The sequence below is a fragment of the Pseudomonas sp. P5_B3 genome (assembly GCF_056400405.1).
In genome coordinates, this window is record NZ_JBFULI010000003.1 from 115,344 (window position 1) to 171,694 (window position 56,351).

The 56,351-nt window shown below is 60.1% G+C and carries 53 protein-coding genes and 2 pseudogenes (1 of these 55 only partly in view); 31 read left to right on the forward strand and 24 right to left on the reverse strand.

The genetic code is table 11. The annotated features are described in order from the left end of the window. The 6 genes from AC1DRN_RS03430 to AC1DRN_RS03455 form a co-directional block, all read left to right on the forward strand. Positions 1-9: the 3' portion of a FadR/GntR family transcriptional regulator gene (locus AC1DRN_RS03430; protein WP_223458665.1), read on the forward strand. Its footprint begins 741 nt before the window's first position; the window shows 9 of its 750 coding nt (coding positions 742-750); its start codon lies off the left edge, out of view; it ends in the stop codon at positions 7-9. A 383-nt stretch (positions 10-392) separates the two neighbouring features. After that, positions 393-1,304 (forward strand): 5-dehydro-4-deoxyglucarate dehydratase, encoded by a 912-nt coding sequence (gene kdgD, locus AC1DRN_RS03435; protein WP_007981458.1) that lies wholly within the window; start codon positions 393-395, stop codon positions 1,302-1,304. Positions 1,305-1,377: 73 nt separating this feature from the next. Then, positions 1,378-2,823 (forward strand): aldehyde dehydrogenase family protein, encoded by a 1,446-nt coding sequence (locus AC1DRN_RS03440; RefSeq protein ID WP_223458667.1) that lies wholly within the window; start codon positions 1,378-1,380, stop codon positions 2,821-2,823. 162 nt (positions 2,824-2,985) lie between these two features. After that, a complete protein-coding gene (locus AC1DRN_RS03445) occupies positions 2,986-4,356 on the forward strand; it encodes an MFS transporter (RefSeq protein ID WP_223458670.1) in 1,371 nt (456 codons plus the stop codon). An 11-nt stretch (positions 4,357-4,367) separates the two neighbouring features. Next, a complete protein-coding gene (gene garD / locus AC1DRN_RS03450; protein ID WP_223458672.1) occupies positions 4,368-5,921 on the forward strand; it encodes a galactarate dehydratase in 1,554 nt (517 codons plus the stop codon). A gap of 183 nt (positions 5,922-6,104) precedes the next feature. Beyond that, positions 6,105-7,046 (forward strand): AEC family transporter, encoded by a 942-nt coding sequence (locus AC1DRN_RS03455; RefSeq protein ID WP_477786625.1) that lies wholly within the window; start codon positions 6,105-6,107, stop codon positions 7,044-7,046. On the opposite strand, the gene AC1DRN_RS03460 is transcribed toward AC1DRN_RS03455, so the two are convergent. From AC1DRN_RS03460 to gatC, 7 genes and pseudogenes are all read right to left on the reverse strand, one after another. Further along, a complete protein-coding gene (locus AC1DRN_RS03460; RefSeq protein WP_223458676.1) occupies positions 7,043-8,530 on the reverse strand; it encodes a PhoPQ-activated pathogenicity-related family protein in 1,488 nt (495 codons plus the stop codon). The two genes, AC1DRN_RS03455 and AC1DRN_RS03460, sit on opposite strands and share 4 nt — an antisense overlap. Before the next feature lie 235 nt (positions 8,531-8,765). Further along, complete coding sequence (locus AC1DRN_RS03465) at positions 8,766-9,146, reverse strand: carboxymuconolactone decarboxylase family protein (RefSeq protein ID WP_223458679.1); 381 nt, start codon at positions 9,144-9,146, stop codon at positions 8,766-8,768. Then, positions 9,143-10,204 (reverse strand): calcium/sodium antiporter, encoded by a 1,062-nt coding sequence (locus tag AC1DRN_RS03470; RefSeq protein ID WP_223458681.1) that lies wholly within the window; start codon positions 10,202-10,204, stop codon positions 9,143-9,145. The genes AC1DRN_RS03465 and AC1DRN_RS03470 overlap by 4 nt, the downstream gene beginning before the upstream one ends. Before the next feature lie 50 nt (positions 10,205-10,254). Then, positions 10,255-10,629, reverse strand: coding sequence for a septal ring lytic transglycosylase RlpA family protein (locus tag AC1DRN_RS03475; protein ID WP_223458683.1), 375 nt, complete (start codon positions 10,627-10,629; stop codon positions 10,255-10,257). Positions 10,630-10,808: 179 nt separating this feature from the next. Then, positions 10,809-12,257: pseudogene (gene gatB / locus AC1DRN_RS03480) on the reverse strand (Asp-tRNA(Asn)/Glu-tRNA(Gln) amidotransferase subunit GatB); the annotation flags it as partial. Between the two features lie 146 nt (positions 12,258-12,403). Further along, a complete protein-coding gene (gatA, locus tag AC1DRN_RS03485; protein WP_223458685.1) occupies positions 12,404-13,855 on the reverse strand; it encodes an Asp-tRNA(Asn)/Glu-tRNA(Gln) amidotransferase subunit GatA in 1,452 nt (483 codons plus the stop codon). Positions 13,856-13,871: 16 nt separating this feature from the next. Further along, positions 13,872-14,159, reverse strand: a complete 288-nt coding sequence (gene gatC / locus AC1DRN_RS03490; RefSeq protein WP_007901429.1) for an Asp-tRNA(Asn)/Glu-tRNA(Gln) amidotransferase subunit GatC — start codon at positions 14,157-14,159, stop codon at positions 13,872-13,874. Positions 14,160-14,370: 211 nt separating this feature from the next. Between gatC and mreB the strand changes: the two genes are divergently transcribed. The 8 genes from mreB to tldD all read left to right on the forward strand — a co-directional run bounded on the left by mreB (position 14,371) and on the right by tldD (position 25,567). After that, positions 14,371-15,408, forward strand: a complete 1,038-nt coding sequence (mreB, locus tag AC1DRN_RS03495) for a rod shape-determining protein MreB (RefSeq protein ID WP_002555108.1) — start codon at positions 14,371-14,373, stop codon at positions 15,406-15,408. Positions 15,409-15,599: 191 nt separating this feature from the next. Continuing rightward, positions 15,600-16,673, forward strand: a complete 1,074-nt coding sequence (gene mreC, locus AC1DRN_RS03500; RefSeq protein ID WP_411740700.1) for a rod shape-determining protein MreC — start codon at positions 15,600-15,602, stop codon at positions 16,671-16,673. Then, positions 16,673-17,164 (forward strand): rod shape-determining protein MreD, encoded by a 492-nt coding sequence (gene mreD, locus AC1DRN_RS03505; RefSeq protein WP_103394147.1) that lies wholly within the window; start codon positions 16,673-16,675, stop codon positions 17,162-17,164. Before mreC ends, mreD begins: the two co-directional genes overlap by 1 nt. Before the next feature lie 32 nt (positions 17,165-17,196). Then, positions 17,197-17,793, forward strand: coding sequence for a Maf family protein (locus AC1DRN_RS03510; protein ID WP_223458687.1), 597 nt, complete (start codon positions 17,197-17,199; stop codon positions 17,791-17,793). 57 nt (positions 17,794-17,850) lie between these two features. Further along, complete coding sequence (rng, locus tag AC1DRN_RS03515; RefSeq protein ID WP_007970246.1) at positions 17,851-19,308, forward strand: ribonuclease G; 1,458 nt, start codon at positions 17,851-17,853, stop codon at positions 19,306-19,308. 75 nt (positions 19,309-19,383) lie between these two features. Next, positions 19,384-23,187, forward strand: a complete 3,804-nt coding sequence (locus tag AC1DRN_RS03520; RefSeq protein ID WP_223458690.1) for a YhdP family protein — start codon at positions 19,384-19,386, stop codon at positions 23,185-23,187. A 70-nt stretch (positions 23,188-23,257) separates the two neighbouring features. Continuing rightward, complete coding sequence (locus AC1DRN_RS03525) at positions 23,258-24,112, forward strand: carbon-nitrogen hydrolase family protein (RefSeq protein WP_223458693.1); 855 nt, start codon at positions 23,258-23,260, stop codon at positions 24,110-24,112. Positions 24,113-24,124: 12 nt separating this feature from the next. Continuing rightward, positions 24,125-25,567, forward strand: coding sequence for a metalloprotease TldD (gene tldD / locus AC1DRN_RS03530; RefSeq protein WP_046040036.1), 1,443 nt, complete (start codon positions 24,125-24,127; stop codon positions 25,565-25,567). A 48-nt stretch (positions 25,568-25,615) separates the two neighbouring features. Here tldD and yjgA read toward each other — a convergent pair whose 3' ends face one another. Beyond that, positions 25,616-26,140 carry a ribosome biogenesis factor YjgA gene (gene yjgA / locus AC1DRN_RS03535; protein WP_108218197.1) on the reverse strand — a complete coding sequence of 175 codons (525 nt, stop codon included), beginning with the start codon at positions 26,138-26,140 and terminating at the stop codon, positions 25,616-25,618. Positions 26,141-26,248: 108 nt separating this feature from the next. Here yjgA and pmbA point away from each other — a divergent pair, with 108 nt between their 5' ends. After that, positions 26,249-27,595: a metalloprotease PmbA gene (gene pmbA / locus AC1DRN_RS03540; RefSeq protein WP_008018721.1), complete on the forward strand. Its 1,347-nt coding sequence runs from the start codon at positions 26,249-26,251 to the stop codon at positions 27,593-27,595. 74 nt (positions 27,596-27,669) lie between these two features. On the opposite strand, the gene AC1DRN_RS03545 is transcribed toward pmbA, so the two are convergent. From AC1DRN_RS03545 to AC1DRN_RS03590, 10 genes are all read right to left on the reverse strand, one after another. Further along, the gene (locus AC1DRN_RS03545; protein WP_223458695.1) at positions 27,670-27,945 is read right to left on the reverse strand and encodes an HPr family phosphocarrier protein; all 276 of its coding nucleotides are present in this window, start codon (positions 27,943-27,945) and stop codon (positions 27,670-27,672) included. Between the two features lie 15 nt (positions 27,946-27,960). After that, positions 27,961-28,818, reverse strand: a complete 858-nt coding sequence (rapZ, locus tag AC1DRN_RS03550; protein ID WP_223458698.1) for an RNase adapter RapZ — start codon at positions 28,816-28,818, stop codon at positions 27,961-27,963. Between the two features lie 2 nt (positions 28,819-28,820). Then, the gene (ptsN, locus tag AC1DRN_RS03555) at positions 28,821-29,285 is read right to left on the reverse strand and encodes a PTS IIA-like nitrogen regulatory protein PtsN (protein ID WP_223458700.1); all 465 of its coding nucleotides are present in this window, start codon (positions 29,283-29,285) and stop codon (positions 28,821-28,823) included. A gap of 12 nt (positions 29,286-29,297) precedes the next feature. Next, a complete protein-coding gene (hpf, locus tag AC1DRN_RS03560; protein ID WP_108218201.1) occupies positions 29,298-29,606 on the reverse strand; it encodes a ribosome hibernation-promoting factor, HPF/YfiA family in 309 nt (102 codons plus the stop codon). 74 nt (positions 29,607-29,680) lie between these two features. Then, the gene (locus tag AC1DRN_RS03565; RefSeq protein ID WP_223458703.1) at positions 29,681-31,174 is read right to left on the reverse strand and encodes an RNA polymerase factor sigma-54; all 1,494 of its coding nucleotides are present in this window, start codon (positions 31,172-31,174) and stop codon (positions 29,681-29,683) included. A gap of 272 nt (positions 31,175-31,446) precedes the next feature. Then, positions 31,447-32,172, reverse strand: a complete 726-nt coding sequence (lptB, locus tag AC1DRN_RS03570; protein ID WP_008054366.1) for an LPS export ABC transporter ATP-binding protein — start codon at positions 32,170-32,172, stop codon at positions 31,447-31,449. Continuing rightward, entirely contained in the window at positions 32,172-32,720 is a 549-nt protein-coding gene (gene lptA / locus AC1DRN_RS03575; protein ID WP_007986700.1) for a lipopolysaccharide transport periplasmic protein LptA, read from the reverse strand. The genes lptB and lptA overlap by 1 nt, the downstream gene beginning before the upstream one ends. Next, a complete protein-coding gene (gene lptC / locus AC1DRN_RS03580) occupies positions 32,707-33,279 on the reverse strand; it encodes an LPS export ABC transporter periplasmic protein LptC (RefSeq protein WP_477786626.1) in 573 nt (190 codons plus the stop codon). The genes lptA and lptC overlap by 14 nt, the downstream gene beginning before the upstream one ends. A 7-nt stretch (positions 33,280-33,286) precedes the next feature. Continuing rightward, the gene (locus tag AC1DRN_RS03585) at positions 33,287-33,811 is read right to left on the reverse strand and encodes a KdsC family phosphatase (RefSeq protein ID WP_007970265.1); all 525 of its coding nucleotides are present in this window, start codon (positions 33,809-33,811) and stop codon (positions 33,287-33,289) included. Beyond that, positions 33,811-34,785: a KpsF/GutQ family sugar-phosphate isomerase gene (locus AC1DRN_RS03590; RefSeq protein ID WP_223458707.1), complete on the reverse strand. Its 975-nt coding sequence runs from the start codon at positions 34,783-34,785 to the stop codon at positions 33,811-33,813. Before AC1DRN_RS03590 ends, AC1DRN_RS03585 begins: the two co-directional genes overlap by 1 nt. A 276-nt stretch (positions 34,786-35,061) precedes the next feature. Between AC1DRN_RS03590 and AC1DRN_RS03595 the strand changes: the two genes are divergently transcribed. The 10 genes from AC1DRN_RS03595 to hisC all read left to right on the forward strand — a co-directional run bounded on the left by AC1DRN_RS03595 (position 35,062) and on the right by hisC (position 43,012). Further along, on the forward strand, positions 35,062-35,871 hold the full coding sequence (locus tag AC1DRN_RS03595; protein ID WP_108218207.1) for an ATP-binding cassette domain-containing protein: 810 nt from the start codon (positions 35,062-35,064) through the stop codon (positions 35,869-35,871). Next, entirely contained in the window at positions 35,871-36,668 is a 798-nt protein-coding gene (gene mlaE / locus AC1DRN_RS03600; protein ID WP_223458710.1) for a lipid asymmetry maintenance ABC transporter permease subunit MlaE, read from the forward strand. The genes AC1DRN_RS03595 and mlaE overlap by 1 nt, the downstream gene beginning before the upstream one ends. Continuing rightward, on the forward strand, positions 36,668-37,135 hold the full coding sequence (gene mlaD / locus AC1DRN_RS03605; protein ID WP_007970271.1) for an outer membrane lipid asymmetry maintenance protein MlaD: 468 nt from the start codon (positions 36,668-36,670) through the stop codon (positions 37,133-37,135). The genes mlaE and mlaD overlap by 1 nt, the downstream gene beginning before the upstream one ends. Before the next feature lie 11 nt (positions 37,136-37,146). Continuing rightward, positions 37,147-37,800, forward strand: coding sequence for an MlaC/ttg2D family ABC transporter substrate-binding protein (locus AC1DRN_RS03610; protein ID WP_223458713.1), 654 nt, complete (start codon positions 37,147-37,149; stop codon positions 37,798-37,800). Next, the gene (locus tag AC1DRN_RS03615) at positions 37,797-38,102 is read left to right on the forward strand and encodes an STAS domain-containing protein (protein WP_223458715.1); all 306 of its coding nucleotides are present in this window, start codon (positions 37,797-37,799) and stop codon (positions 38,100-38,102) included. Before AC1DRN_RS03610 ends, AC1DRN_RS03615 begins: the two co-directional genes overlap by 4 nt. Positions 38,103-38,216: 114 nt before the next feature. Then, positions 38,217-38,456, forward strand: a complete 240-nt coding sequence (locus tag AC1DRN_RS03620; RefSeq protein WP_108218211.1) for a BolA family protein — start codon at positions 38,217-38,219, stop codon at positions 38,454-38,456. A gap of 22 nt (positions 38,457-38,478) precedes the next feature. After that, positions 38,479-39,744 carry a UDP-N-acetylglucosamine 1-carboxyvinyltransferase gene (murA, locus tag AC1DRN_RS03625; protein WP_223458718.1) on the forward strand — a complete coding sequence of 422 codons (1,266 nt, stop codon included), beginning with the start codon at positions 38,479-38,481 and terminating at the stop codon, positions 39,742-39,744. Positions 39,745-39,869: 125 nt separating this feature from the next. Then, complete coding sequence (hisG, locus tag AC1DRN_RS03630; protein ID WP_008018703.1) at positions 39,870-40,505, forward strand: ATP phosphoribosyltransferase; 636 nt, start codon at positions 39,870-39,872, stop codon at positions 40,503-40,505. 126 nt (positions 40,506-40,631) lie between these two features. Then, complete coding sequence (gene hisD / locus AC1DRN_RS03635; RefSeq protein ID WP_223458720.1) at positions 40,632-41,957, forward strand: histidinol dehydrogenase; 1,326 nt, start codon at positions 40,632-40,634, stop codon at positions 41,955-41,957. Between the two features lie 2 nt (positions 41,958-41,959). Then, positions 41,960-43,012, forward strand: coding sequence for a histidinol-phosphate transaminase (gene hisC / locus AC1DRN_RS03640; RefSeq protein ID WP_223458722.1), 1,053 nt, complete (start codon positions 41,960-41,962; stop codon positions 43,010-43,012). 115 nt (positions 43,013-43,127) lie between these two features. On the opposite strand, the gene algW is transcribed toward hisC, so the two are convergent. Beyond that, positions 43,128-44,288, reverse strand: a complete 1,161-nt coding sequence (gene algW / locus AC1DRN_RS03645) for a Do family serine endopeptidase AlgW (protein WP_223463409.1) — start codon at positions 44,286-44,288, stop codon at positions 43,128-43,130. 103 nt (positions 44,289-44,391) lie between these two features. Here algW and AC1DRN_RS03650 point away from each other — a divergent pair, with 103 nt between their 5' ends. The 3 genes from AC1DRN_RS03650 (at position 44,392) to cysN (ending at position 48,235) form a co-directional block, all read left to right on the forward strand. Further along, the gene (locus tag AC1DRN_RS03650; protein ID WP_008046198.1) at positions 44,392-45,150 is read left to right on the forward strand and encodes a Nif3-like dinuclear metal center hexameric protein; all 759 of its coding nucleotides are present in this window, start codon (positions 44,392-44,394) and stop codon (positions 45,148-45,150) included. A 259-nt stretch (positions 45,151-45,409) separates the two neighbouring features. Further along, on the forward strand, positions 45,410-46,327 hold the full coding sequence (gene cysD / locus AC1DRN_RS03655) for a sulfate adenylyltransferase subunit CysD (protein ID WP_223463408.1): 918 nt from the start codon (positions 45,410-45,412) through the stop codon (positions 46,325-46,327). A 9-nt stretch (positions 46,328-46,336) separates the two neighbouring features. After that, positions 46,337-48,235 carry a sulfate adenylyltransferase subunit CysN gene (gene cysN, locus AC1DRN_RS03660; protein ID WP_223463407.1) on the forward strand — a complete coding sequence of 633 codons (1,899 nt, stop codon included), beginning with the start codon at positions 46,337-46,339 and terminating at the stop codon, positions 48,233-48,235. A 178-nt stretch (positions 48,236-48,413) separates the two neighbouring features. On the opposite strand, the pseudogene AC1DRN_RS03665 reads toward cysN, so the two are convergent. The 3 genes and pseudogenes from AC1DRN_RS03665 to AC1DRN_RS03675 all read right to left on the reverse strand — a co-directional run bounded on the left by AC1DRN_RS03665 (position 48,414) and on the right by AC1DRN_RS03675 (position 51,806). Then, positions 48,414-49,319 (reverse strand): annotated as a pseudogene (locus AC1DRN_RS03665) (acyltransferase). Further along, the gene (gene pta, locus AC1DRN_RS03670) at positions 49,320-51,419 is read right to left on the reverse strand and encodes a phosphate acetyltransferase (RefSeq protein WP_223463405.1); all 2,100 of its coding nucleotides are present in this window, start codon (positions 51,417-51,419) and stop codon (positions 49,320-49,322) included. A gap of 60 nt (positions 51,420-51,479) precedes the next feature. Then, entirely contained in the window at positions 51,480-51,806 is a 327-nt protein-coding gene (locus AC1DRN_RS03675; RefSeq protein ID WP_223463404.1) for a DUF3565 domain-containing protein, read from the reverse strand. Between AC1DRN_RS03675 and AC1DRN_RS03680 the strand changes: the two genes are divergently transcribed. From AC1DRN_RS03680 to AC1DRN_RS03690, 3 genes are all read left to right on the forward strand, one after another. After that, entirely contained in the window at positions 51,775-52,260 is a 486-nt protein-coding gene (locus AC1DRN_RS03680) for an FKBP-type peptidyl-prolyl cis-trans isomerase (protein WP_007942189.1), read from the forward strand. The genes AC1DRN_RS03675 and AC1DRN_RS03680 overlap by 32 nt on opposite strands. Positions 52,261-52,382: 122 nt before the next feature. Beyond that, positions 52,383-52,865: a glutathione peroxidase gene (locus AC1DRN_RS03685; RefSeq protein WP_223463403.1), complete on the forward strand. Its 483-nt coding sequence runs from the start codon at positions 52,383-52,385 to the stop codon at positions 52,863-52,865. A 219-nt stretch (positions 52,866-53,084) separates the two neighbouring features. Beyond that, positions 53,085-54,188: an NADH:flavin oxidoreductase gene (locus tag AC1DRN_RS03690; protein ID WP_477786627.1), complete on the forward strand. Its 1,104-nt coding sequence runs from the start codon at positions 53,085-53,087 to the stop codon at positions 54,186-54,188. 115 nt (positions 54,189-54,303) lie between these two features. Here AC1DRN_RS03690 and AC1DRN_RS03695 read toward each other — a convergent pair whose 3' ends face one another. Further along, entirely contained in the window at positions 54,304-55,503 is a 1,200-nt protein-coding gene (locus tag AC1DRN_RS03695) for a glycosyltransferase family 4 protein (protein ID WP_223463401.1), read from the reverse strand. A 57-nt stretch (positions 55,504-55,560) separates the two neighbouring features. Next, positions 55,561-56,313 carry a sulfate transporter CysZ gene (gene cysZ / locus AC1DRN_RS03700; protein ID WP_103394183.1) on the reverse strand — a complete coding sequence of 251 codons (753 nt, stop codon included), beginning with the start codon at positions 56,311-56,313 and terminating at the stop codon, positions 55,561-55,563. Positions 56,314-56,351 lie beyond the last annotated feature (38 nt).

Genomic DNA, 56,351 nt, shown 5'->3' on the forward strand with positions numbered 1-56,351 from the left:
CGGGGGTAAGTAATCTGCCCTTGTCCTCCATCGTCTGAACTACCGCTATCGCGAGCAGGCTCGCTCCTACAGTGGATCTCGCAACACTGAAGATCACTGTAGGAGCGAGCCTGCTCGCGATAGGGCCGTAAGCCATAAAACAAATCCAGCAGCTTTCCCCTATCTTCCGACAACGTATCTCTCAAACGACCGTTTATCACGGTGCTCGCAACTGTCCTTCCTCCGCTGAAACCCGCTAAAACTCAGGCAGACAGCCTTTCTTGTCGAACAATTTTCACCCCCAGCGATGAAATGCAGTTGACGGTTGTATTTTAAGTTGTACGATGACCTACAACTTCAGCGCGGGCTGAACGGTTTTCTCACATAACGTCGCTATCCAGGGTGTTCGAATAATGAATCCACAAGAACTGAAGTCCATCCTCTCTGCCGGTCTGCTGTCCTTCCCGGTCACCGATTTCAATGCTCAGGGCGACTTCAATCGCGCGGGTTACATCAAGCGTCTCGAATGGCTGGCCCCATACGGCGCCTCGGCTTTGTTCGCCGCGGGCGGCACCGGTGAGTTCTTCTCTCTGGCGGCCAGCGAATATTCGGAAATCATCAAGACCGCCGTCGACACTTGCGCCACCAGCGTGCCGATCCTGGCCGGCGTGGGCGGTTCGACCCGTCAAGCCATCGAATACGCTCAGGAAGCCGAGCGCCTGGGCGCCAAAGGCCTGTTGCTGCTGCCGCACTACCTGACCGAAGCCAGCCAGGACGGCGTTGCCGCCCACGTCGAAGCCGTGTGCAAATCGGTCAACATCGGCGTGGTGGTCTACAACCGTAACGTCTGCCGCCTGACCGCGCCGCTGCTGGAACGTCTGGCCGAGCGCTGCCCGAACCTGATCGGTTACAAGGATGGCCTGGGTGATATCGAGTTGATGGTGTCGATCCGTCGCCGCCTCGGTGATCGCTTCAGCTATCTGGGTGGCTTGCCGACCGCCGAAGTCTACGCCGCGGCCTACAAGGCCCTGGGCGTACCGGTCTACTCCTCGGCGGTGTTCAACTTCATCCCGAAAACCGCGATGGACTTCTACCACGCGATCGCTCGCGAAGATCACGCCACCGTCGGCAAGATCATCGACGACTTCTTCCTGCCGTACCTGGACATCCGTAACCGCAAGGCCGGTTATGCCGTGAGCATCGTCAAGGCCGGGGCAAAAATTGCCGGCTACGACGCAGGTCCTGTGCGCGCGCCGCTGACCGATCTGACCGGTGAAGAGTACGAAATGCTCGCCGCGCTGATCGACAAGCAGGGCGCGCAGTAACACCCGATAAAACCAGGGCCGCTGAGCAATCGGCGGCTTTTTGCGTTAGGACTTCTTGTAAAAGGGGCAAGCCGTGGCTGATTCAAAGCGTTTCGATAACTACATCAACGGCGAATGGGTTGCCGGTGGCGACTATTCGACCAACATCAACCCGTCCGAACTGACCGACGCCATCGGCGACTACGCCAAGGCTGATCTGGCTCAGGTCCACGCCGCCATCGACGCCGCCCGTGCCGCGTTTGCGGCCTGGTCCACTTCCGGCATTCAGGCGCGACATGATTCCCTGGACAAAGTCGGTACTGAAATCCTCGCCCGTCGTGAAGAGCTCGGCACCCTGCTGGCCCGGGAAGAGGGCAAGACCCTGCCTGAAGCCATCGGCGAAGTGACCCGCGCCGGCAACATCTTCAAATTCTTCGCCGGTGAATGCCTGCGCCTGTCCGGCGACTACTTGCCGTCGGTGCGTCCGGGCGTCAACGTTGAAGTCACTCGCGAAGCCCTGGGCGTGGTCGGTCTGATCACCCCATGGAACTTCCCGATTGCCATCCCTGCATGGAAAATCGCTCCGGCCCTGGCCTATGGCAACTGCGTCGTGCTCAAGCCGGCGGACCTGGTTCCGGGTTGCGCCTGGGCCCTGGCCGAAATCATCTCCCGCGCAGGCTTCCCGGCCGGTGTGTTCAACCTGGTGATGGGTAGCGGTCGCGTGGTCGGCGATGCGCTGGTCAACAGCCCGAAAGTCGATGGCATCAGCTTCACCGGTTCCGTGGGCGTGGGTCGTCAGATCGCCGTCAACTGCGTGTCGCGCCAGGCCAAGGTTCAGCTGGAAATGGGTGGCAAGAACCCGCAGATCATTCTTGACGACGCCGACCTCAAGCAAGCGGTCGAATTGTCAGTACAGAGCGCGTTCTACTCCACCGGCCAGCGTTGCACCGCTTCCAGCCGCTTTATTGTCACCGCTGGCATCCACGACCAGTTCGTCGAAGCCATGGCCGAGCGCATGAAGTCGATCAAGGTCGGCCATGCATTGAAGGCAGGCACCGACATCGGTCCGGTGGTCTCGCAAGCACAACTCGAACAGGACATGAGGTACATCGATATCGGCCAGTCCGAAGGTGCGCGCCTGGTCAGCGGCGGTGGTCTGGTGACGTGCGACACCGAGGGCTACTTCCTCGCGCCAACCCTGTTTGCCGACAGCACAGCTGCGATGCGCATCAGCCGTGAAGAGATCTTCGGCCCGGTGGCCAACATCGTCCGCGTCGCCGATTACGAAGCAGCCCTGGCCATGGCCAACGACACCGAGTTCGGGCTGTCGGCGGGCATCGCTACCACCTCGCTGAAGTACGCCAACCACTTCAAGCGCCACTCCCAGGCCGGGATGGTGATGGTCAACCTGCCGACCGCCGGTGTGGATTACCACGTTCCGTTCGGTGGACGTAAAGGTTCATCCTATGGATCACGTGAGCAAGGTCGCTATGCGCAAGAGTTTTACACGGTCGTGAAGACCAGCTACATCGGTTCGTAAACGCAACACCTGTAGGAGCGAGCYTGCTCGCGATGGTCTCGAGGTCGCGGCTGTACACCTGATGCCCCGCGTCATCGTTGACCACCATCGCGAGCAAGCTCGCTCCTACAGGGCACAAAAGATTCACCCGCGCATAAAAATAATCAGTGGGAGTACATCTACATGCAATCGACCCAAAAGCCGACTCACGTCCGCTATTTGATCCTGCTCATGCTGTTTCTGGTGACCACGATCAACTACGCCGACCGGGCTACCATCGCAATCGCCGGCTCCAGCCTGCAGAAAGACCTGGGCATCGACGCCGTTACCCTTGGCTACATCTTCTCCGCATTCGGTTGGGCCTACGTGGCCGGGCAAATCCCCGGTGGCTGGCTGCTGGACCGTTTCGGTTCGAAAAAAATCTACGCGTTGAGTATCTTCACCTGGTCACTGTTCACCGTGCTGCAGGGTTATGTCGGCGAGTTCGGCATGTCCACGGCAGTGGTTGCGCTGTTCATGCTGCGCTTCCTGGTAGGCCTGGCTGAAGCGCCATCCTTCCCCGGCAACGCACGTATCGTAGCGGCCTGGTTCCCGACCGCTGAGCGCGGCACTGCCTCGGCGATCTTCAACTCGGCGCAATACTTCGCCACGGTACTGTTCGCACCGCTGATGGGCTGGATCGTCTACAGCTTCGGCTGGCAGCACGTGTTTATCGTCATGGGCGTGATCGGCATCATCTTCTCCGGGATCTGGCTGAAGGTTATCCACAGCCCGCGTCAGCACCCGATGATCAATGATGCCGAGTTCAAGCACATCGCCGACAACGGCGGCATGGTCGACATGGACCAGGACAAGGGCAAAGGCAAGAAGACCGATGGTCCGAAGTGGGACTACATCCGGCAGTTGCTGACCAACCGCATGATGCTCGGCGTGTATCTTGGCCAGTACTGCATCAACGGCATCACTTACTTCTTCCTGACCTGGTTCCCGGTGTACCTGGTGCAGGAACGCGGCATGACCATTCTCAAGGCCGGTTTCATTGCGTCCTTGCCGGCGATCTGCGGCTTCATCGGTGGTGTATTGGGCGGGGTGATTTCCGATTACCTGCTGCGCAAAGGCCATTCCCTGACCTTCGCCCGCAAGGCGCCGATCATTGCCGGCCTGCTGGTTTCCAGCAGCATCGTGGCCTGCAACTACGTGGATGTTGAATGGATGGTGGTCGGCTTCATGGCCCTGGCGTTCTTCGGCAAAGGCGTGGGTGCACTGGGTTGGGCGGTGGTGTCCGACACCTCGCCGAAGCAGATCGCCGGCCTGAGCGGTGGCCTGTTCAACACATTCGGTAACCTCGCTTCCATCACCACCCCGATCGTCATTGGCTACATCATCAGTTCCACCGGTTCGTTCAAATGGGCACTGGTGTTCGTCGGTTGCAACGCACTGGTCGCGGTGTTCAGCTATCTGGTGATCGTGGGCCCGATCAAGCGTGTGGTGCTCAAAGAGCCACCAGCGAACGGTTCTCAAGCCCCTGGCAAATTGTCTCAAGCGCATTCCTGAGGAGCGGCGTCATGCAGTTGATTGAACATTCCGACTCGCCGCGCTACATCCGCCTGCACGAGCGGGATAACGTGGTCATCGTGGTCAATGATCAGGGCGTACCAGCCGGTACCGAATTTTCGGACGGCCTGGTCACCGTGGACTTCGTGCCGCAGAGTCACAAGGTCACCCTGGAGGACATTCCCGAAGGTGGCCAGGTGATTCGTTACGGCCAGACCATTGGCTATGCCTTGCAGCCGATTCCCCGCGGCAGTTGGGTCAAGGAAGATCAACTGCGCATGCCGACCGCGCCGCCGCTGGACAGCCTGCCGCTGTCCACCGATGTGCCGGCCGCGCAAGCACCGCTGGAAGGCTTCACCTTCGAGGGTTATCGCAACGCCGACGGCACCGTCGGCACGCGCAATATTCTCGGCATCACCACCACCGTGCAATGCGTGACCGGCGTGCTCGATCATGCGGTCAAACGCATCAAGGACGAGTTGCTGCCCAAGTACCCGCACGTCGATGACGTGGTGGCGCTGACCCACAGCTACGGCTGCGGCGTGGCCATCACCGCCACCGACGCTTACATCCCGATCCGCACCGTGCGCAACCTGGCGCGTAACCCGAACCTGGGCGGGGAAGCCCTGGTGATCAGCCTGGGCTGCGAGAAATTGCAAGCCGGGCAGGTGATGCACGACAACGACAGCTCGGTGGATCTCAGCGAGCCTTGGTTGTACCGCTTGCAGGATTCCAGCCACGGCTTCACCGAGATGATCGAGCAGATCATGGAACTGGCCGAGACGCGCTTGAAGAAGCTCGATCAGCGCCGTCGGGAAACCGTACCGGCGTCCGAGCTGATCCTCGGCATGCAGTGCGGCGGCAGTGATGCGTTCTCCGGTATCACCGCCAACCCGGCACTCGGTTATGCCTCGGACCTGTTGCTGCGGGCCGGCGCGACGGTGATGTTTTCCGAAGTCACCGAAGTGCGCGATGCCATTTACCTGCTGACCTCCCGCGCGGAAAACCAGGGCGTCGCCCAGGAACTGGTGCGGGAAATGGACTGGTACGACCGCTACCTGGCCAAGGGTGAAGCGGATCGTAGCGCCAACACCACGCCGGGCAACAAGAAGGGCGGGTTGTCGAACATTGTCGAGAAGTCCCTGGGCTCGATCGTCAAGTCCGGCAGCAGCGCGATCAATGGCGTGCTTGGCCCTGGCGAGCGTTTCAAGCGCAAAGGCCTGATCTTCTGCGCGACCCCGGCCAGCGACTTTGTCTGCGGGACGTTGCAGCTGGCGGCGGGGATGAACCTGCATGTATTCACCACCGGTCGTGGTACGCCTTACGGGTTGGCCATGGCCCCGGTCATCAAGGTCTCGACCCGGACCGAACTGGCGCAACGCTGGCCGGACCTGATCGACATCGACGCCGGGCGTATTGCCACCGGCCGCGTATCGATCGAGGAACTGGGCTGGGAGCTGTTCCACTACTACCTGGATGTGGCCAGCGGCAAGAAACAGACGTGGGCCGAGCAGCACAAACTGCATAACGACATCACCCTGTTCAACCCGGCGCCGATTACCTGATATCGCGTTATCGTTCATTGCTGGCAAGCCAGCTCCCACAGGGACTTTTGCGTTGCATAAAACGCATGAACACTGAGGATCCTGTGGGAGCGGGCTTGCCCGCGATGACGGTCTACCAGACGCCGATGTCCTTGGTGGCTTATCATTAGCCTCCTAACGACGCCCACCAAGGTTACCCCCGGCATGCTGGCAATTTTCCTCGAAACCCTGAACATCACCGCGCCGGTGTTTGCCATGCTGTTTCTGGGGGTGCTGCTCAAGCGCATCGATTGGATCAACGATAATTTCATCCACACCGCGTCGGCACTGGTGTTCAACGTCACCATGCCGGCGTTGCTGTTTCTGGGCATCCTGCATGCCGACCTGCACGCGGCATTGCAGCCGGCGCTGTTGATCTATTTCTCCGTGGCGACGCTGGTGTGTTTTGCCATTGCCTGGGGCTGGGCGATCTGGAAGTGTCCGCGGGAAGATCGCGGGATCTACACCCAGGGCGCCTTTCGCGGTAACAACGGGGTCATCGGCCTGGYGCTGGCGGCGAGCATGTACGGTGCTTACGGGATTTCCCTCGGGGCGATTCTCGCGGCGCTGGTGATCCTGTTTTACAACACGCTCTCGACCATTGTGCTGGCGGTCTACAGCCCGGTGATCAAGTCCGATCCGTGGAGTATCTGCAAAAGCGTTTTCAGCAATCCGCTGATCATCAGCGTGATTGCGGCCGCACCGTTCGCCTGGTTCAAGATCGGTTTGCCGGGATGGCTGGAGACCTCCGGCCAGTATCTGGCGCAAACCACGCTGCCGCTGGCGCTGATCTGCATTGGCGGCACGCTGTCCCTGGCGGCACTGCGCAAAAGCGGCAACATGGCGCTGAGTTCAAGCCTGATGAAGATGATCGGCCTGCCGGTGCTGGCGACGCTGGGGGCATGGCTGTGGGGCTTTCGTGGGGCGGAACTGGGGATTCTGTTTCTGTACTTCGGCAGCCCGACGGCAGCGGCCAGCTTTGTGATGGCCCGTGCCGCCGAAGGCAATCATGAATTGGCGGCAGCCATCATCGTGATCACCACGTTGATGGCTGCCGTGACCACGAATATCGGGATCTTTTTGTTGCAGTGGGGCGGCTGGATTTAGCGGCTGGCCACATCGGGCAAGGTTTTGCACATGGGCCCGGTCTCTGGAGGTGCTGCATTCGGGTAGCGATCAGGCGTGATCTGCACCGGTGTGGTGGTGACAAAACCATCGGCGAAGGTCGCCTCGACAAAGCTCGCTGCCCAGCCCTGCTCGGGCGTATCAATCTGTACCTGGGCGCTCAAAGGCGAGGAAGGGGTGATGTTTGTCGGCTCGTAGCGAATTGCGCAGGCATCGCGGAAGTCTCGCGCCATCGGATTCACCGCGGTCCACTGAGTGACCTGAACCGGCGCTTCGGTGAACTGCAGCGAAACCGTTTTGCCCGTTGCAAGTGTGGTTGCGTTGGTCGTGATGGTGGGTAGTGGGCGATCCTGCTGCCACCGGTTGACCACTGAAATCAGCGAATTCTCGACAAATTGCCTGATCCCGGTGTGACTGGCATTAGGGGCGACGCGCAAGCTCTTCGGTCCTGGCAACTGGTCAAAATAGAAGTCCGAGTTGTCGGGCGCGAAAAAATCATCGCTGCTGGCGTTCACGATATATTTCGGGATCGACAATCGCTCTGCGTAGGCACTGTCCAGGTAGGTCATCGGATCTTCGATTTTCATCAGTTTTTTGAAGTTTTCACTGTGTCGCTGACTCAGAACGCCTTCGCCATGATAGTCATAGAAGGCCAGCGGCCAGTTTTTTCCAAAGGTTTGATAGGTATGCTCGAGTACTTTGTCTGTACCGAGACCATCAATGACAAACGGCACGACGGCATTGATTCGCTCATCGGCAATTGCCGAAAGCCAGGCTGCCCAGGCGCGTTTCGATGCCCCGGTGGCAATGAATTGGTCAACTTGCCATGGCCCAAGTTCCTTCTGGGCGAGATCCATGGTCTTGACCAGCGATGCCATCATCGGAACATGCACCGACATGTATGGGCGCGCTTCGGGATTGTTCAGAAACAGCTTCCAACTATGGGCAACACTTGAATCTTCTGTACGGGCGCGACCGTCATCGGCATACGTCAAATATTGGTTGGGGATGTTGCTGAGCGAAATGACAATGGTGCCGGTTTTGCGCGCAACTTCCAGTGCCATGGCTTGAGTGAAGTCTGTGGGGTCAGATGCCGCTTTTTTGCCGGCGGGGATGTTGGTTCCGTTATTCGCGACTAACACTGCCTGTCCGCGAGCGGCATTGTGGGGGATATAGATATCCACGTCATGTTTCCATTGTTCCGGGCTGACCAGTCCATCAGGTGACCAGCGCTGGGAGGAGAGCTCAAAGCTGCGCTTTTCGACACCTGGAAAGGTTTCGGTGCCTTTTGCAACGTAGAGTAATGGCTTGGAGGCTTCCTCTTTTTTGTAGCAGTTCAATACTTCACTGAAGTTGTAAGGGCTGCCCAGGCAGGCATTCGCGGAAGTTTCGGCTTGTACGGTAAGACTTGCAAGTGCAAGAGAAATGCAGGTGCTCGAAAGAATGACACAAAGACTGGATCGCATGGATTGGCTCTCGCTTGTTTCAAATTATATTTTATTTATTTTTTTGCGGGGATATCTGCGGTCGGAAAAGTTTGTCTTTGTGGTGTTGATATTGAAAGTGTTTTTTAATGGGTATTGTTTGTCGGGATATTTGTATTTGGAAGTTGCAAGTATAAATGTAAGTTCAATGATTTTTACTGGTTGTGCAGATTCAACGGAGAAACAAAAGTCTCTCCGTTGAATGAATGTTTTTGCGTTATTGAGGCTGCTGGTATTGCTCGATCACTTCCTGCGCCGCCCGAAACGCATCGATCGCCGCCGGCACGCCGGCATACACCGCGCAATGCAGCAGCGCCTCGCGAATTTCTTCCACGGTGCAGCCGTTGTTCAGCGCGCCGCGCACGTGACCTTTCAACTCCTGCGGGCATTTGAGCGCTGTCAGGGCGGCAAGGGTGATCAGGCTGCGGGTTTTCAATGGCAGACCTTCACGGTTCCAGACTGCGCCCCAGGCATGTTCATTGACGAAATCCTGCAACGGCTGGGTGAACTCGGTGGCGTTGCCCAGTGCGCGGTCGACGAAGGCGTCACCCATCACTTGGCGGCGAACTTCAACGCCGGGTTTTTTATTCTCGGTCATGGGACTTCCCTCTTATGGTGTTGGCGACGCCATGCGCGTAGCGACGTGAACAGTAAAAACGCCACCAACGCCGGCAGGACGAAAAGCAGCATCAAGTGTTCCAGCTTGCCGGCCAGTGGCATGCCGGTGGTGAACGACACCACGTGCAGTCCATAGGCCAGGTACAAACCCAGAAACAGCAGGCCTTCGGCGCGGGTCACCCGGTAGCCGGAGTAAAACACCGGCAGGCATAGCGCCGCGACGCCGAGCATCACCGGCAGGTCGAAATCCAGGGCGTTGGGCGACACCGACAGCGGCGACGGCGCCACCAGTGCGGTAATGCCGAGCACGCCCAAGAGGTTGAACAGGTTGCTGCCAATCACGTTGCCCACGGCAATCTCGCGCTCGCCGCGCATTGCGGCGATCAACGAAGTGGCGAGCTCAGGCAGTGACGTGCTGACAGCGACGATGGTCAGGCCGATGATCCGCTCCGACAACCCAAAATCGGTGGCGACCGCAACCGCTGCACCCAGCAACAAGTGCCCGGCGTACACCAGCATCGCCAGTCCGGCGACGATCATCAGCAAGCTGCTCAGCCATGGCGCTTGCGGGTGGTGGTCATGGCTTGATACCGGCCGTGCCGAGTGTCGCGACTGGCGCAGCAACAAGCCCAGGTAAATCGCCAGAGCGGCAAGCAATATCACGCCGTCGGCCCGGGTCAGTTCTTCATTCCAGGCGAGTAGGAAAACCAACAGGCTGGCACCGATCATCAACGGAATATCCAGACGCACCAGTTGTCGGGAAACCCTCAACGGAATGATCAGCGCGGACAATCCGAGGGTGACAAGGATGTTGAAAATGCTGCTGCCGATCACACTGCCGACCGCGATGTCGGCGTTGTGCGCCAGGGTGGCTTGCAGGCTGACCGCCATCTGCGGGGCGCTGCTGCCGAGGGCGACGATGGTCAGGCCGATGATCAGCGGGCGTATGTGCAACCGTGCGGCAATGCGTACGGCGGCGCGCACCATCAATTCGGCGCCGACAATCAGCAGGAGCAATCCGCTGAGCAATTCGATCACGCTGATCAGGGGTAAATCGGCTAATCCGAAAATGGTCGGGGCTCCATCGGTCAGTCGTCGAGGGCTTGTACGCGAACCCGTGCGGTGCCGCTTTTGAGCATGCCCAAACGTTCGGCGGCTTCATGGGACAGGTCGATCAGGCGTCCACGGCTGTACGGGCCGCGATCATTGATGCGGACCACGCAGGACTTGTCGTTGTTCAGATTGGTGATCTTCACCCGCGTGCCAAAAGGCAACTGACGATGGGCGGCGGTCATGGAATTCTTGTTGAAACGTTCGCCGCTGGCGGTACGTTTGCCTTGGTGTTTGGCGCCGTAATACGAAGCCACGCCGGTTTTGTCGTAGCCGTGTGGATCGACAGTGTCGGTGCTGGCGCAACCGGCCAGGAGCGAGAGGAGGGCGCAAAGTCCAAGTAGACGCTTCATTTGAAAGCTTCCGAAAACAAATGTGGGAGCGACGGTGCGGCGGTCCGACTTGGTCGCGATTGACATTCTGACAGTCAACTCATCGTTGAGTGCCGGACCGCAACCGCGAGCAGGTCGAATCGTCGCACCGTCGCTCCCGCAGGGAATGGAGCCAGATTTTAGAGCTGGCTCCATCCTCATCAGCCTTCGAGCTTACTTTTCAGCAGTTCGTTGACCTGTTGCGGGTTGGCCTTGCCTTTGGAGGCTTTCATGGCCTGACCGACGAAGAAGCCGAACATTTTGCCGCGCTTGGCTTCGTCTGCCGCACGGTATTGCTCGACCTGCTCGGCGTTGGCCGCGAGCATTTCGTCCAGTACCGCCGAGATGGCGCCGGTGTCGGTCACTTGCTTGAGGCCGCGCTTGTCGATGATCTCGTCCGCGCTGCCTTCGCCGTTGGCCATCGCTTCGAACACCACCTTGGCGATCTTGCCGGAGATGGTGTTGTCCTTGATGCGCAACAGCATGCCACCCAGAAGCTCGGCGGAAACCGGCGACTCTTCGATGTCCAGGCCTTGCTTGTTGAGCAGGCTACCCAACTCGACCATCACCCAGTTCGCCGCCAGTTTGGCATCGCCGCCAATGCTCGCGACTTTTTCGAAGTAGTCGGCTTGCTCACGGCTGGTGGCCAGGACGCTGGCATCGTAGACCGACAGGCCGAATTGCTCCTGGAAGCGCTCGCGTTTCTGCGGTGGCAATTCCGGCAGGGTGGCGCGCACGTCGTCAAGGAACGAGTTCTCGATGACTACCGGCAGCAGGTCCGGATCGGGGAAGTAACGGTAGTCGTTGGCTTCCTCTTTGCTGCGCATCGGACGGGTTTCGTCCTTGTTCGGATCGTACAGGCGGGTCTGCTGGATCACTTTTCCGCCGTCTTCGATCAGCTCGATCTGACGCTGGATCTCGGAGTTGATCGCCTTCTCGATGAAACGGAACGAGTTGACGTTCTTGATCTCGCAGCGGGTGCCGAATTCGACCTGGCCTTTCGGACGGATCGACACGTTGCAGTCGCAACGCAGCGAACCTTCGGCCATGTTGCCGTCGCAGATACCCAGGTAGCGCACCAGCGCGTGGATCGCCTTGACGTAAGCCACGGCTTCCTTGGCGCTGCGCATGTCCGGCTCGGAGACGATTTCCAGCAACGGCGTGCCGGCACGGTTCAGGTCGATGCCGCTGGCGCCGCTGAATTCTTCGTGCAGGCTCTTGCCGGCGTCTTCTTCCAGATGCGCGCGGGTGATGCCGACGCGTTTGACCGTGCCGTCTTCGAGGGCGATGTCCAGGTGGCCCTTGCCGACGATCGGCAATTCCATCTGGCTGATCTGATAGCCCTTCGGCAGATCCGGGTAGAAATAGTTTTTACGGGCGAACACGTTGTGCTGGCCGATCTCGGCGTCAATCGCCAGACCGAACATCACCGCCATGCGCACCGCTTCCTGGTTCAGCACCGGCAATACGCCAGGCATGCCCAGGTCGATCAGGCTGGCCTGGGTGTTCGGCTCGGAACCGAAAGTAGTTGAACTACCGGAAAAGATTTTCGACCGGGTGGTGAGCTGGGTGTGAATCTCCAGCCCGATCACGACTTCCCATTGCATGTGTGTCTCCTCAGAAGCCTTTGCTGGGGATTTTGAAACGTCGCGAGCGAAGGTAAGGCAAGGCGAAAACTGGCGAGTAAGCGGAGTTGACTTTAGTCAATGAGCATTACGAGCCAGTTTTCAACGCAGCATTACCGAGCGCAGCAGTTTCAAAACCCCTGCGGGGTGCGGGTGTGCCAGTCAGTGTGTAACTGATACTGGTGGGCAACGTTCAACAGGCGGCCTTCCTGGAAATACGGGGCGAGCAACTGCACGCCGACCGGCAGGCCATCGACAAAACCTGCAGGCATGGACAAGCCCGGCAGACCGGCGAGGTTGGCGGTGATGGTGTAGACGTCTTCCAGGTACGCAGCGACCGGGTCGCTGTTTTTGGCGCCGAGCTTCCAGGCCGGGTTCGGCGTGGTTGGGCCGAGGATGATGTCGACCTCATTGAAGGCCGCCATGAAGTCGTTCTTGATCAAGCGACGAATCTTCTGCGCCTTGAGGTAGTAGGCGTCGTAGTAACCGGCGGACAGCGCATAGGCGCCAACCATGATCCGGCGCTGAACTTCCGGGCCGAAGCCTTCGCCACGGGAGCGCTTGTACAGGTCTTCCAGGTTTTTCGGGTCTTCGCAGCGGTAGCCGAAACGCACGCCGTCGAAACGCGACAGGTTGGAAGAGGCTTCCGCCGGGGCGATCACGTAGTACGCAGGGATCGCGTGCTGCATGTTCGGCAGGCTGATTTCCTTGACCACCGCGCCGAGCTTTTTCAATTCTTCAACGCTGGCCATGACCAGATCGGCGATGCGTGGGTCGAGACCGGCGCTGAAGTATTCCTTCGGCACGCCGATGCGCAGGCCTTGCAGCGAACCGTTGAGGCCGGCGCTGTAATCAGGCACGGGTTCGTCGATGCTGGTGGAGTCATTTGGATCGAAGCCAGCCATGCCTTGCAGCAGGATCGCACAGTCTTCGGCGGTGCGGGCCAATGGGCCGCCCTGATCGAGGCTGGACGCGTAGGCAATCATGCCCCAGCGCGAAACGCGACCGTAGGTCGGTTTCAGGCCGGTGAGGTTGGTCAGTGCTGCTGGCTGACGGATCGAACCGCCGGTGTCGGTGCCGGTGGCCGCTGGCAACAGACGAGCGGCAACCGCCGCAGCGGAGCCGCCGGACGAACCGCCAGGCACGTGTTCCAGGTTCCACGGGTTTTTCACCGCGCCGTAGTAGCTCGACTCGTTGGCCGAACCCATGGCGAATTCGTCCATGTTGGTCTTGCCCAGGGTCACGGCCCCGGCAGCGGCCAGTTTGGCGACGACAGTGGCGTCGTACGGTGCCTTGAAGTTGTCGAGCATCTTCGAGCCGCAGCTGGTGCGAATGCCCTGGGTGCAAAACAGGTCCTTGTGGGCGATCGGCGCGCCGAGCAGGGCGCCGCTCTCACCATTGGCCCGGCGGGCGTCAGCGGCTTTCGCCTGCGTCAGCGCCAGGTCCTCGGTGAGGCTGATGAAACTGTTGAGCTGCGGATCGAGCTGGGCGATGCGCGCCAGCAGGACTTTGGTCAGCTCTTCGGAGGAAAACTTTTTATCGGCGAGTCCGCGGGCGATCTCGGCCAGAGTCAATTGATGCATTGCAGGCTCTTTCCCTTTAGTCGATGACTTTCGGAACCAGGTACAGGCCGTTTTCGACCGCTGGTGCGATGGACTGGTAGGCCTCGCGGTGATTGGTCTCGGTCACGACGTCTGCACGCAGGCGCTGGCTGGCTTCCAGTGGGTGGGCCAGCGGTTCGATACCGTCGGTATTGACCGCCTGCATTTCGTCGACCAGCCCGAGAATGCTGTTGAGGGCCGAAGTGATGTGTGGAAGATCGGCATCATTGAGGCCAAGGCAGGCCAGATGAGCGATTTTTTCCACGTCGGAGCGTTCTAGCGCCATTGGGATTCTCCAGTGGAAAACAAAACGGACCGCGTCCGTGTGTTAGATTGTCGGAACACTACCGCACTTCTACGGTCATAAGGCCGCGATTGTGGGGCTTGGTGCACAGAAAAGCGGCCAATTTAACATATTGGCGCCTTGCCCAAAATCCCTGTCGTTGTTAGAGTTTGCCGCACTTTTTTACCCACGCGTTGCCTAGGGTCCCTTTCCCATGTTCAAGAAACTGCGTGGCATGTTTTCCAGCGATCTTTCCATTGACCTGGGCACTGCCAACACCCTTATTTACGTGCGCGAGCGCGGTATCGTCCTGAATGAGCCCTCCGTTGTGGCCATTCGGACACACGGTAACCAGAAAAGTGTCGTTGCTGTCGGCACCGAAGCCAAGCGCATGCTCGGCCGTACACCGGGCAACATCGCTGCCATTCGTCCGATGAAGGACGGCGTGATCGCTGACTTCAGCGTGTGCGAAAAAATGCTGCAGTACTTTATCAACAAGGTTCACGAAAACAGCTTCCTGCAGCCTAGCCCTCGCGTGTTGATCTGCGTTCCATGCAAATCCACCCAGGTTGAGCGTCGTGCCATCCGTGAATCGGCCCTTGGCGCCGGTGCCCGTGAAGTATTCCTGATCGAGGAGCCAATGGCCGCTGCGATCGGTGCCGGCCTGCCGGTTGAAGAAGCTCGCGGTTCGATGGTCGTGGATATCGGTGGCGGTACCACTGAAATCGCGCTGATCTCCCTGAACGGCGTGGTTTACGCCGAATCCGTACGCGTTGGCGGCGACCGTTTCGACGAAGCGATCATCACCTACGTGCGTCGCAACTACGGCAGCCTGATCGGCGAATCCACCGCCGAGCGCATCAAGCAGGAAATCGGTACGGCCTACCCGGGCGGCGAAGTTCGCGAAGTCGATGTTCGTGGCCGTAACCTGGCCGAAGGCGTTCCGCGCGCATTCACCCTGAACTCCAACGAAGTGCTGGAAGCTCTGCAAGAGTCCCTGGCGACCATCGTTCAGGCCGTGAAAAGCGCCCTGGAGCAATCGCCTCCGGAACTGGCTTCCGACATCGCCGAGCGTGGCCTGGTACTGACCGGTGGTGGCGCCTTGCTGCGTGACCTGGACAAATTGCTGGCCCAGGAAACCGGTCTGCCGGTGATCGTTGCCGAAGACCCGCTGACCTGCGTTGCTCGCGGCGGTGGCCGTGCATTGGAAATGATGGATAAACACACCATGGACCTGCTTTCCAGCGAATAAGTCGCCGGATCGCCTCTATGCTGTTGAGCGCGCAGGCGGCACTTTGCAGTGCTGCCTGTTCGCGTTTATCTTCTGTCAGTCTGCATCCAGGCCGGATTGCCGCCGTATGAATAAACAGAACATTTGCCTGGAAGGAGCGGCTTATTAAACCGCTTTTCACCAAGGGCCCTTCACTGGGCGTGCGCCTGTTGGTGCTGGTCGTGCTATCGGTCGCGCTGATGGTGGTCGATGCCCGTTTCAGTCTGCTCAAGCCTGCACGCAGCCAGATGTCGCTGGTGCTGATGGACGCCTACTGGATCACTGACCTGCCTGGACGACTGTGGGAAGGCGTTGCCAGTCAGTTTGGCAGCCGGACCGAACTCGTCGCCGAAAACGAAAAACTCAAAAGCGAAAACCTGCTGTTGCAGGGGCGCATGCAGAAGCTTGCCTCCCTGACTGAGCAGAATGTTCGGCTGCGCGAGTTGCTCAACTCGTCGGCACTGGTCAACGAGAAGGTCGAAGTGGCCGAGTTGATCGGCATGGACCCCAACCCCTTCACCCATCGCATCATCATCAACAAAGGTGAGCGTGACGGCGTGGTCCTCGGCCAGCCAGTGCTCGATGCCCGTGGCCTGATGGGCCAGGTGGTCGAGTTGATGCCCTACACCTCCCGTGTCTTGCTGCTGACCGATACCACCCACAGTATTCCGGTGCAGGTGAACCGTAACGGTTTGCGGGCGATTGCCAGCGGCACCGGTAACCCGGAACGTCTCGAGTTGCGGCATGTGGCCGATACCGCCGACATCAAGGAAGGCGACTTGCTGGTCAGTTCCGGTCTCGGCCAACGTTTCCCGGCCGGTTATCCGGTGGCGACGGTCAAGGAAGTGATTCACGATTCCGGCCAGCCGTTTGCCATTGTCCGCGCCATTCCGACCGCCGCCTTGAACCGTAGCCGTTACCTGCTGTTGGTGTTCAGCGACAACCGGACTGCCGAAGAGCGCGCCAACGACGCCGCCCAGGCTCAGGAAAGCCTGGACGCGCAGGGCGGTGGGCCGATCATTCCGGCGACGGTGCCGAAACTGGTCAATCCGGCAGCCCCGGCTGTGCCGGCCGCTGCACCCGCGGCGCCTGCCACGGCGACCCCGGCAACTGCTGCGCCGGCAAAACCGGCCACCACGCCAGCCAAACCGGCGGCCGCTAAACCGCCGGCCACCAAGCCCGTTGCTGCGAAGCCTGCCGCCAAGCCGCCGGCCTCTGCGCCGGCCACTCCTGTGGGAAGAGAATAATGGCCGGTGTAAAAGCATCCCGAAACGGCTGGATAGTCTGGCTGACGTTCGCCGTCGGTCTGCTGTTGAGCGTTTCGCCTCTGCCGCAATTCATGGAAATCCTGCGCCCGCTGTGGCTGGCCTTGTTGCTGGCATTCTGGGCGTTGAACCTGCCTCAGACCGTCGGGATGGTGACGGCGTTTTGCCTGGGGCTGGCTGAAGACGTGCTCTACGGTACCTTGCTGGGGCAGAACGCCTTGATCCTGACCCTCATCACCTACCTGGTGCTGGCGCTGCAGCAACGTCTGCGGATGTTCCCGATGTGGCAACAGAGCCTGGTGATCCTGGTGATCTTCGGCCTCGCCCAGCTTGTACAACTATGGCTCAGTGCCTTGACCGGCAATCGTCAGCCGACGCTGGCGCTGGTGCTGCCGGCACTGGTCAGTGCATTGCTCTGGCCCTGGATCAGTTTCGGTTTGCGCGGATTGCGTCGACGCTACAAAATCAATTGATTCGCTCAGGCATTAGACAGGGAGAGGTCTTGATGAAACGGTTGTACCTCGCCTCTGGCTCGCCGCGTCGGCGTGAATTGCTCACGCAGATCGGCGTTCCGTTCTCCGCCGTCAGTGCGGACATCGATGAAACCCCTATAGCTCAAGAATCCCCATCGGCCTACGTCGAGCGCCTGGCGCGCGGCAAGGCCGAGGCCGGGCGCGGCGGCGTCGTGTCTGACGAACCGTTCTGCGTGCTCGGCGCCGATACCGCCGTGGTGCTCGATGGAAAAATTCTCGGCAAACCGGTTGATCAAGCGGATGCGTGCGCCATGCTGATGATGTTGTCAGGGTGTGAGCATGAGGTCCTGACCGCGATTGCCGTGCTCGATGGCGAACGTTGCGAGTCCTGGGTTGTCACCAGTCGGGTGCGATTTCGTGCTATCAGTCGCGATGAAGCCGCGGCCTACTGGGCCAGCGGCGAACCACGGGACAAGGCGGGCGGTTATGGCATTCAAGGACTGGGTGCGGTGTTTGTCGCCGGGCTCAATGGAAGTTATTCAGCGGTAGTCGGACTACCGCTTTGCGAAACCGCGGAACTGCTCGGCCATTTCGGCATACCCTGTTGGCAACCCCGGAACGCGCTTTAAGCGTCGTCCTGAACAGATGCGGCCATTATCGTGAACATGCCTGAACGAGACCCTGCCATGAGTGAAGAGATCCTGATCAACATCACGCCGATGGAATCACGCGTGGCGGTGGTCGAAAACGGTGTCCTGCAAGAGGTCCATGTCGAGCGCACGCAAAAGCGCGGGATCGTCGGCAACATCTATAAAGGCAAAGTCGTGCGGGTATTGCCGGGGATGCAGGCAGCATTCGTCGATATCGGCCTGGATCGTGCTGCATTCATTCATGCGTCGGAAATTTCCCTGCGCGAAGGCCCGGCGGTCGAGAGCATCAGTGCACTGGTGCACGAAGGCCAGAGCCTGGTGGTGCAAGTGACCAAGGACCCGATCGGTTCCAAGGGCGCGCGCCTGACCACTCAGCTGTCGATCCCTTCGCGTTACCTGGTGTACATGCCACGCACGGCCCATGTCGGCATTTCCCTGAAGATCGAAGACGAGGCCGAGCGCGAGCGACTCAAGCAAGTGGTCACCGATTGCGTGGCCAAGGAAGGGATCAAGGAAGCTGGCGGTTTCATTCTGCGCACGGCAGCCGAAGGCGCCGGCGCCGATGAAATCCTCATGGACATCCGCTACCTGCGAAGGCTCTGGGATCAGATCAGCGCCCAGATCAAAACCATCAGCGCGCCCAGCGTGATCTACGAAGACCTCGGTTTGGCGCTGCGCACCCTGCGTGATCTGGTGAGCCCGAAAATCGAGAAGATCCGTATCGACTCCCGGGAAACCTTCCAGAAAACCACGCAATTCGTCGCCGAATTGATGCCCGAGATTGCCGACCGTCTGGAGCATTACCCGGGCGAGCGGCCGATTTTTGACCTGTATGGCGTCGAAGACGAAATCCAGAAGGCTCTCGAGCGCAAGGTCCCGCTCAAGTCCGGCGGTTACCTGGTGGTCGACCCGGCGGAAGCCATGAGCACCATCGACGTCAACACCGGGGCGTTCGTCGGCCATCGCAACCTCGAAGAAACCATTTTCAAGACCAACCTCGAAGCCGCGACAGCCATCGCTCGTCAATTGCGCCTGCGCAACCTCGGCGGAATCATCATCATCGACTTCATCGACATGGAAGATGAAGAACACCAGCGCCAGGTGTTGCGCACGCTCGAAAAGCAACTGGAGCGCGATCACGCCAAGACCAACATCATCGGTATCACCGAACTGGGCCTGGTGCAGATGACCCGCAAGCGCACCCGCGAAAGCCTTGAACAAGTGTTGTGCGAGCCGTGCAACGCCTGTCAGGGGCGCGGCAAGCTCAAGACCCCGGAAACCGTTTGCTACGAAATCTTCCGCGAAATCCTGCGTGAAGCACGCGCCTATCAGGCGGAAGGCTATCGTGTATTGGCAAACCAGAAAGTGGTGGACCGCCTGCTCGACGAAGAGTCGGGCAACGTCGCCGAGCTGGAAGGGTTTATCGGGCGCACCATCCGCTTTCAGGTCGAAACCATGTATTCCCAGGAACAATACGACGTGGTGCTGCTCTGAAGCGTATCGTTTTGATTGTTCGAGAATGGCTGGCCTCAGCTTTTTGCAAAAATTTTGCCATGGGGGCCACCTGACATGGACCGTCTGACACGCATTTTGGCCGCACTGACCCGCTGGGGTCTGGGCCTGTGCGCGTTGGTTTTGGTGTTGATGGCGCTCTACGTCAGCCTGGGCCGGGAGCTGACGCCGTTAGTCGCCGAGTACCGTGCCGACATAGAAACCAAAGCCAGCGATGCCTTGGGCATGCCGTTGCAGATCGGCGAGCTCGAAGGCAACTGGAGTGGATTCGCCCCCATACTGATGGCGCATGACGTGACGGTCGGCGAGGGCGCCAATGCCTTGCACCTGGATCAGGTGCGTGCGGTGCCTGACCTTTGGGCCAGCCTGCTGGCCCGTCAGGTACGCATCGCTCATCTGGAGCTCAGCGGCCTGAAGATCAGCGTCAAGGAGGGTAACGACGGTCAATGGGCACTGGAAGGTTTGCCGGTGCAGCAGGACCAGCCAACCGATCCGGAACAGTTGCTCAATCGCATGCAGATGATCCAGCAATTGTCGGTGCTGGACAGCCAGGTGACCTTGCAGCCGTTTGCACAGTCGCCGCTGACCCTGACCTACGTCGGCCTCAATCTGAAAACCGGGGCGTCGCGGCAGCGGCTCGACGCGCGGCTGACGCTGCCCGACGGCCAGCCCGTGGCCATGAGCCTGCGTACCCGCATTCGAGCCAGTCAATGGCAGGACGGTGAAGCCGAGGCCTATCTGAGCCTGCCGCAAAGTGACTGGTCGAAGTGGTTGCCCGAGCGAGTGACCCAAGAGTGGAGTTTCTCTGAGATCAAAGCCGGTGGCGAGCTTTGGCTGACCTGGGGCAAAGGCACCTTGCAAAGCGCTGCGGTGCGTTTGAATGCGCCACAACTCAAGGGTGCCTATGCCGAGCGCAAGCAGATCCAGATCAACAATCTGGCCCTGAACGGCTACTTCCAGCGCAGTGCCGAAGGCGCGTCAGTGACTCTCGATTCCCTGGCGATGAACCTCGGCGAGACCCGCTGGGAAACGCATTTGCAGCTCAAGCAAAACGCGGCCACTGATAAAACCGAAGAGCTCTGGCACCTGCAAGCCGACCGGGTCGATCTCACTCCGCTGACCCCGCTGCTCAACGCTATGGCGCCGTTGCCAGAAGGTTTTGCCACGGTCGTCGAGCGGCTCAAAGTCACGGGCAGCCTGCGTAACGTGCTGGTCGACTTGCGCCCCAATGCCACAGACGACAGCAAGTTCGGCTTTGCCGCCAATCTCGACCAGGTAGGCTTCGATGCCTATCACGGTGCGCCGGCGGCGCGAAATGTCAGCGGCAGCATCAGTGGTGATCTGGGGCGCGGCGAATTGCGCATGGACAGCAAGGATTTCATGCTGCATCTGGACCCTATTTTCGCCAAGCCATGGCAGTACATTCAGGCCAATGCGCGGCTGACCTGGAAGCTCGATAAAGAAGGTTTCACCCTGATTGCGCCGTACCTGAAGGTGCTGGGCGAGGAAGGCAAGATCGCCGGCGACTTCCTGATTCGCCTGCATTTCGATCACACCCAGGAAGACTACATGGACCTGCGGGTTGGCATGGTGGACGGAGACGGTCGCTACACCGCCAAGTACCTGCCGGCAGTCCTCAGCCCGGCGCTGGACGAATGGCTGCGTACCGCGATTCTCAAGGGCGCGGTGGATCAAGGCTTCTTCCAGTATCAAGGGTCGCTCAGCCACGGTGCCGCAGACGAGGATCGCAGCATCAGCCTGTACTTCAAGGTTCACGATGCCGAACTGGCCTTCCAGCCGGGCTGGCCTCATGTCAGCAAGGTCAGCGGCGATGTGTTTGTCGAAGACAGCGGCGTGCGGATTCTGGCCAGCAAGGGCCAGTTGCTCGATACCCAGGTCAACGATGTTTACGTCGACATTCCCCATGTACCTGCCGGGCAGAACGTTCATTTGTTCCTCGATGGAGGATTTGCCGGCGGTTTGGGCGATGGCCTGAAAATCCTCCAGGAAGCGCCGATCGGTACCGGGGCAACCTTTGCCGGGTGGGAAGGCGAGGGTGATCTGCAAGGTAAGTTGAAGCTGGATATTCCGCTGGCGAAAGGCGAGGAGCCGAAGATCCTCGTCGACTTCAAGACCGCCAAGGCGCGCTTGAAACTGGCTGAACCTGTGCTGGAGTTGACCCAGCTCAAAGGTGATTTCCGTTTCGACAGTGCCAAGGGCCTGAGTGGACAGAGCATCAGCGCACGGGCGTTCGACAAGCCGGTCACCGCACAGATTTTTGCCGACGGCAGCCCGGGTAAGCTCAATACCCGGGTGACCGCGTCGGGCCAGGTCGAGGTCAGGAAGCTGACCGACTGGCTGAAGGTGACCCAGCCTCTGCCGGTGACCGGCGTGATCCCGTATCAACTGCAACTGACCCTGGATGGTGCCAATAGCCAGTTGAGGGTCAATTCCAGCCTCAAGGGTGTGGCCGTCGATTTGCCTGCACCGTTCGGCATGACTTCCGAGGCTGGGCGCGACACGACGTTCCGCATGACCTTGCAGGGCGACGAGCGGCGCTATTGGGTCAACTACGGGGACCTGGCGAGTTTCACGTTCGCCGCACCGGCCAGCAATTTCGCCGACGGTCGCGGGGAATTGTCCCTCGGTGGCGGCGAGGCCGTGTTGCCTGACACCAAAGGCCTGCGGATACGGGGCGTATTGTCGGAGCTGGACGTTGGCCCGTGGAAGGATCTGGCGGATAAATACGCCGGAGAGGACCCCGGCGGCAGCGCCAGGCAATTGCTCAGCGGCGCGGACTTCAAGGTGGACAAGCTTAGCGGTATCGGCACCACGCTCGACCAGGCCTCGATTCAGCTGATGCGCAAACCTTCCGCCTGGGCGCTGCAACTCGACAGCCAGCAGATCAAGGGCAGCGCGAGCTTGCCCGATGCGAAAGCCTCGCCGATCACGATCAATCTGCAAACCGTGCGTCTGCCGGCACCGGACCCGGCCGTGCTGGCCGATGAAAACTCGCCGGATCCGCTGGCGTCGGTGGACCCGACGAAAATCCCCGCGATGGACATCACCATCAATCAGTTATTCCAGGGGCAGGATCTGGTAGGGGGCTGGTCGCTGAAGATTCGTCCTACGCCCAAAGGCATCGTGTTCAACTCGCTGGACCTGGGCCTCAAGGGCATACTGTTGGTGGGCAGCGGTGGCTGGGAAGGCATGCCCGGCGCCAGCAACAGCTGGTACAAGGGACGCATCAGCGGCAAGAACCTCGCCGATGTGCTCAAGGGCTGGGGGTTTGCGCCGAGCGTCACCAGCAAGGACTTTTATATGGATGTCGATGGCCGCTGGCCCGGCTCGCCAGCCTGGGTGGCGACCAAGCGTTTCTCCGGCTCGCTCGATGCGACGCTCAATCAGGGCCAGTTCGTCGAAGTCGAAGGCAGTGCCCAGGCGCTGCGGGTATTTGGTTTACTCAACTTCAACTCCATCGGCCGGCGCCTGCGCCTGGACTTCTCCGACCTGTTCGGCAAAGGTCTGAGTTATGACCGGGTCAAAGGGCTGCTGGTTGGGACCAATGGCGTGTATGTCACCCAGGAGCCGATCCGGCTGACCGGCCCTTCGAGCACTATTGAACTGGACGGCACCCTGAACATGGTGGCCGATCAGATCGATGCGAAACTGATGGTGACCTTGCCGGTGACCAATAACCTGCCGATTGCCGCACTGATCGTCGGTGCACCCGCGGTCGGCGGGGCACTGTTCCTGATCGACAAGCTGATCGGCGACCGGGTCTCCCGTTTCGCCAGTGTGAAGTACAGGGTCCAAGGGCCGTGGAAAGAGCCGAAAATCACCTTCGACAAGGCTTTTTGAGGTCCTTTTTCAAAAGGCACTCGGCAAGTCTATGGAGTAGCATGGCCGCATACGATTCCAGGAGTGCGCCATGTCTGTAGCGGTGATTCAAATGGTCAGCCAGAGCGATGTGCTGGCTAATCTGGCCCAGGCCCGTCGACTGCTCGAACAAGCGGCCGCCGGTGGCGCGAAGCTCGCGGTATTGCCGGAAAACTTTGCCGCCATGGGCCGGCGCGACGTTGCCGACATCGGGCGCGCCGAAGCCTTGGGCGAAGGCCCGATCCTGCCCTGGTTGAAACAGACCGCACGCGACCTCAAGTTATGGATTGTGGCCGGCACGTTGCCATTGCCGCCGGTGGATCAGCCAACGGCGAAAGCCCATGCCTGTTCGTTGCTGGTCGATGACCAGGGCGAAACGGTGGCGCGCTACGACAAGCTGCACCTGTTCGATGTGGACGTGGCGGACAATCGTGGCCGTTATCGCGAATCCGATGACTATGCTTATGGCAACGCAGTGGTCGTGGCGGACACGCCCGTCGGCCGGGTTGGCCTGACGGTCTGCTATGACCTGCGCTTTCCCGAGCTGTACAGTGAATTGCGCGCGGCCGGCGCGGAACTGATTACCGCCCCTTCGGCCTTCACCGCGGTGACCGGCGCGGCGCATTGGGATGTGCTGATACGTGCGCGGGCCATCGAGACGCAATGTTATGTGCTCGCCGCGGCCCAGGGCGGGACGCATCCGGGGCCACGGGAAACCTTTGGCCATGCCGCCATCGTCGACCCTTGGGGGCGTGTGCTGGCGCAACAGGATCAAGGCGAGGCCGTACTACTGGCCGAACGCGATAGCAGCGAACAGGCGTCCATCCGGGCGCGGATGCCGGTGTCCAGTCACCGGCGATTTTTCTCGCAGGGCGCCCAGCGACCTGCATCAGAACGACGAATTTAAGGCGTAAAGCATATGAGCGAGTTGTTGTCCTCAGTCAGTGAACACCTGCTGGCGCCCGGTGGCGTCACGATCGAGAGCCTGCAAGGCGTGCTCGGCGACTTGGCCGGGCCAGGCATCGATGCCGCCGACCTGTATTTCCAGGGGCAGATCTCCGAGTCCTGGGCGCTGGAAGACGGCATCGTCAAGGAAGGCAGCTTCAACCTTGACCAAGGTGTAGGTGTGCGTGCGCAATCGGGTGAAAAAACCGGTTTTGCCTACAGCAATGCCATCACACTTGAGGCCTTGGGCGCGGCGGCGCGTGCCGCCCGTTCGATTTCCCGGGCCGGGCAGCACGGCACCGTACAGGCATTCACCAGCCAGGACGTCGCGCAGTTATATGCACCGGACAATCCCCTGGAAGTGCTGACCCGTGCCGAGAAAGTCGATTTGCTCAAGCGAGTTGACGCCGCGACCCGTGCCCTCGACCCACGCATCCAGCAAGTCACCGTGAGCATGGCCGGTGTCTGGGAGCGGATTCTGGTGGCTTCCACCGACGGCGGTCTGGCGGCGGATGTGCGCCCGCTGGTGCGGTTCAACGTCAGTGTGATCGTTGAGCAGAACGGTCGCCGCGAGCGCGGCGGTCATGGCGGTGGCGGGCGGACCGATTACCGTTATTTCCTCGGCGAAGACCGCGCCATGGGCTATGCCCGTGAAGCGTTGCGCCAGGCACTGGTCAACCTAGAAGCCATCCCGGCACCCGCTGGCACCTTGCCGGTAGTGCTCGGTTCCGGCTGGTCAGGCGTGCTGTTGCACGAAGCGGTCGGTCATGGTCTGGAAGGCGACTTCAACCGCAAGGGCAGTTCGGCCTACAGCGGGCGCATGGGCGAGATGGTTGCGTCGAAGCTGTGCACCATTGTCGATGACGGCACCCTGGCCGGTCGCCGCGGCTCGTTGAGCGTCGACGACGAAGGTACGCCGACCGAGTGCACCACGCTGATTGAAAACGGCGTGCTCAAAGGCTACATGCAGGACAAGCTCAACGCCCGCCTGATGGGCGTGGCGCGCACCGGTAACGGCCGTCGCGAATCCTACGCGCACCTGCCGATGCCACGCATGACCAACACCTACATGCTCGCCGGCGAAAGCGACCCGGCGGAAATCATCGCCTCGGTAAAACGCGGCATCTACTGCGCCAACCTGGGTGGCGGTCAGGTGGACATCACCAGCGGCAAGTTCGTGTTCTCCACCAGCGAGGCGTACCTGATCGAGGACGGCAAGATCACCGCTCCGGTCAAGGGTGCGACCCTGATCGGCAACGGGCCGGAAGCCATGAGCAAGGTGTCGATGGTCGGTAATGACCTGTCGCTGGACAGCGGCGTGGGCACGTGTGGCAAGGATGGGCAGTCGGTGCCGGTGGGTGTCGGCCAGCCAACGCTGAAGATTGATGCGATCACCGTGGGTGGCACGGGTTCGTAAGAGGTGAGGCTGCGGGTGAGCTGCGAGGCAGCTCACCCGGTTCGAGAATTAACGCAGACCGCGTTGAGTCTCGTCCAGCTCACGGATGTACTTGAAGATTTTACGGCTGGCAGCAGGAGGCTTGTTTTGCGCCACCTCATGCTGGGCCTGACGGATCAGGGAGCGCAATTGCTGGCGGTCCGCGTCCGGGTAGTCGACGACGAATTTTTCCAGAACGGCATCGTCGCCGGCGATCAGACGATCGCGCCAGCGCTCCAGGTTATGGAAACGTTCGTTGTATTGACGGGTGGAGGCATCGAGTTGATCGAGCAGAACCAGAATGGCGGCAGTGTCCTGATCGCGCATCAGTTTGCCGATGAACTGAAGGTGCCGTTTACGCGCGATGTTCGCGGTGTGCTTGGGCGCATCGGCCAGAGCCCGACGCATTCCGTCGGTCAAGGGCAGTTTTGCCAGCAAGTCAGGCTTGAGTGTTGTAAGGCGCTCGCCAAGGTCAACCAGAGCATGCAGCTCGCGTTTAACCTGGGATTTGCTTTTTTCTCCCGTATCGAGGGAGTCGTCGTAAGAATCAACCATGGTGGCCGTCCGCAAAGAAACGCCGCCATGATAACCAGTCGGGGGCCGCTTGTCCGGCCCGGTCGCTCGATGACCGTTACCGAAAGCAGAATTTGAGTGGAGAACAGCATGAGTGCAGTTGAAAGCGTCGGCCCACAAGCGTTGCCGGCACTGCAGGAACAAGTCGAGCAGATCATCGCTGAAGCCAGGCGCCAGGGGGCCAGCGCCTGTGAAGTGGCGGTGTCACTGGAGCAGGGCTTGTCGACCACGGTGCGTCAGCGTGAAGTCGAAACGGTAGAGTTCAACCGCGATCAGGGTTTTGGCATCACCTTGTACGTCGGTCAGCGCAAAGGCTCGGCCAGCACATCGGCCAGTGGTCCGGAAGCGATTCGCGAAACCGTCGCCGCTGCACTGGCCATCGCCAAACACACTTCGGAAGACGAAGCCTCGGGCCTGGCGGATGCCGCGCTGATGGCGCGGGATATTCAGGATTTCGACCTGTTCCACCAATGGGACATCACTCCGGAACAAGCCATCGAACAGGCCCTGGCCTGCGAAGCCGCGGCGTTTGCTGCCGACAGCCGAATCAAGAATGCCGACGGCACCACCCTCAGTACCCATCAGGGTTGCCGCGTTTATGGCAATAGCCACGGGTTTATCGGCGGTTACGCATCGACTCGTCATAGCCTGAGCTGCGTGATGATCGCCGAGGCCGATGGCCAGATGCAGCGCGATTACTGGTACGACGTGAACCGCCAGGGCAACTTGCTTGCCGATCCGGTGAGCATCGGCCAGCGCGCTGCGCAACGGGCGGCGAGCCGACTGGGCGCGCGGCCGGTGCCGACTTGCGAGGTGCCGGTGCTGTTTTCCGCAGAGTTGGCAGGGGGGCTGTTCGGCAGTTTCCTGTCGGCGATTTCCGGCGGCAGCCTGTATCGAAAGTCTTCGTTCCTTGAGGGCACTCTCGGTCAGAAGCTGTTTCCGGAATGGCTGACCATCGACGAGCGTCCGCACTTGATGCGAGCCTTGGGCAGCGCGGCGTTCGATGGCGATGGCCTGGCAACCTATGCCAAACCGTTCGTCGAAAAAGGCGAGTTGGTGTCGTACATCCTCGGTACCTATTCCGGCCGCAAGCTCGGCATGCCGAGCACGGCCAATGCCGGCGGCGTGCACAACCTGTTCGTCACCCATGGCGATGAAGACCAGGCGGCCTTGCTGCGGCGCATGGGGCGCGGGCTGTTGGTCACCGAGTTGATGGGCCAGGGGCTGAACATGGTCACCGGCGACTATTCCCGTGGCGCGGCGGGTTACTGGGTCGAGAACGGCGAAATCCAGTTCGCGGTCCAGGAAGTGACCATCGCCGGGAACATGCGCGACATGTTCAAGCAGATCGTGGCCGTGGGTAATGATCTGGAGTTGCGCAGCAACATTCGCACAGGTTCGGTGCTGATCGAGCGGATGACGGTGGCGGGTAGCTAAGCCTTCCCGTTACACAAAAAAAAGGCGCGCCACCCATCCGGGTGGCGCGCCTTTTTTTGTGGAACTTTTGATGTTTATTCGCCTTCGTCGAAGTAGTTATTGATCAGGGCTACCAGCGCGTCCATCGCTTCCTGTTCCTGCTCGCCTTCCGTGCTCAGATAGATTTTGGTGCCCTTGCCGGCAGCGAGCATCATCATGGCCATGATGCTTTTGCCATCTACTGTGGATTCAGGTGTGCGTCCTACCCTGATCGTGCAGTCCTTGAACTGGCCGGCGACCCCGACGAATTTTGCAGACGCTCGGGCATGCAGGCCCAGCTTGTTGATGATTTCGATTTCCAGAGCAGGCATCGCGATGTGAATCCTTTAGCTGAGGTCGCGGTGGCGAACCTGGACGTTCTTCAGGGTTTTTTGCAGCGCCTGCCCCAGACGCTCGGTCAGGTAGACGGAACGGTGATGTCCGCCAGTGCAGCCAATGGCAATGGTGACGTAGGCGCGGTTGCTGGCGGCAAAACGAGGCAGCCACTTTAGCAGGTATGTGGAAATGTCCTGGAACATCTCTTCGACATCCGGCTGTGCCGCCAGGTATTCGGCAACCGGTTGATCGAGCCCGGACTGCTCGCGCAATTCCGGTTTCCAGTAAGGGTTGGGCAGGCAACGCACATCGAACACCAGGTCGGCGTCCACCGGCATGCCACGCTTGAACCCGAAGGACTCCACCAGGAACGCAGTGCCCGGCTCGGGCTGATTCAACAGACGCAGTTTGATGGCGTCGCGCAGCTGGTACAGGTTCAGGCTGGTGGTGTTGATCTTGAGATCGGCGAGGTCGGCAATCGGCCCGAGCAGGTCGCTCTCGACGCTGATGGCTTCGGCCAACGAGCGGTTCGCGTTGGTCAGGGGGTGACGTCGGCGGGTTTCCGAGAAGCGCTTGAGCAGGGTTTCTTCGTCGGCATCCAGGTACAGCACATCGCACTGGATATGGCGGTTGCGGACTTCTTCGAGCAGCTCGGGGAAGCGTGACAGGTGGCTGGGCAGGTTGCGCGCGTCAATGGAAACGGCGACCAGCGGCTGTAGCAGCTCGGTATGAATCAAGGCTCGTTCGGCCAGTTCCGGCAGCAGACCGGCAGGCAGATTGTCGATGCAGTAGTAGCCGTTGTCCTCAAGAACGTTGAGGGCGGTGCTTTTACCTGAGCCGGAACGGCCACTGACGATGATCAAGCGCATGATTACTGACCGTTTTGCTCGTCCAGGACAACCTGATACAGGGCTTCGTTGCTTGCAGCATGACGCAGTTTTTCGCGAACTTCCTTGCGGTCGAGCATGCTGGCGATCTGTCGCAGCAGCTCAAGGTGCGCATCGGTGGCAGCTTGCGGGACCAGCAATACGAACAGCAGGTCAACCGGCGCGCCGTCGATGGCGTCGAAGTCGATAGGGGCGTCCAGGTGCATCAAAGCACTGATGGGCGAAACACAGCCCTTGAGACGGCAGTGTGGAATAGCGATGCCGTTGCCAAAACCGGTGGAGCCGAGTTTTTCACGGGCAATCAGCGCCTCGAAGACATCTTGCATCTCCAGGGCCGGCACTTCGCGGGCGATCAGATTGGCAATTTGTTCGAGGGCTTTCTTTTTACTGCCGCCCGGCACGTTCACCAGGGAACGGCCGGGGGTCAGGATACTTTCAAGTCGGATCATGGGTTGGGAGTGTTAACGACCGGTTGCGCCCTGGAGGAGGCTCTGGGTCTTTTCCTTATGCTTTTTGAGTTGTTTATCCAGCTTGTCGGTAAGTGCGTCGATCGCGGCGTACATATCGGTATGTTCCGCGTTGGCGACCACTTCATTCCCGGGAATATGCAACGTGGCTTCGATTTTCTGCTTCAGTTTTTCGACGGTCATCGTGACCTGCACATTAGTGATCCTGTCGAAATGTCGCTCCAATCGTTCGAGTTTTTCGCCGATGTAGGTGCGAAGAGGTTCGGTCACTTCCAGTTGGTGTCCACTGATGTTGACTTGCATACAGCTTCTCCTTCGTTGCCAGTGCATAAAGCGGCAGATCAGATGATCTGCCACTGGAACGCTGTGGCGTGGCCCTACATCAACCGCTTGCGTTCGCTCGAAGGCGCGATCCCGAGGGATTCGCGGTACTTGGCGACGGTGCGGCGAGCCACCTGAATGCCTTGTGCCTCCAGTAAACCAGCGATCTTGCTGTCACTCAATGGCTTTTTCTGATTTTCCGCGGCAACCAGTTTTTTGATGATCGCGCGGATCGCCGTGGACGAGCATTCGCCGCCTTCGGAGGTGCTGACGTGACTGGAGAAAAAGTACTTCAGTTCATAAATGCCCCGGGGGGTATGCATGAACTTCTGGGTGGTCACCCGTGAAATCGTCGACTCATGCATGCCGACCGCTTCGGCGATGTCATGCAGGACCAGCGGCTTCATGGCTTCGTCGCCATATTCGAGGAAACCACGCTGATGCTCGACGATCTGGGTGGCAACCTTCATCAGGGTTTCATTGCGGCTTTGCAGGCTCTTGATGAACCAGCGGGCTTCCTGCAACTGATTGCGCATGAACGTGTTGTCGGCGCTGGTGTCGGCGCGGCGCACGAAACCGGCGTACTGGGCGTTGACCCGCAGCCGTGGCACCGACTCCTGATTCAGCTCCACCAGCCAGCGCTCGTTGTCCTTGCGCACGATAACGTCAGGAACGACGTACTCGGCTTCGGTGGACTCGATCTGCGAACCCGGGCGCGGGTTGAGGCTCTGGACCAGCTCGATGACCTGGCGCAGTTCATCTTCCTTGAGCTTCATGCGGCGCATCAGCTGGCTGTAGTCGCGGCTGCCAAGCAAGTCGATGTAATCGGTGACCAGGCGCTTGGCCTCGGCCAGCCAAGGGGTCTTGGCGGGTAGCTGGCGCAATTGCAGCAGCAGGCATTCGCCCAGGTTACGGGCGCCGATGCCGGCGGGCTCGAATTGCTGGATGCGGTGCAGGACCGCTTCGATTTCGTCCAGTTCGATGTCCAGTTCCGGATCGAAGGCGTCGAGGATTTCCTCGAGGGTTTCGTCCAGGTAGCCCTGATTATTGATGCAGTCGATCAGGGTCACGGCGATCAGGCGATCGGTGTCGGACATCGGGGCCAGGTTCAGTTGCCACAGCAAGTGGCTTTGCAGGCTTTCGCCGGCCGAAGTGCGGGTGGTGAAGTCCCACTCGTCGTCGTCATTGCTGGGCAGGCTGCTGGCGCTGGTCTGGTAAACGTCTTCCCACGCGGTGTCGACGGGGAGTTCGTTGGGGATGCGCTCGTTCCAGTCACCCTCATCGAGGTTATCGACCGTCGGGGCGCTTTCCTGGTAGGAGGGTTCCTGGATGTCGGCGTTGGGCTTCTGTTCGGCGTTGTCGGCCAAGGGGTCGGTGTTATCGAAGTCGTCGCCTTCTTCCTGGCGTTCGAGCATCGGATTGGACTCCAGGGCCTCCTGGATTTCCTGCTGCAGGTCCAGGGTCGACAATTGGAGCAGGCGGATAGCCTGTTGCAGCTGCGGTGTCATCGTCAGCTGCTGGCCCATTCTCAAGACTAGCGATGGTTTCATGGCAGGGGCTTAACACCTTATTCGCCGGCGCACACGCGCCATCCACTACAGGGCGCCGGGGCGCCAAACTTAAGCAAATTATATGCCTGAAACTGAAGGGTTTGCCTAGAGCGCTGTAACAATAAAAGCTGCAAAGTTTTGTTGACAGGTTGCTCCGGCTGGCTCCTGAACATCTTTGAAGCGTCGGGTTTGCCTAGAGCGCTGTAACAATAAAAAAGAGTTGATTTTTTATCGAGACAAGCGCTTGTCGACTGCTCTGGTGCCTCGGTGTCTTACAGGCGGAATTCGTGGCCCAGGTACACTTCCTTCACCAGGTCGTTGGCCAGGATGGTTTCAGCGTCGCCTTCGGCGATCAGTTGGCCGTCGTTGACGATGTAGGCGGTTTCGCAGATATCCAGGGTTTCACGAACGTTGTGGTCGGTGATCAGCACGCCAATGCCTTTGGCCTTGAGGTGGTGAATGATCTGCTTGATGTCCCCGACCGAAATCGGGTCCACGCCGGCGAAGGGTTCGTCGAGGAGGATGAATTTCGGGTTGGTGGCCAGGGCCCGGGCGATTTCCACGCGACGGCGCTCACCACCGGACAGGCTCATGCCGAGGTTGTCGCGGATGTGGCTGATGTGGAATTCCTGCAGCAGGCTTTCCAGCTCCTTGCGACGACCGGCCTTGTCGAGTTCCTTGCGAGTCTCGAGGATGGCCATGATGTTGTCGGCCACCGACAGTTTGCGGAAGATCGATGCTTCTTGCGGCAGGTAGCCGATACCGGCCTTTGCGCGACCGTGCATCGGCTGGTGGCTGACGTCCAGGTCATCGATCAGGACGCGGCCCTGGTCGGCCTGTACCAGACCGACGATCATGTAGAAGCAGGTGGTCTTGCCGGCGCCGTTCGGGCCAAGCAGGCCGACGATCTGACCGCTGTCGATGGACAGGCTGACATCGCGCACGACCTGGCGGCTCTTGTAGCTCTTGGCCAGATGCTGAGCTTTCAGAGTTGCCATTACTGGGCCTTATTCTCGTCGGTTTTCTTCTTCGGCTGGATCACCATGTCGATACGCGGACGTGCCTCGGTGACCTTGCTGCCCGTGGCGCGACCGGCGCTGGCGAGCTTCTTGACCGTGTCGTAGACGATTTTTTCGCCCTGGGTGACGTTGTTGTCCTTGTCGACAACCTTGGCCTTGTCGATCAGTACGACCCGGTTTTGCGCGGCGTGATACTGGATCGTCACGCCCCAGCCCTGAACAGGCTTGGTATCGCCAGCGGTTTGCAGTTGCTCGAAGTACGCCAGGTTGCCCACCGAGGTCACTACGTCGATGTCGCCAGTCGGGGTGCGGGTGATGGTCACGGTGTTGCCGGTCACCTTCATCGAGCCCTGGGTGATGATCACGTCACCCTTATAGGTAGCAATACCTTGCTTGTCGTCCAGTTGGGCATCGTCGGCCTGAATGCGGATAGGCTGCTGTTGATCTTCCGGCAGAGCCCAGGCGCTCACGCTTCCCAGTGCTGCGCCCAGACTGAGCAAAATCGGGAGGGTTTTAACGAGCCTCATACTGTCCTCTTACGTTCGATAGCAGGTGTATCCTGCTTTCTTTCAAATACGCTTTCATTCCCTTGCCAGTCGATACACCGCCAGCGCCGTCGATTCTAACGTCTTGCTCGGTCTGCGCATATTGCTGCTGCGGGAACACGGTCATGCGGGTGCTGGTGATCAGGGTTTTACGGTTTTTCTCGTCGAAGCGCGTGATGCGCACGTCATCGATCAGCTCGACCTGTGTGCCATCAGGGTTGACCTCGCCGTGCAGGCTCTGGACGTGCCATKGGTATTCAGTGCCGCGGAATACATTCAGGTCGGGGTTGGTCAGCAATGTCACCTCGGTGGCTTTCAGGTGCTCGACCTTGTCCGACACCAGATCATATTGCAGCTTGCCGTCCGGCAGGTACTGCACGCTGTGGGCGTTGATGGCGTAATAGTCGATCGCGCTTTCATCGACCGGCGTTACCGGCTTGTCGAGGAAGCGTTCCGGGCTGATGTTCCAGTAGCCAACCGCGGCGAATATCGCTGCGATGCAACTGAACATCAGGGTGTTGCGAAATTTTTTGCTCAGCATAGTGGGCTCACAGGTACGCTGCATTGGCCGCATCGAGGCGGTCCTGGGCGCGCAGGATCAGTTCGCAGAATTCGCGAGCGGCGCCTTCACCACCACGGGCGAGGGTGATGCCGTGAGCGTGTTCACGCACGAAGCTGGCGGCATTGGCCACCGCCATGCCCAGGCCGACGCGGCGAATCACCGGCAGGTCCGGCAGGTCGTCGCCGAGGTAGGCCACCTGTTCATAGCTCAGGTTGAGTTGGGCCAGTAGTTCGTCGAGCACCACCAGTTTGTCCTCGCGCCCCTGATACAGATGCGGGATACCGAGGTTCCTGGCTCGCCGTTCGACCACCGGGGTCTTGCGGCCACTGATGATGGCGGTCTGCACGCCGGCGGCCATCAGCATCTTGATACCCTGACCATCGAGTGTGTTGAACGTCTTGAATTCGCTGCCGTCTTCGAGGAAGTACAGGCGGCCATCGGTCAACACGCCATCGACATCGAACACCGCCAGTTTGATCTGTTTGCCGCGTTGCAACAGGTCCGCACTCATTACATTACTCCTGCACGAAGCAAGTCGTGCATGTTCAGGGCGCCGACCGGGCGGTCTTCGCTGTCGACCACGACCAATGCGTTGATTTTATGGTCTTCCATGATTTTCAGCGCTTCGGCGGCGAGCATCTCGGCGCGCGCGGTCTTGCCATGGGCTGTCATGACCTGGTCGATGATGGCGTTGTGGATGTCGATACCGTGGTCCAGTGTGCGGCGCAAGTCGCCGTCGGTGAAGATTCCGGCCAGTTTGCCGTCGGCTTCCAGAATGACGGTCATGCCCAGGCCCTTGCGGGTCATTTCCATCAGGGCATCCTTGAGCAGGGTGCCGCGCTGGACCTGCGGCAGTTCCTGGCCTGCGTGCATGACATTTTCCACTTTCAGCAGCAGGCGTCGGCCGAGGGCGCCGCCGGGATGGGAAAAGGCGAAGTCTTCGGCGGTAAAGCCACGGGCTTCCAGCAGCGCGACTGCCAGGGCGTCGCCCATGACCAGGGCGGCGGTGGTCGACGAGGTCGGTGCCAGGTTCAGCGGGCAGGCTTCGTGCTCGACGTGAACATTCAAGTTGACCTCGGCGGCCTTGGCCAGCGCGGAGTCAGGATTGCCGGTCACGCTGATCAATTGAATGCCCAGGCGCTTGATCAGCGGCAGCAGGGTCACGATTTCATTGGTGGAGCCGGAGTTCGAGAGCGCCAGAATGATGTCGTCGCGGGTAATCATGCCCATGTCGCCGTGGCTGGCTTCAGCCGGGTGCACAAAAAATGCCGTGGTGCCGGTGCTGGCCAGAGTCGCGGCGATCTTGTTGCCGATGTGCCCCGACTTGCCCATGCCGACCACGACCACGCGGCCTTTGCTGGCCAGAATCATCTCGCAAGCGCGTACGAAATCAGCATCGATATGGGGCAGCAGGCCTTGCACGGCTTCTACCTCGAGGCGGATGGTGCGTTGTGCTGATCGAATCAGGTCGCTGGATTGGCTCATGTCAGAAATCGTATAGCCTGAAGAAAAGTCGGCGATTATAACGGTAATGATCGAATCCCTCACGCAAGTTCGTCGCGCATTGTTATTACCTGTTACGGGAAACCTTCTAAATGGGGCTTTCAACCGGTCATTCAGTTGAACATGCCCCGGCTTTGGCCTTGGGCGCGCAGCCTTTGCAGTGATATAGTTCGCCGCCAGTTCGGCCTGCCCGGGAGGGATGTGCTTTTGTCAGAAAGCCAGGCGTCCGAGTGAGAGGCTGCATCGCAAGGAGTTTAGATGAGTGCCGATAACGCCTACGCGGTCGAGCTGAAGGGACTGTCCTTCAAGCGCGGTGCGCGCAGCATTTTCAATAATGTCGATATCCGTATCCCGCGCGGCAAGGTCACAGGCATCATGGGGCCTTCCGGGTGTGGCAAGACCACGCTTTTGCGTCTGATGGGTGCCCAGTTGCGGCCTACCAGGGGCGAAGTCTGGGTCAACGGTCAGAATCTGCCAAAACTGTCGCGCAGCGACCTGTTCGATGCACGCAAGCATATGGGCGTGCTGTTTCAGAGCGGCGCACTGTTCACCGACCTCGATGTCTTCGAGAACGTCGCCTTTCCGTTGCGGGTCCATACGCAACTGCCGGATGAAATGATCCGCGACATCGTCCTGCTCAAGCTGCAGGCTGTGGGCTTGCGCGGTGCCATCGACCTGATGCCCGACGAGCTTTCCGGCGGCATGAAACGCCGTGTTGCGCTGGCCCGGGCGATTGCGCTCGACCCGCAGATCCTCATGTACGACGAACCCTTTGTCGGCCAGGACCCCATTGCAATGGGCGTTCTGGTGCGCCTGATTCGTTTGCTCAACGATGCTCTGGGCATCACCAGCATCGTGGTGTCCCATGATCTGGCCGAGACCGCGAGCATTGCCGATTACATTTATGTGGTGGGCGATGGTCAGGTGTTGGGGCAGGGGACGCCGGACGAGTTGATGAACTCGGATGAACCGCGCATTCGTCAGTTCATGACCGGCGAACCCGACGGCCCGGTCCCGTACCACTTTCCAGCGACGGATTACCGCGCAGATCTTCTGGGGAAGCGCTGATGCGCAGGATTTCATTGATAGAACGCGTTCGCCGCTTTGGCCAGGCCGGCATCGATGTGTTGGCGGTGTTCGGGCGTTCGAGCTTGTTCCTGTTCCATGCCTTGCTTGGCCGGGGCGGAATCGGTGGCGGTTTCGGGCTGCTGATCAAGCAGTTGCATTCGGTGGGCGTGATGTCCCTGGTGATCATCGTGGTCTCCGGGGTGTTCATCGGCATGGTGCTGGCGCTCCAGGGCTTCAACATTCTTTCCAGCTATGGTTCGGAGCAGGCCGTCGGGCAGATGGTGGCGCTGACGCTGCTGCGTGAGCTGGGGCCGGTGGTGACTGCCTTGCTGTTCGCCGGGCGCGCAGGTTCGGCGTTGACCGCCGAAATCGGCAACATGAAGTCCACCGAGCAGTTGTCCAGCCTGGAAATGATCGGGGTTGACCCGCTCAAGTACATCATCGCGCCACGCTTGTGGGCCGGTTTCATTTCCCTGCCGGTGCTGGCGATGATTTTCAGCGTGGTGGGTATCTGGGGCGGCTCGTGGGTAGCTGTCGACTGGCTGGGAGTCTATGAAGGTTCCTACTGGTCGAACATGCAGAACAGCGTGACGTTCACCGACGATGTGCTCAACGGGATCATCAAAAGTATCGTCTTTGCCTTTGTCGTGACCTGGATCGCCGTATTCCAAGGCTATGACTGCGAACCCACTTCCGAGGGGATCAGTCGTGCCACTACCAAGACCGTTGTATATGCCTCGTTGGCAGTACTCGGCCTGGACTTTATTCTGACCGCCTTGATGTTTGGAGATTTCTGATGCAAAACCGCACCCTGGAAATCGGTGTCGGCCTTTTCTTGCTGGCTGGCATCCTGGCTTTGCTCTTGTTGGCGTTGCGGGTCAGTGGCCTGTCCCCGACTCCGAGCACTGATACCTATAAACTTTACGCCTACTTCGACAATATCGCCGGTTTGACGGTCAGAGCTAAAGTGACCATGGCCGGTGTGACCATCGGCAAGGTCACGGCCATCGATCTGGATCGCGACAGTTTCACCGGTCGGGTGACCATGCAGCTGGAAAAACGCATCGATAATCTTCCGGCGGACTCTACTGCATCTATCCTGACCGCTGGCCTGTTGGGCGAGAAGTACATCGGTATCAGCGTGGGCGGGGAAGACACCCTGCTCAAGGATGGTGGAACCATCCATGACACGCAGTCATCGCTGGTGCTCGAAGACCTGATCGGTAAATTCCTGCTCAATACCGTTAGCAAAGAAGCTAAATGAGGAACTGTTAAATGATCTCTACCTTGCGACGTGGCCTGTTGGTAATACTCGCGGTGTTTCCGTTGGTGTCCCACGCCGTGGCGGCGCCTTCCGCGCACGATCTGGTACAGGACACCACTAATCGGATGCTGGCCGATCTGGCGGCCAACAAAGAAAAGTACAAGCAGGATCCGAAAGACTTTTATGCGGCGCTGAACACCATCGTCGGGCCGGTCGTGGATGCCGAGGGTATTTCCAAGAGCATCATGACGGTCAAATACTCGCGCAAAGCCACGCCTGAGCAAATGAAGGCCTTTGAAGAGAACTTCAAGAAGGGGCTGTTCCAGTTCTATGGCAATGCCTTGCTCGAGTACAACAACCAGGGCATCACCGTTGATCCGGCCAAGGATGAGTCGGGCGACCGTACCAGCGTTGGCATGACCGTCAAGGGCAGCAGCGGCGCGATCTATCCGGTGTCCTATACGCTGGAGAAGATCAACGGCGAGTGGAAACTGCGTAACGTCATCATCAACGGCATCAACATCGGCAAGCTGTTCCGCGATCAGTTCGCCGATGCGATGCAGCGCAATGGCAACGACCTGGACAAGACCATCAATGGTTGGGCCGGGGAAGTCGCCAAGGCCAAGGAAGCCACCGACAAGAAACCAGGGCAGTCAGCCCAATGAGTGAGTCGGCAGTCCAGATGGACGAAGCGGGCGAGCTGCGACTCAGTGGCGTGCTGGATTACCGCACCGGCCCTGGCCTGCGCGAGCAGGGCAAGGCGCTGATCAAGGCCAGCACGGCCGCTGCGCTGGTGCTCGACTGCTCGGCGGTGACCAAGTCCAGCAGTGTCGGTTTGTCGTTGCTGCTGTGCTTTATCCGCGATGCGCAGGCGGCCGGCAAGGCCCTGAGCATCCGCGGGATGCCGGAAGACATGCGTGAAATCGCTCAGGTCAGCGAGATGACCGAGCTGTTGGCGCACCCCTGACACGCATCTATAAAGAAGCCCCCCGTCCGAGTCCTGCTTGGCGGGGTTCGCAGGCGCGGGGCTTTTTTGTATGATGTCCGACCCGCGCGCACAGGGCGCCGAATGAGGTTGAGCATGCAGGCCAACGAAGTTAAGAGCTTTCTTGAAGGAAAGCTGCCCGGAACGAAAGTAGAAGTCGAGGGCGAAGGCTGCAATTTCCAGCTGAACGTGATTAGCGATGAACTGGCGGCATTGAGCCCGGTCAAGCGTCAGCAGCAGGTCTATGCCCATTTGAACCCGTGGATCGTCGATGGCAGCATCCATGCGGTCACTATGAAATTTTTCAGCAGCACGGCCTGGGCCGAGCGCACCTGAGCCCAAGGGCGTCGAGATTCTTATGGATAAATTGATTATTACCGGTGGCGTTCGTCTTGATGGCGAAATCCGCATCTCCGGGGCAAAGAACTCTGCCCTGCCGATCCTGGCTGCCACCTTGCTGTGCGATGGCCCGGTGACCGTGGCCAACCTGCCGCACCTGCACGACATCACCACCATGATCGAGCTGTTCGGCCGCATGGGCATTGAACCGGTGATCGACGAGAAACTCGCCGTCGAAATCGACCCGCGCACCATCAAGACCCTGGTCGCACCGTACGAACTGGTTAAAACCATGCGTGCGTCGATCCTGGTGCTGGGCCCGATGGTTGCCCGTTTCGGTGAAGCCGAAGTCGCCTTGCCTGGCGGTTGCGCCATCGGTTCGCGTCCGGTTGACCTGCACATCCGTGGCCTGGAAGCCATGGGCGCGGTCATTGACGTCGAAGGCGGCTACATCAAGGCCAAGGCACCTGAAGGTGGCCTGCGCGGTGCGCACTTCTTCTTCGATACCGTCAGCGTGACCGGTACCGAAAACATCATGATGGCCGCCGCCCTGGCCAAGGGCCGTAGCGTGCTGGCCAACGCCGCTCGCGAGCCTGAAGTGGTCGACCTGGCGAACTTCCTGAACGCCATGGGCGCCAAGGTTTCCGGCGCCGGTACCGACACCATCACCATCGATGGCGTCGAGCGTCTGCACACCACCACTTATAAAGTGATGCCCGACCGCATCGAAACCGGCACCTACCTGGTGGCGGCGGCGGTGACCGGTGGTCGTGTGAAGGTCAAGGATACGGATCCGACCATCCTCGAAGCCGTTCTGGAAAAACTCCGTGAGTCCGGTGCCGAAATCACCTGCGGCGAAGACTGGATCGAGCTGAACATGCACGGCAAGCGTCCGAAAGCCGTCAACGTGCGGACCGCTCCGTACCCGGCGTTCCCGACCGACATGCAGGCACAGTTCATCTCCCTTAACGCCATTGCCGAAGGCACCGGTGCCGTGATCGAGACGATCTTCGAAAACCGCTTCATGCACGTGTACGAACTGCATCGCATGGGCGCCAAGATTCAGGTCGAAGGCAATACGGCTATCGTTACCGGCACCGAGAAACTCAAAGGCGCGCCAGTCATGGCCACCGACCTGCGCGCTTCGGCCAGCCTGGTCATCTCGGCACTGATCGCTGAAGGCGATACCCTGATCGATCGCATCTACCACATAGACCGTGGCTACGAGTGCATCGAAGAGAAACTGCAGATGCTGGGCGCGAAGATCCGTCGCGTTCCGGGCTAGTACCTGCTGCATGGGCATAAGGATGTGCCCGTTGATTTGTTGAAGTCGAGCCGTTTTCGGCTCGACGTGTGTCCGGCGCCATTTGCGACCGGGCATGAGTACCTTGATAAGGACTGACGTTTCCCATGTTGACCATCGCACTGTCCAAGGGCCGCATCCTTGACGACACCTTGCCGCTTCTGGCTGAAGCGGGCATCGTGCCGACCGAGAATCCGGACAAGAGCCGCAAGCTGATCATTCCCACGACCCAGGAAGATGTACGCCTGCTGATCGTGCGTGCCACCGATGTGCCGACCTATGTCGAACATGGTGCTGCCGACCTCGGCGTCGCTGGTAAAGATGTGCTGATGGAATACGGCGGCCAGGGCCTGTACGAGCCGCTGGACCTGCAAATTGCCCAGTGCAAGCTGATGACTGCAGGCAAGGTCGGCGCGGTCGAGCCCAAGGGCCGCCTGCGTATCGCTACCAAGTTCGTCAACGTTGCCAAGCGCTACTACGCCGAACAGGGCCGTCAGGTCGACATCATCAAGCTCTACGGCTCGATGGAACTGGCACCTCTGATCGGCCTGGCCGACAAGATCATCGACGTGGTCGACACCGGCAACACACTGCGGGCCAACGGCCTGGAGCCACAGGATTTCATCGCGGCCATCAGCTCCCGACTGATCGTCAACAAGGCTTCGATGAAAATGCAGCACGCCCGTATCCAGGCGTTGATCGACACCCTGCGCAAGGCAGTGGAGTCTCGACACCGCGGCTGATTCACCCGCGCGACGTTAAGTCGCGCCCGTCTATCCGCCTCATAGCCAGAATTCTCAGGTGCCCAAGCGGATGGAGTGCTAGCTTCGGGCGCCTGAGTTTTTTGCCAATCCTATGAGGCTCTCGCTATGACCGCACCGACTGCAATTCGCCGACTCAACGCTGCTGACCCGGATTTTGCGCATCATCTGGATCATCTGCTGAGCTGGGAAAGTGTGTCTGACGACTCGGTCAATCAGCGAGTGCTGGACATCATCAAGGCCGTGCGTGAGCGTGGCGACGCGGCACTGGTGGACTTCACCCGTCAGTTCGACGGCCTGGACGTGAAGTCCATGGCCGACCTGATCCTGCCGCGTGAGCGTCTGGAACTGGCGCTCACCCGCATCTCCGTGGCCCAACGCGAAGCCCTGGAAGTCGCCGCGGCTCGTGTGCGCAGCTACCACGAAAAACAGAAGCAGGACTCCTGGAGCTATACCGAAGCCGACGGCACCGTGCTGGGCCAGAAAGTCACGCCGCTGGATCGCGCCGGCCTGTACGTACCGGGCGGCAAGGCATCGTACCCGTCGTCGGTGCTGATGAACGCGATTCCAGCCAAGGTCGCTGGCGTCACTGAAGTGGTCATGGTCGTGCCGACCCCGCGCGGTGAAATCAACGAGCTTGTGCTGGCAGCGGCCTGCATCGCCGGTGTCGACCGCGTGTTCACCATTGGCGGTGCTCAGGCCGTTGCCGCATTGGCTTACGGTACCGAAAGCGTGCCGAAGGTCGACAAGGTGGTCGGTCCGGGCAACATCTATGTCGCCACCGCCAAGCGCCACGTGTTTGGCCAGGTCGGAATCGACATGATCGCCGGCCCTTCGGAAATCCTTGTGGTGTGCGACGGCCAGACCGATCCGGACTGGATCGCCATGGATCTTTTCTCCCAGGCCGAGCACGACGAAGACGCCCAGGCCATTCTGGTCAGCCCCGACGCCGAGTTCCTCGACAAGGTCGCCGCCAGCATCGCCAGGCTGATGCCGACCATGGAGCGCGCCGCGATCATTGAAACCTCGATCAATGGCCGTGGTGCACTGATCAAGGTGCGTGACATGGAGCAAGCCATCGAAGTCGCCAACCGCATCGCGCCGGAGCACCTCGAATTGTCCGTTGCCGATCCTCACGCCTGGCTGCCGCAGATCCGCCACGCTGGCGCGATCTTCATGGGCCGTCACACGTCCGAAGCCCTGGGTGATTACTGCGCAGGCCCGAACCACGTGTTGCCGACCTCCGGCACTGCGCGCTTCTCTTCGCCGCTGGGTGTGTACGACTTCCAGAAACGCTCGTCGATCATCTTCTGCTCCGAGCAGGGCGCGTCCGAGTTGGGCAAAACCGCTTCCGTGCTGGCCCGTGGCGAGTCGCTGACCGCGCACGCCCGTAGTGCCGAATATCGCATCGTTGACGACAAGCAGGGGAACTGAACATGAGTAAATTCTGGAGCCCGTTCGTCAAGAATCTGGTGCCTTACGTCCCGGGTGAGCAGCCGAAGCTGGCAAAGCTGGTGAAGCTCAACACCAACGAAAACCCGTACGGCCCATCGCCAAAAGCCCTTGCGGCGATGCAAACCGAACTGAATGACAACCTGCGTCTGTACCCGGACCCGAACAGCGATCTGCTCAAGCAAGCCGTCGCCAGGTACTACGGCGTACAAGGCAATCAGGTGTTCCTCGGCAACGGTTCAGACGAAGTGCTGGCGCACATCTTCCACGGTTTGCTGCAGCACGATCAGCCGCTGCTGTTCCCGGACATCAGCTACAGCTTCTACCCGGTCTACTGCGGGTTGTACGGCATCAAGTTCGATGCGGTGCCGCTGGACGAGCAGTTCCAGATCAACCCGGCGGACTACGCCAAACCGAACGGCGGGATCATTTTCCCCAACCCGAACGCACCGACCGGTTGCCTGTTGGCACTGGAAGCTGTGGAGCAGATTCTCAAGGCCAGCCCGGATTCGGTGGTGGTGGTCGACGAGGCTTACATCGATTTCGGCGGCGAGACGGCAATCACGCTGGTCGATCGTTATCCGAACCTGCTGGTGACCCAGACCCTGTCCAAGTCCCGTTCCCTGGCCGGTCTGCGGGTTGGCCTGGCGGTCGGGCATCCGGACCTGATCGAGGCGCTGGAGCGGATCAAGAACAGTTTCAACTCCTATCCGCTGGATCGCATGGCCAATGTCGGCGCTGCCGCCGCGTTCGACGATCGCGAGTATTTCGACAAGACCTGCCGGTTGGTGATCGAGAATCGCGAGAAGGTCGTTGCACAGCTAGAGGAGAAGGGTTTTGAAGTGCTGCCATCGGCGGCGAACTTCATCTTCGCTCGCCACTCCCGGCACGATGCGGCGGGGCTTGCGGCGAAGTTGCGTGAGCAAGGCGTGATCGTCCGGCACTTCAAGCAGGAACGGATTGCCCAGTTCCTGCGGATATCCATCGGCACGCCAGAGCAGAATCAGGCGCTGATCGACGGACTAGGCGACCTCTAAACCACCACTGCCCCCTGTAGGAGCGAGCCTGCTCGCGATGGTGTGTCAGATAAATCAACGGTGACTGACACACCATCGCGAGCAGGCTCGCTCCTACAAGGGCGGTGTGAGCTGCTTACTCTTCTTCTTTCTCTTTGACCGGTGCCGGTGGCGGCCGCAGGCCGACTTCCGCCATCAGCTTGAGTTCCTTGCCGTTGCGCATCACCTCGATCGCGACCTTGTCGGTGGGCTTGATCCGCGCCACCTGATTCATCGAGCGACGGCCATCACCGGCCGGTTCGCCATCGATGGCAAGAATCACATCGCCCAGTTGCAGGCCGGCCTTCTGTGCCGGACCGTCGCGGAAAATCCCCGCCACGACAATGCCCGGACGCCCGGACAAGCCGAACGATTCGGCCAGTTCCTGGGTCAGCGGCTGCACTTCGATACCCAGCCAGCCACGAATCACCTGGCCGTGCTCGATGATCGATTTCATCACTTCCATCGCCAGCTTCACCGGGATCGCGAAACCAATGCCCTGGGAACCGCCGGACTTGGAGAAAATCGCCGTGTTGATGCCGGTCAGGTTACCGATGGCATCCACCAGCGCACCGCCAGAGTTGCCGGGGTTGATCGCCGCATCGGTCTGGATGAAGTCTTCGTAGTTGTTCAGGCCCAGTTGGTTGCGACCGGTGGCGCTGATGATGCCCATGGTCACGGTCTGGCCGACGCCGAACGGGTTGCCGATGGCCAGCGCGACATCGCCGATGCGGATGTTGTCGGAACGCCCGACAGTGATCGACGGCAGGTTTTTCAGGTCGATTTTCAGCACCGCGAGGTCAGTCTCCGGGTCGCTGCCGATCACCCGCGCCAGGGTTTCCCGACCGTCCTTGAGCGCCACCACGATCTGGTCGGCGCCGCTGGTCACGTGGTTGTTGGTCAGGATGTAGCCTTCCGGGCTCATGATCACGCCGGAACCGAGGCTCGATTCCATGCGTTTCTGCTTGGGCGAGTTGTCGCCGAAGAAGCGACGAAATTGCGGATCTTCGAACAACGGATGGGTGGGTTTGTTGATGACTTTGGTGGTGTACAGGTTTACCACCGAAGGCGCAGCGGTGCTTACCGCTTCGGCATAAGACACCGGACCCTGCTGCATGCTGGTGGTTTGCGGCGCTTGTTGCAGATTGACGTCGAGGCTCGGGAGCCCGACCCACTGCGGGTAACGCTGGATTATCAAAAGAGCGACAAGCACGCCGGCCAACAGCGGCCAGCCGGAAAAACGCAGCGCCTTGAGCATTAAGCAGTTCCTGAGAGAGTTGCAGGCGGTATGAGACCGCTCATAATGACGCGCATTATACGAGGCCGCACGCGCCTCGGAACGGGATATTTAGGAGTCTTTCATGGCCGTCGCCCTGAGCACCCTCGTTGAAGAAGCCGACCGCTACCTCAACAGCGCCAAAATCGCCGATTACTGCCCCAACGGCCTGCAAGTCGAAGGTCGTCCGCAAGTGATGCGCATTGTCAGTGGCGTCACCGCCAGCCAGGCCTTGCTTGATGCTGCCGTGGAGGCCAATGCCGACCTGGTGCTGGTGCATCATGGCTACTTCTGGAAAGGCGAGAACCCGTGCATCACCGGCATGAAACAGCGCCGCTTGAAGACTCTGCTCAAGCACGATATCAGCCTGCTGTCCTATCATCTGCCGCTGGACCTGCACCCGGACGTCGGTAATAACGTGCAGCTCGCACGGCAGCTCGACATCACCGTCGAAGGCCCGCTGGACCCGGACAACCTGAAGATTGTCGGCCTGGTCGGCTCGCTGAATGAACCGATGATGCCACGGGATTTCGCTCGCCGCGTCCAGGAAGTGATGGGCCGTGAGCCGCTGTTGATCGAAGGCAGTGCCATGATCCGCCGTGTTGGCTGGTGCACCGGTGGTGGCCAGGGTTACATCGATCAGGCCATTCTGGCAGGCGTCGATCTGTACCTCAGCGGCGAGGCTTCCGAGCAAACCTTCCACAGCGCCCGGGAAAACGACATCAGCTTCATCGCCGCCGGTCACCATGCCACCGAGCGCTACGGCGTTCAGGCGCTGGGGGATTACCTGGCGCGGCGCTTTGCGCTGGAACACATTTTCATCGATTGCCCGAATCCGATCTGACGAATCGCCATCCCTGTAGGAGCGAGCCTGCTCGCGATGAACCTGAGAGCACCGCGGGGTGTCAGGCTTCCAGCGTTATCGTTAGCGACCATCGCGAGCAGGCTGCTCCTACAGAGGGCCGCATTCAACCCAAACGGGCAGGCATATTCATATGCTCTTTCGATCTAGTTGGCGTCCTGATTAGAAGAGGTCGCTGTGCTAGGATCCCCGCTCGAACACGGCCCGCTGGCCGTTCATAAGAAAGCTTTCGTGAGTAGCCATGGTCGATAAACTGACGCATCTGAAACAGCTGGAGGCGGAAAGCATCCACATCATCCGCGAGGTGGCCGCCGAGTTCGACAACCCGGTGATGCTGTACTCCGTCGGTAAAGACTCCGCCGTGATGCTGCACCTTGCGCGCAAGGCCTTCTTCCCGGGCAAACTGCCGTTCCCGGTGATGCACGTCGACACCCAGTGGAAGTTCAAGGAAATGTACGCGTTCCGCGACCGCATGGTCGAAGAACTCGGCCTCGACCTGCTGGTGCACGTCAACCCCGATGGCGTCGCGCAGGGCATCAACCCGCTGACCCACGGCAGTGCCAAGCACACCGATATCATGAAAACCGAAGGCCTCAAGCAGGCCCTCGACAAGTACGGTTTCGATGCTGCTTTCGGTGGTGCCCGTCGTGACGAAGAGAAGTCCCGTGCCAAAGAGCGCGTGTATTCCTTCCGCGATACCAAGCACCGCTGGGACCCGAAAAACCAGCGTCCCGAGTTGTGGAACGTGTACAACGGCAAGGTCAACAAGGGCGAATCGATCCGCGTGTTCCCGTTGTCGAACTGGACCGAGCTGGACATCTGGCAGTACATCTACCTCGAAGGCATCCCKATCGTGCCGCTGTATTTCGCCGCCGAGCGCGACGTTATCGAGATGAATGGTACCTGGATCATGATCGACGATGAACGCCTGCTCAATCACCTGAGCGATGAAGACAAGGCACGCATCGTCAAGAAGAAGGTCCGTTTCCGCACACTCGGCGACTACCCGTTGACCGGTGCGGTCGAGTCCGAGGCCATCAGCCTGACCGACATCATTCAGGAAATGCTCCTGACGCGAACTTCCGAACGCCAGGGCCGGGTCATCGATCACGATGGCGCAGGCTCGATGGAAGAAAAGAAACGTCAGGGTTATTTCTAAGGGGTTGTCATGTCGCACGCATCTGATTTGATCAGCGAGGACATCCTCGCCTATCTGGGCCAGCACGAACGCAAGGAAATGCTGCGCTTTCTTACCTGTGGCAACGTCGATGACGGCAAGAGCACCCTGATCGGGCGTCTGCTGCACGACTCCAAAATGATCTACGAAGATCACCTGGAAGCCATTACCCGCGACTCGAAAAAAGTCGGCACCACCGGTGATGATATCGACCTGGCGTTGCTGGTCGACGGCCTGCAGGCCGAGCGGGAACAGGGCATCACCATCGATGTCGCTTACCGCTACTTCTCCACCGCCAAGCGCAAATTCATCATCGCCGACACCCCCGGCCATGAGCAGTACACCCGCAACATGGCCACCGGTGCGTCCACCTGTGACCTGGCGATCATTCTGGTCGACGCCCGTTATGGCGTGCAGACCCAGACCCGTCGCCACAGCTTCATTGCCTCGTTGCTGGGCATCAAGCACATCGTGGTCGCCATCAACAAGATGGACCTCAACGGTTTCGACGAAAAAGTCTTCGACTCGATCAAGGCCGATTACCTGAAGTTCGCCGAAGGCATCGCCTTCAAGCCGACCACCATGGCCTTCGTGCCGATGTCGGCGCTCAAGGGCGACAACGTGGTGAACAAGTCCGAGCGCTCGCCGTGGTACACCGGTCAGTCGCTGATGGAAATTCTCGAAACCGTCGAGATCGCCAGCGACCGCAACTACACCGACCTGCGTTTCCCGGTGCAGTACGTCAACCGTCCGAACCTGAACTTCCGTGGTTTCGCCGGCACCCTGGCCAGTGGCGTCGTGCACAAGGGTGACGAAGTCGTGGTGCTGCCGTCGGGCAAGAGCAGTCGCGTGAAATCCATCGTCACCTTCGAAGGTGAGCTGGAGCATGCAGGTCCGGGTCAGGCCGTGACGCTGACCATGGAAGACGAGATCGACATCTCGCGCGGCGATTTGCTGGTACACGCCGACAACCTGCCGCAAGTGACTGACGGCTTCGAGGCCATGCTGGTGTGGATGGCCGAAGAGCCGATGCTGCCGGGCAAGAAATACGACATCAAGCGCGCCACGACGTACGTGCCGGGTTCGATCACCAGCATTGTCAACCGCGTTGACGTGAACACCCTGGAAGAAGGCCCTGCCAGTGCCTTGCAACTGAACGAGATCGGTCGGGTCAAGATCAGCCTCGATGCAGCCATCGCGCTGGACGGTTACGCGAGCAACCGCACCACCGGTTCGTTCATCGTCATCGATCGTTTGACCAATGGCACCGTCGCCGCCGGCATGATCATCGCTCAACCGGTGGCGCAGGGCAGCAGCACGCATCACGGCAAACTCGCACACGTCGCCACCGAAGAACGCGCCCAGCGCTTCGGCCAGCAACCGGCCACCGTGTTGTTCAGCGGCTTGTCGGGCGCGGGCAAAAGCACTCTGGCGTATGCGGTCGAGCGCAAGCTGTTCGACCTGGGTCGTGCGGTGTTCGTACTCGATGGCCAGAACCTGCGTCACGACCTGAACAAAGGTCTGCCACAGGATCGCGCCGGGCGTACCGAGAACTGGCGTCGTGCCGCACACGTCGCGCGTCAGTTCAACGAAGCCGGTCTGCTGACCCTGGCAGCGTTCGTTGCGCCGAGTGCCGAAGGTCGTGAACAGGCCCGGGAACTGATCGGCAAGGAGCGTCTGCTGACGGTCTACGTCCAGGCTTCGCCGACGGTCTGCGCCGAGCGTGATCCGCAAGGCCTGTACGCGGCGGCCGGGGATAACATCCCGGGCGAGTCGTTCCCGTACGACGTGCCGCTGGATGCCGACCTGGTGATCGACACCCAGTCCGTGTCGCTGGAAGAAGGCGTCAAGCAAGTGCTGGGTCTGCTGCGCGAGCGTGGGGCGATCTAAGCCTTAGCCGTAAATGAAAAGCCCGCAGACAAGTGATTGTCTGCGGGCTTTTTTGTGTCCTTGAAATGGCTATCGCGGGCAAGCCCGCTCCCACAGTTTTGAGGGTGTTCGCAAAATTTGTGAACGACGCGGTCCCTGTGGGAGCGGGCTTGCCCGCGAAGAGGCCGGTACAGGCACCTCAAGAATTCGCTGGATACTCACGATGCATCTGCGCAAGCAACGCATCCTTGTCCTGCCACATCTGATTGATCCAACCCTGGAATTGCAGGCGGTATTCACCGTCCTGGTCATAGTTCTTGCCGATGAACTGCGGCGCAATCTTCAGTTCTTCAAAGTGCACCACCACGTCCGCAACGTTCCCGCACAACAAGTCCCAGAAACCGGGCCGACCGGCCGGATAATGAATCGTCACGTTGACGATCGATTCAAGCTGCTCACCCATCGCATCCAGCACAAAGGCAATGCCACCAGCCTTGGGCTTGAGCAGGTACTTGAAGGGTGACTGCTGCTGGGCATGCTTGCCCTTGGTGAAGCGCGTGCCTTCGACGAAGTTGAAAATGCCCACCGGGTTGTCGCGGAATTTCGCACAGGTCTTGCGGGTGGTTTCCAGGTCCTTGCCTTTCTTTTCCGGATGCTTCTCCAGATAGGCCTTGGAGTAGCGTTTCATGAACGGAAAGCCCAGCGCCCACCAGGCCAGACCGATCACCGGAACCCAGATCAGCTCCTGCTTGAGAAAGAACTTCAGCGGTTGAATGCGCCGGTTGAGCACGTATTGCAGCACCAGGATGTCGACCCAGCTCTGGTGGTTGCTGGTGATCAGGTACGAGTGCTGATAGTCGAGGCCTTGTAGGCCGCTGATGTGCCAGCGGGTGCTACGGACCAGATTCATCCAGCCTTTGTTGATGCTGATTCAGGCTTCGTGGGTATGGCTCATCAGCCAGCCCGAGAGGCGCTGGGTGAAGGCGAACGGCAATACTTTGACGAGTGCCACGCAGAACAGGAACGAGCAGAGCAGAATCGTATTCAGTGCCAACAGCAGCGAGGCGATCACGCCTCGCAGCGGAGCAGGTAGAAAATCCAGCATTTACACATCCATAGGTCGGTTGGCTGCCTGGATCGCGGTCAACGCGATGGTGTAGACGATGTCGTCGACCTGCGCACCACGCGGCAAATCGTTCACCGGTTTGCGCAGGCCTTGCAGCATCGGCCCGAGGCTGACGCAGTCGGCGCTGCGCTGCACGGCTTTGTGCGTGGTGTTGCCGGTGTTCAGGTCGGGAAACACGAATACCGTGGCGCGACCGGCGACCCGGCTGTTCGGCGCCAGTTGCCGGGCGACGTCTTCGTTGGCGGCGGCGTCGTATTGCAACGGGCCGTCGATCAGCAGCGAATGCTGTTGCTCGTGGGCGAGCAGGGTGGCTTCGCGAACCTTTTCGACTTCCTCGCCCGTGGCCGACTCGCCGCTGGAATAACTGATCATCGCCACCCGAGGGGTGATGCCGAATGCAGCCGCCGAGTCGGCGCTTTGCAGGGCGATCTCGGCCAGTTCGGAGGCGCTTGGGTGCGGGTTCATCACGCAGTCGCCGTAGACCAGCACTTCTTCCGGAAACAGCATGAAGAACACCGACGACACCAGGGTGCAGCCCGGCGCCGTCTTGATCAGCTGCAGGGCCGGACGGATGGTGTTGGCGGTGGTGTTGATCACGCCCGAGACCAGTCCGTCGACTTCATCCAGGGCCAGCATCATGGTGCCGATCACCACGGTGTCTTCCAGTTGCTGCTCGGCCATCGGCGCGTTGAGGCTTTTAGTCTTACGCAAGGCGACCATCGGTTCGACATAACGCTCGCGGATCAGGTCCGGATCGAGAATCTCCAGCCCCGGCGGCAATACGATGCCTTGGGCGCGGGCCACGGCCTCGACGTCTTCAGGTTTGGCCAGCAACACGCAACGAGCGATCCCGCGTTCCTGACAGATCGCCGCCGCTTGCACAGTGAACGGTTCGCTGCCTTCAGGCAGGACGATGCGTTTGTTGGCAGCCTGGGCACGCTGGATCAATTGATAGCGGAACACCGCTGGCGACAGGCGCATTTCCCGGGGTGTACCGCAGCGCTGGTGCAGCCAGTTGGCGTCGAGATGACTGGCGACGAAGTCGGTGATGATTTCCGCTCGCTCGCGGTCGTCGATCGGGATTTCCTTGTTCAGGCCATTGAGCAGGTTAGCGGTGTCGTAGGAGCCGGTGCTCACCGACAACACCGGCAAACCGGCCTGTAATGCGCCACGGCACAGATCCATGATGCGCGGATCCGGCAGGGTGTCGCTGGTCAGCAGCAGGCCGGCCAGCGGCACGCCGTTGATCGCCGCGAGGCTGACGGCGAGGATGATGTCGTCGCGATCCCCCGGGGTCACCACCAGAACACCGGGCTTGAGCAACTCCACGGTATTGCGCATGGTGCGGGCGCAAATGATGATTTTGGTCATGCGCCGGGTTTCATAATCACCGGCGTTGAGCACTTGCGCACCCATCAGGTCGGCGACGTCGCGGGTGCGCGGCGCATTGAGTTCCGGCTGAAACGGAATGCAGCCGAGCAGACGGAATTCACCGCTGCGCAGCAAGGGCGAATGCTCTTTCAGACGCGCGGCGAAGGCGTCCATGCTCTCGTCAGTCTTGACCTTGTTGAGGATCACGCCGAGGACTTTCGGATCCTTCGGACCACCGAACAATTGCGCCTGCAATTCAACGCGGCCGGAGAGTTCGGCCAGCACTTCGTTTTCCGGAGCCGAAACCAGAATCACCTCGGCATCGAGGCTCTTGGCCAAATGCAGGTTGACCCGCGCGGCATAACTGGCGCTGCGGGTCGGCACCATGCCTTCAACCACCAGCACGTCTTTGCCGACGGCTGCTTGCTGGTACAAGGTGATGATTTCTTCGAGCAACTCATCAAGCTGGCCGTCGCCGAGCATCCGCTCGACGTGCGCCAGACCCAGCGGTTGTGGCGGTTTCAGACCATGCGTGCGCGCCACCAGCTCGGTGGAGCGCTCAGGGCCGGTGTCGCCCGGATGCGGCTGGGCAATCGGTTTGAAGAAGCCGACTTTCAGCCCGGCCCGTTCCAATGTGCGCACCAGCCCGAGGCTGATGGAGGTCAGACCCACACCAAAATCGGTGGGTGCGATAAAAAAAGTTTGCATGCGGATTCTCTGGAGGAGCATGGCAATGGTGTCAGCTTATATTTGGCCGACTACCGAAATTCAGTCGCCAAGGTTATCGCTAACCGAGCCTTGTGCGCACCAACCGCAGGCAAAGGGTTGGCCTATTTTTTCCTGGCGCTGCACAGGGTCCATGACCCAGGCGCGCGATTGCCAGGGTGGCTGGTGCCGCAGGTGTTGGGTGTGGCCGCAGGAAAGCTCGGCCACCCAATGGCCGTTCTCGTCCTGATGGAAGCCTGTGATCGTCGAATTCCGTCTGTCCGGGTTGTGTTCGCTTTCGGACGATTGCTTCGCTAAACTTGGTCCTTCAATCTTCTTATGCAAAAGGTCTCGCCCCATGCTGATCGCCGCCAATAAGGCTGTCTCCATCGACTATACCCTGACCAACGACGCTGGTGAGGTCATCGACAGCTCCGCCGGCGGCGCGCCGCTGGTCTACCTGCAAGGCGCAGGCAACATCATCCCTGGCCTGGAAAAGGCTCTGGAAGGCAAGGCTGTCGGCGACGAGCTGACCGTAGCCGTTGAACCGGAAGACGCTTACGGCGAATACGCTGCCGAACTGGTCAGCACCCTGAGCCGCAGCATGTTCGAAGGCGTCGATGAGCTGGAAGTGGGCATGCAGTTCCACGCTTCCGCTCCGGACGGCCAGATGCAGATCGTGACCATCCGTGATCTGGACGGCGACGACGTCACCGTTGACGGCAACCACCCGTTGGCCGGTCAGCGCCTGAATTTCCAGGTCAAGATCGTTGCCATTCGTGACGCCAGCCAGGAAGAAATCGCTCATGGCCACGTCCATGGCGAAGGTGGCCATCACCACTGATTTCTGCGCTAAGCTCAGATAGCTGGAGAGGCGCCCCGAGGGCGCCTTTTTAGTCTGCGGCTGTCCCTGATGACACCGCCAAGTGGCTGTTTCGAAAAGAACACGGGAATCTGGAGTACGCCATGAGTGCTTTTCACGACCTTAAATTGACAGCCCTGGATGGACAGGAGCTACCTCTGGCGCCTTTCAAAGGCCAAGTCGTGCTGGTGGTCAACGTCGCCTCCAAATGCGGCTTGACCCCGCAGTACGCGGCGCTGGAAAACCTCTACCAGCAATACAAGGCCAAAGGCTTCAGCGTGTTGGGCTTGCCGTGCAACCAGTTTGCCGGGCAGGAACCGGGGACCGAGCGGGAGATCAAGGATTTTTGCAGCCTCAACTATGGCGTGACCTTTCCGTTGTCCAGCAAGCTGGAAGTCAACGGGCATGATCGTCATCAGTTGTACCGCTTGCTGGCGGGCGAGGGCGCGGAATTTCCCGGCGATATCACCTGGAATTTCGAGAAGTTCCTGCTGGGCAAGGATGGTCGCGTGCTGGCGCGGTTCTCGCCGCGTACGGCGCCGGATGATCCGACCATTGTTCACGCGATTGAAAAAGCGCTGAGCTGATATCTCCCCCTGTAGGAGCGAGCCTTGCTCGCGATGGTCGTCAACGATAACGCTACAAGCCTGATACGGCGCGGCGTTCTCCAGTCCATCGCGAGCAAGCTCGCTCCTACAGTAATTCGTACCTTTTAGCTCTTAATCACCAAAATCAATAATGCTGTTCAAGGCGTCGGACTCTCCATATTATCGCCGTCATAAAATCATCCTTCCGTGGAGCGTCCCATGCCCGTCAAAGCCCTGTTCAAACCGTTCCACCTCGGCACCCTCGAACTGCCGACCCGCGTCGTCATGGCGCCGATGACCCGCTCCTTTTCCCCGGGCGGCGTGCCTGATTCCAAAGTGATCGAATACTACCGTCGCCGCGCCGCTGCGGGCGTCGGCCTGATCATCACTGAAGGCACCACCGTCGGTCACAAGGCGTCCAACGGATACCCGAACGTTCCGCATTTCTACGGTGAAACGGCCCTGGCCGGCTGGAAGAAGGTCGTCGATGCCGTTCACGCCGAAGGCGGCAAGATCGTTCCGCAGCTGTGGCATGTGGGCAGCGTGCGCCGTATCGGCACCGAGCCGGACGCCAGCGTGCCGGGTTATGGCCCGTCGGAAAAAATCAAGGAAGGTCAGGTCGTGGTGCACGGCATGGCCAAACAGGACATCCAGGACGTGATCGCCGCGTTCGCCCAGGCCGCCAAGGATGCCCAGAGCATCGGCATGGACGGCGTGGAAATCCACGGTGCCCACGGTTACCTGATCGACCAGTTCTTCTGGGAAGGCAGCAACCAGCGTACCGACGAGTACGGCGGTAATCTGGCCAACCGTTCGCGCTTCGCCATTGAGTTGATTCAGGCCGTGCGTGCTGCGGTCGGTGAAGGTTTTCCGATCATCTTCCGTTTCTCCCAGTGGAAGCAGCAGGACTACACCGCACGTCTGGTGCAAACCCCGGAAGCCTTGGGCGAGTTCCTCAAGCCGCTGGCGGATGCGGGCGTGGRTATTTTCCACTGCTCGACCCGCCGCTTCTGGGAGCCGGAGTTCGACGGTTCCGAGCTGAACCTTGCCGGCTGGACCCGCCAACTCACCGGCAAGCCGACCATCACTGTGGGCAGCGTCGGCCTGGATGGCGAGTTCCTGCAATTCATGGTCAACACCGACAAGGTCGCACAACCGGCCAGTCTGGAAAAACTGCTGGAGCGCCTGAACAACGATGAGTTCGACCTGGTGGCGGTGGGTCGTGCCTTGCTGGTGGACCCGGACTGGGCACAGAAAGTGCGCGATGGCCGTGAGGAAGACATTCTGCCGTTCAGCCGTGAGGCGTTGATGACGCTGGTTTAAGCGGCGTCTGGACTGACGCTATCGCGAGCAAGCTCGCTCCCACAGGTTCTGTGGCGATCACAAATCATGTGTAAACCAAGAACCCTGTGGGAGCGGGCTTCAAATCACCGAAGATTCAGGGAACAGTCGGTGCATTCGGCACCACCATCTCCCCGGCACAAGCCCCGCGCAACTGTCCCTCGAACTGCTCGATGATCGTCGCCCAACCCTGGCGACTGGCATGCTGGCGCGCATTGAGCCGCACATTGCGCAAGGCTTCCCTGTCCTCCAGCAGCCATGCCGCTGCATCGCAGAACGCTTCTTCATCTCCCGGCATCGCCAGCACGCCGTTGTAGCCATGACGAATATGCTGGGCGGCTGCCGCCTTGTCGTAGGCCACCACGCCGAGCCCCGAGGCAAGTGCTTCAAGCACTACATTGCCAAAGGTTTCGGTCAGGCTCGGAAACAGAAACACATCGCCCGAAGCGTAGTGACACGCCAGGGCTTCACCCCGTTGGGTGCCACAGAAAATCGCTTCGGGCATTTCGTTTTCCAGTTCCTGGCGCTGCGGGCCGTCGCCGACCACGATCAGTTTCAGGATGCGCTGGGGATAACTCGCCTTGAGGGTATTGAAGGTGCGCTTGAGCAGGCCGAGGTTTTTTTCCGGGGCCAGGCGTCCGACATGAATGACGGCGATGTCTGCCTCGGCCAGTCCCCATTGCTCACGCAGGGCATTTAACCGTTTGGCCGGGTGAAACAATTCGCTGTCGACGCCTCGGGACAGCAACGCCAGTCGTTCGAAATGACGTCGCTCCAGTTCCATGCGCTGGCTGACGCTGGGCACCAGGGTCATGGTCGAACGGTTGTGGAACCAGCGCAGGTAGTGAGTCAGCAGGCGCGTAAGCAAACCCAGCCCGTACTGGTTGGAGTACTGCTGGAAATTGGTGTGGAAACCGCTGACCACGGAAATCCCCAGTCGCCGTGCCGCACGCAACGCAGAGAGGCCCAGCGGCCCTTCGGTCGCGATGTAGAGCACATCCGGGCGATGACGCGTCCAGCGCCGCAGCAGTTTGTGCATCGACGACTGACCCCATTGCAGGCCGGGATAGCCCGGTAGCGGCCAGCCGCGGCACAGCAGCAGTTCATCGTCGCTGCCCAACTGCTGGTCGCAGCCCTGACGCGGTCGTACCAGTTCCACCTGATGCCCGCGTGCGCGCAAACCGTCGCACAAGCGACCCAGGGTATTGGCCACGCCGTTGATTTCCGGAGGGAAGGTTTCGGTGATCAGGGTGATATGCAGAGCTGTCGTCATGACCCCAGTGTCGACCGGGGCCATGTCGTCAGTGTGACGTCGGGATGATGGATTTGTGACTGCGGTACCGGCGCTGATGGCTCAGCGCTGCGTCACCAGGTTTTCCGCGCCACGCTCACGCACCCAGAACAGCGTTGCCCCGGCCACGGCGGCCGGCATCATCAGGATGTTGACCACCGGGATCAGCAACACCAGGTACACGCTGCCGCCGAAGCTCATGCTCTGCCAGCGCTTCTGCCGCAGCCAGGCGAGCATTTCGTTCCAGCCCAGCTTGTGGTTGTCCGCCGGGTAGTCGATGTACTGGATCGCCATCATCCACACCCCGAATAGCAGCCACAGCGGCGCGGCGATGATGTTCACCACCGGGATGAACGAGAGGATGAACAGCCCGATTGCCCGGGGCAGAAAGTAGCCGAGCTTGCGCATTTCCCGGGCCAGGGTGCGCGGGATCATCGCAATCAGTTCGCCCCAGCTGAAGGCCGGGAAGTCGTCGGTGCCGCGCACCACCACCTCGACTTTCTCCGCCAGGAAGCCGTTGAATGGCGCGGCAATGACGTTGGCGAGCATGGTGAAGGTGAAGAACACCATCAGCACGACGAGCACCACGAACAGCGGCCAGAGGATGTAGCTGAGAAAACTCAGCCAGTCGGGCAGGGACGGCATCAAGGTGTCGACCCACAGGCTGAATTGATGGCCGGCCAGGTAGATCAATCCGACGAACAGCACCAGGTTGATCGCCAGCGGCAACAACACAAACAAACGCAGGCTGGGGCTCAGCACCAGCTTGAGGCCTTCGCGCAGGTATTGCGGGCCGGACAGAACAGGGGCGGGCATAAGAGGCTCCGGGCAGAGGGAAAACGCGCCGACCTTAC

Excerpts from the sequence above, each read along its gene's own strand:
- AC1DRN_RS03680 (WP_007942189.1), top strand. The coding sequence starts at position 51,775 with ATGCTGATCGCCGCCAATAAGGCTGTCTCCATCGACTATACCCTGACC.
- AC1DRN_RS03610 (WP_223458713.1), top strand. The coding sequence starts at position 37,147 with ATGATCTCTACCTTGCGACGTGGCCTGTTGGTAATACTCGCGGTGTTT.
- AC1DRN_RS03510 (WP_223458687.1), top strand. The coding sequence starts at position 17,197 with ATGAAACGGTTGTACCTCGCCTCTGGCTCGCCGCGTCGGCGTGAATTG.
- lptA (WP_007986700.1), bottom strand. The coding sequence starts at position 32,720 with ATGAGGCTCGTTAAAACCCTCCCGATTTTGCTCAGTCTGGGCGCAGCA.
- AC1DRN_RS03545 (WP_223458695.1), bottom strand. The coding sequence starts at position 27,945 with ATGCCTGCTCTGGAAATCGAAATCATCAACAAGCTGGGCCTGCATGCC.
- AC1DRN_RS03585 (WP_007970265.1), bottom strand. The coding sequence starts at position 33,811 with ATGAGTGCGGACCTGTTGCAACGCGGCAAACAGATCAAACTGGCGGTG.
- murA (WP_223458718.1), top strand. The coding sequence starts at position 38,479 with ATGGATAAATTGATTATTACCGGTGGCGTTCGTCTTGATGGCGAAATC.
- AC1DRN_RS03595 (WP_108218207.1), top strand. The coding sequence starts at position 35,062 with ATGAGTGCCGATAACGCCTACGCGGTCGAGCTGAAGGGACTGTCCTTC.
- AC1DRN_RS03465 (WP_223458679.1), bottom strand. The coding sequence starts at position 9,146 with ATGACCGAGAATAAAAAACCCGGCGTTGAAGTTCGCCGCCAAGTGATG.
- rapZ (WP_223458698.1), bottom strand. The coding sequence starts at position 28,818 with ATGCGCTTGATCATCGTCAGTGGCCGTTCCGGCTCAGGTAAAAGCACC.
- AC1DRN_RS03475 (WP_223458683.1), bottom strand. The coding sequence starts at position 10,629 with ATGAAGCGTCTACTTGGACTTTGCGCCCTCCTCTCGCTCCTGGCCGGT.
- yjgA (WP_108218197.1), bottom strand. The coding sequence starts at position 26,140 with ATGGTTGATTCTTACGACGACTCCCTCGATACGGGAGAAAAAAGCAAA.
- mlaE (WP_223458710.1), top strand. The coding sequence starts at position 35,871 with ATGCGCAGGATTTCATTGATAGAACGCGTTCGCCGCTTTGGCCAGGCC.
- cysN (WP_223463407.1), top strand. The coding sequence starts at position 46,337 with ATGTCGCACGCATCTGATTTGATCAGCGAGGACATCCTCGCCTATCTG.
- AC1DRN_RS03520 (WP_223458690.1), top strand. The coding sequence starts at position 19,384 with ATGGACCGTCTGACACGCATTTTGGCCGCACTGACCCGCTGGGGTCTG.
- mreD (WP_103394147.1), top strand. The coding sequence starts at position 16,673 with ATGGCCGGTGTAAAAGCATCCCGAAACGGCTGGATAGTCTGGCTGACG.
- AC1DRN_RS03445 (WP_223458670.1), top strand. The coding sequence starts at position 2,986 with ATGCAATCGACCCAAAAGCCGACTCACGTCCGCTATTTGATCCTGCTC.
- AC1DRN_RS03565 (WP_223458703.1), bottom strand. The coding sequence starts at position 31,174 with ATGAAACCATCGCTAGTCTTGAGAATGGGCCAGCAGCTGACGATGACA.
- AC1DRN_RS03695 (WP_223463401.1), bottom strand. The coding sequence starts at position 55,503 with ATGGCCCCGGTCGACACTGGGGTCATGACGACAGCTCTGCATATCACC.
- garD (WP_223458672.1), top strand. The coding sequence starts at position 4,368 with ATGCAGTTGATTGAACATTCCGACTCGCCGCGCTACATCCGCCTGCAC.
- pmbA (WP_008018721.1), top strand. The coding sequence starts at position 26,249 with ATGAGTGCAGTTGAAAGCGTCGGCCCACAAGCGTTGCCGGCACTGCAG.
- AC1DRN_RS03460 (WP_223458676.1), bottom strand. The coding sequence starts at position 8,530 with ATGCGATCCAGTCTTTGTGTCATTCTTTCGAGCACCTGCATTTCTCTT.
- gatA (WP_223458685.1), bottom strand. The coding sequence starts at position 13,855 with ATGCATCAATTGACTCTGGCCGAGATCGCCCGCGGACTCGCCGATAAA.
- hisD (WP_223458720.1), top strand. The coding sequence starts at position 40,632 with ATGACCGCACCGACTGCAATTCGCCGACTCAACGCTGCTGACCCGGAT.
- AC1DRN_RS03590 (WP_223458707.1), bottom strand. The coding sequence starts at position 34,785 with ATGAGCCAATCCAGCGACCTGATTCGATCAGCACAACGCACCATCCGC.
- pta (WP_223463405.1), bottom strand. The coding sequence starts at position 51,419 with ATGCAAACTTTTTTTATCGCACCCACCGATTTTGGTGTGGGTCTGACC.
- mlaD (WP_007970271.1), top strand. The coding sequence starts at position 36,668 with ATGCAAAACCGCACCCTGGAAATCGGTGTCGGCCTTTTCTTGCTGGCT.
- AC1DRN_RS03675 (WP_223463404.1), bottom strand. The coding sequence starts at position 51,806 with ATGGAGACAGCCTTATTGGCGGCGATCAGCATGGGGCGAGACCTTTTG.
- tldD (WP_046040036.1), top strand. The coding sequence starts at position 24,125 with ATGAGCGAGTTGTTGTCCTCAGTCAGTGAACACCTGCTGGCGCCCGGT.
- AC1DRN_RS03525 (WP_223458693.1), top strand. The coding sequence starts at position 23,258 with ATGTCTGTAGCGGTGATTCAAATGGTCAGCCAGAGCGATGTGCTGGCT.
- lptB (WP_008054366.1), bottom strand. The coding sequence starts at position 32,172 with ATGGCAACTCTGAAAGCTCAGCATCTGGCCAAGAGCTACAAGAGCCGC.
- hisG (WP_008018703.1), top strand. The coding sequence starts at position 39,870 with ATGTTGACCATCGCACTGTCCAAGGGCCGCATCCTTGACGACACCTTG.
- AC1DRN_RS03615 (WP_223458715.1), top strand. The coding sequence starts at position 37,797 with ATGAGTGAGTCGGCAGTCCAGATGGACGAAGCGGGCGAGCTGCGACTC.
- algW (WP_223463409.1), bottom strand. The coding sequence starts at position 44,288 with ATGCTCAAGGCGCTGCGTTTTTCCGGCTGGCCGCTGTTGGCCGGCGTG.
- AC1DRN_RS03620 (WP_108218211.1), top strand. The coding sequence starts at position 38,217 with ATGCAGGCCAACGAAGTTAAGAGCTTTCTTGAAGGAAAGCTGCCCGGA.
- gatC (WP_007901429.1), bottom strand. The coding sequence starts at position 14,159 with ATGGCGCTAGAACGCTCCGACGTGGAAAAAATCGCTCATCTGGCCTGC.
- hpf (WP_108218201.1), bottom strand. The coding sequence starts at position 29,606 with ATGCAAGTCAACATCAGTGGACACCAACTGGAAGTGACCGAACCTCTT.
- rng (WP_007970246.1), top strand. The coding sequence starts at position 17,851 with ATGAGTGAAGAGATCCTGATCAACATCACGCCGATGGAATCACGCGTG.
- mreB (WP_002555108.1), top strand. The coding sequence starts at position 14,371 with ATGTTCAAGAAACTGCGTGGCATGTTTTCCAGCGATCTTTCCATTGAC.
- kdgD (WP_007981458.1), top strand. The coding sequence starts at position 393 with ATGAATCCACAAGAACTGAAGTCCATCCTCTCTGCCGGTCTGCTGTCC.
- ptsN (WP_223458700.1), bottom strand. The coding sequence starts at position 29,285 with ATGATCCGACTTGAAAGTATCCTGACCCCCGGCCGTTCCCTGGTGAAC.
- hisC (WP_223458722.1), top strand. The coding sequence starts at position 41,960 with ATGAGTAAATTCTGGAGCCCGTTCGTCAAGAATCTGGTGCCTTACGTC.
- cysZ (WP_103394183.1), bottom strand. The coding sequence starts at position 56,313 with ATGCCCGCCCCTGTTCTGTCCGGCCCGCAATACCTGCGCGAAGGCCTC.
- AC1DRN_RS03685 (WP_223463403.1), top strand. The coding sequence starts at position 52,383 with ATGAGTGCTTTTCACGACCTTAAATTGACAGCCCTGGATGGACAGGAG.
- AC1DRN_RS03650 (WP_008046198.1), top strand. The coding sequence starts at position 44,392 with ATGGCCGTCGCCCTGAGCACCCTCGTTGAAGAAGCCGACCGCTACCTC.